Genomic DNA, 57671 nt, shown 5'->3' on the forward strand with positions numbered 1-57671 from the left:
GGCCATCGGTTCGCCGTTCGGCTTCGACCATTCGGTGACCAAAGGTATCGTCAGCGCCAAGGGCCGTACCCTGCCCAACGACACCTACGTACCGTTCATCCAGACCGACGTCGCCATCAACCCGGGCAACTCCGGCGGCCCGCTGTTCAACATGAACGGCGAAGTGGTGGGTATCAACTCGCAGATATTCACCCGTTCCGGCGGTTTCATGGGCCTGTCGTTCGCCATCCCGATCGATGTGGCGATCGACGTCTCCAACCAGCTGAAGAAAGACGGCAAGGTCAGCCGCGGCTGGCTGGGCGTGGTGATCCAGGAGGTCAACAAGGACCTGGCTGAATCGTTCGGCCTGGACAAACCGGCTGGCGCCCTGGTGGCCCAGGTGCTGGAAAACGGCCCGGCAGCCAAGGGCGGCCTGCAGGTAGGTGACGTGATCCTGAGCATGAACGGCCAGCCGATCATCATGTCGGCCGACTTGCCGCACCTGGTCGGCAGCCTCAAGGATGGCGAAAAGGCCAAGCTGGAAATCATTCGCAATGGCAAGCGCCAGAACCTCGACATCAGCGTCGGCGCACTGCCGGACGACGATGCTGACATCGGTACCGGTGCCGAAGGCAGCGCCGAGCGCAGCAGCAACCGCCTGGGTGTCTCGGTGGCCGATCTGACCGCCGAGCAGAAGAAAGCCCTGGAACTCAAGGGGGGGGTGCTCATCAAGGAAGTCCAGGATGGCCCGGCCGCGATGATCGGCCTGCGCCCGGGTGATGTCATCAGCCACCTGAACAACCAGGCCATCGGTTCGGCCAAGGAATTCACCGAAATCGCCAAGGAACTGCCGAAGAACCGTTCGGTATCGATGCGCGTGCTGCGTCAGGGCCGTGCCAGCTTCATTACCTTCAAGCTCGCTGAATAAGCGGCTTTGTAAGGCGAAAGGGCAGCTTCGGCTGCCCTTTTTCATGAAAATTCACAATTACAGGGGCCAATGCCGTGTACAGCCCGATAGAGGAATCTCCCATATCCCGGCAGCTTAAGGTACAATTCCCGGCTATTTTTCGGCGGGCGTCCGGCTCGCAGCCTTTTCGAGTGTTGACCCGTGAGTGATTTGAGTCATATCCGCAATTTCTCCATCATCGCCCACATCGACCATGGCAAGTCGACGCTGGCCGACCGTTTCATCCAGATGTGCGGTGGCCTGTCGGCACGCGAGATGGAAGCCCAGGTGCTCGATTCCATGGACCTGGAGCGTGAGCGCGGTATCACCATCAAGGCCCACAGCGTCACGCTCAACTACAAGGCGCAGGACGGCCAGGTCTACCAGCTGAACTTCATCGATACCCCCGGCCACGTCGACTTCACCTACGAAGTCTCGCGCTCGCTGGCGGCTTGTGAAGGTGCGCTGCTGGTGGTGGACGCCGGCCAGGGCGTCGAGGCCCAGTCCGTGGCCAACTGCTACACCGCCATCGAGCAGGGCCTGGAGGTCATGCCGGTACTGAACAAGATGGACCTGCCCCAGGCCGACCCGGATCGCGTCAAGGACGAGATCGAGAAGATCATCGGCATCGACGCCACCGACGCCGTGGCCTGCAGTGCCAAGAGCGGCATGGGCGTGGACGAGGTACTCGAGCGCCTGGTGCAGACCATCCCCGCGCCGGAAGGCGATATCGAGGCGCCGCTGCAGGCGCTGATCATCGACTCCTGGTTCGACAACTACCTGGGCGTGGTCTCGCTGGTGCGCGTGCGCCATGGCCGCGTCAGGAAAGGCGACAAGATCCTGGTCAAGTCCACCGGCAAGGTGCACCTGGTCGACAGCGTGGGCGTGTTCACTCCGAAACACACCCAGACCGCTGACCTGAAAGCCGGCGAAGTAGGCTTCATCATCGCCAGCATCAAGGACATCCATGGTGCCCCGGTCGGTGACACCCTGACCCTGTCCTCGACCCCTGAGGTCGAAGTGCTGCCAGGTTTCAAGAGGATCCAGCCGCAGGTTTACGCCGGCCTGTTCCCGGTCAGCTCCGACGACTTCGAGGACTTCCGCGATGCGCTGCAGAAGCTGACCCTGAACGACTCGTCGCTGCAATACATGCCGGAAAGCTCCGACGCCCTGGGCTTCGGCTTCCGTTGCGGCTTCCTCGGCATGCTGCACATGGAGATCATCCAGGAGCGCCTGGAGCGCGAATACGACCTGGACCTGATCACCACTGCGCCAAGCGTGATCTACGAGCTGGAGCTGAAAACCGGCGAGACCATCACCGTCGACAACCCGTCGAAGCTGCCTGACGTCTCGGCGGTCGCCGACTTCCGCGAACCGATCGTCACCGCCACCATCCTGGTGCCGCAGGAGCACCTGGGCAACGTCATCACCCTGTGCATCGAGAAGCGTGGCGTGCAGCGCGACATGCAGTTCCTCGGCAGCCAGGTGCAGGTGCGCTACGACCTGCCGATGAACGAAGTGGTGCTGGACTTCTTCGACCGCCTCAAGTCCACCAGCCGCGGCTATGCTTCGCTGGACTATCATTTCGATCGCTACCAGTCGGCCAACCTGGTCAAGCTGGACGTACTGATCAACGGCGACAAGGTCGATGCCCTGGCATTGATCGTGCACCGCGACAACGCGGCCTACAAAGGCCGTGCGTTGACCGAGAAGATGAAGGAACTGATCCCTCGGCAGATGTTCGACGTGGCGATCCAGGCAGCTATCGGCGGCCAGATCATTGCGCGGACAACCGTCAAGGCGCTCAGAAAGAACGTACTGGCCAAGTGCTACGGTGGTGACGTCAGCCGTAAGAAGAAACTGCTGGAGAAGCAGAAGGCCGGTAAGAAACGCATGAAACAGGTGGGCAACGTGGAGATTCCACAGGAAGCCTTCCTCGCCGTGCTCAGGTTGGATAGCTAGGTCCTATGTCGCTAAATTTCCCGCTGTTGCTAGTCATCGCCGTCTTCGTCTGCGGTCTGCTGGGCTTGATCGACCTGCTGTTCCTGGCCCCGCGCCGGCGTGCGGCAATCGCCAACTACCAGGGCAGCGTCAGCCAGCCCGAGATGGCGGTGGTCGAGCGCCTGGGCAAGGAGCCGTTGCTGGTCGAGTACGGCAAGTCGTTCTTCCCGGTGCTGTTCATCGTGCTGGTGCTGCGTTCGTTCCTGGTCGAACCGTTCCAGATCCCTTCGGGGTCGATGAAACCGACCCTGGAAGTGGGCGACTTCATCCTGGTGAACAAGTTCTCGTACGGCATTCGCCTGCCGGTGATCGACAAGAAGGTCATCGAGGTGGGTGACCCGCAACGCGGTGATGTGATGGTTTTCCGTTACCCGAGCGACCCGAACGTCAACTACATCAAGCGTGTGGTTGGCCTGCCAGGCGACGTGGTCCGCTACACCAACGACAAGCGGTTGTTCGTCAACGGCCAGCCGATTGCCGAACAACTGGTGGGCACCGAGCCGGGCACCCTGGGCAGCGCCGAGCTGTACAAGGAAAAGCTCGGCGAGGCCGAACACCTGATCCGCAAGGAAATGAGCCGTTACCGCATGCCGCCGGACCAGCAATGGACCGTGCCGGCAGGCCATTACTTCATGATGGGCGACAACCGCGACAACTCCAACGACAGCCGTTACTGGGATGACCCGAACATCCCGAAGGAACTGCACGGCATGGTTCCGGACCGGAACATCGTCGGCAAAGCCTTCGCGGTGTGGATGAGCTGGCCAGAACCCAAGCTCAGCCACCTGCCCAACCTGTCGCGGGTTGGTCTGATCCATTGATACCCATCGGCGCTGGCCAGCAGGCAGCGCCGAATGCATTTCTGACATAGGCTGTGTTCTCAGGGATCGGGAGATTCGTCGCACGCCGCGGCGGGCCACAGCCAAACAGTCTTTCAGGATGTTGATTTGAACAACGCGTTGAACAACGAACGGGTGGCTGCATGAGTGCTCCCCTTGCCCGTCTGGAGCGAAAGCTCGGTTATACCTTCAAGAACCAGGACCAGATGCTCCTGGCACTGACCCATCGCAGCTACGCCGGGCGCAACAACGAGCGCCTGGAGTTTCTCGGTGACGCCATTCTCAACTTCGTCGCCGGCGAAGCGCTGTTCGAGCGCTTCCCGCAGGCCCGCGAAGGCCAGTTGTCGCGCCTGCGCGCGCGCCTGGTCAAGGGGGAGACCCTGGCCCGCCTGGCCCGTGGTTTCGACCTGGGCGATCACCTGCGCCTGGGTTCGGGTGAGCTCAAGAGCGGTGGCTTCCGTCGTGAGTCGATCCTGGCCGACGCCCTGGAGGCGCTGATTGGCGCCATCTACCTGGACGCTGACATGGACACGGCCCGGGAGCGCGTGCTGGCCTGGCTGGCCGATGAGTTCGAAGGCCTGACCCTGGTCGATACCAACAAGGACCCGAAGACCCGCCTGCAGGAGTTTCTGCAGTCGCGCAGCTGTGAGCTGCCGCGTTACGAAGTGGTGGATATCCAGGGTGAACCGCACTGCCGGACCTTCTTCGTCGAATGCGAAGTGGTGCTGCTGAACAACAAGAGCCGTGGCCAGGGCGTTAGCCGGCGTATCGCCGAGCAAGTCGCCGCCGCGTCTGCACTGATCGCCCTGGGCGTGGAGAATGGCAATGACTGATAGCAACCCGACCCGCTGCGGCTACGTGGCCATTGTCGGCCGCCCGAACGTGGGCAAGTCGACCCTGCTCAACCACATCCTCGGCCAGAAGCTGGCGATCACCTCGCGCAAGCCGCAGACCACCCGCCACAACATGCTCGGCATCAAGACCGAGGGTGACGTGCAGGCGATCTACGTCGATACCCCCGGTATGCACAAGGCCAACGACAAGGCCCTGAACCGCTACATGAACCGCAACGCCTCGGCGGCCCTGAAGGACGTCGACGTGGTGATCTTCGTGGTCGACCGCACCAAGTGGACCGACGAGGACCAACTGGTGCTGGAGCGCGTGCAGTACGTAACTGGCCCACTGATCATCGCGGTCAACAAGACCGATCGCATGGAAGAGAAGGCCGAGCTGATCCCGCACTTGCAATGGCTGCAGGAGCAGTTGCCAAACGCCGAAGTGATGCCGATTTCCGCACAGCAGGGGCACAACCTCGAAGCGCTGGAAGCACAGATCGCCAAGCACCTGCCCGAGAACGATCACTTTTTCCCGGAAGACCAGATCACCGACCGCAGCAGCCGCTTCCTGGCCGCCGAACTGGTGCGCGAGAAGATCATGCGTCAGCTGGGTGCGGAATTGCCGTACCAGATCACCGTGGAAATTGAAGAATTCAAGCAGCAGGGCCACGTGCTGCACATTCACGCGCTGATCCTGGTCGAGCGCGACGGCCAGAAAAAGATCATCATTGGCGACAAGGGCGAACGCATCAAGCGCATCGGCTCCGAGGCGCGCAAGGACATGGAAGTGCTGTTCGACTCCAAGGTCATGCTCAACCTGTGGGTCAAGGTAAAAGGCGGCTGGTCCGACGACGAGCGCGCCCTGCGTTCGCTGGGTTACGGCGACCTGTAAATTTGCCGGACGGCTCAGGTTACTCTGTGGGAGCGGGTTTACCCGCGAATGCGTCAGTGGGTCCACCATCGCATTCGCGGGTAAACCTGCTCCCACAGTTGTTTGGGGCTTTTAGAGATCGTTTATGGAACACCCCGTCGGCCAGCCAGCCTACGTGCTGCACAGCCGTGCCTACAAGGAAACCAGTGCGCTGGTGGACTTCTTTACCCCGCAGGGCCGCATGCGCGCCGTGCTGCGCCGTGCGCGTGGCAAGGGCGGCAGCCTGGTGCGGCCGTTCGTGCCGTTGGAGCTGGAGCTGCGCGGGCGTGGCGAGTTGAAGAATGTCGGGCGGATGGACAGCGCCGGCATCGCCGCCTGGCTGCATGGTGATGCCCTGTTCAGCGGGTTGTACCTCAACGAACTGCTCATGCGCCTGCTGCCCGCCGAAGCGCCTTTTCCAGTGCTGTTCGAGCACTACACCCTGACCTTGCAGGCCCTGGCTGCCGGTCGTCCGCTGGAGCCGCTGCTGCGCTCCTTCGAATGGCGGCTGCTGGACGAACTCGGTTACGCGTTTTCGTTGCACCACGACGTCAATGACCAGCCGATCGCAGCCGACGGCCTGTACCGCTTGCGTGTGGATGCCGGCCTGGAGCGGATCGAGCTGGCGCAACCCGGGCTGTTCCGCGGTACCGAGCTGCTGGCCCTGGCCGAAGCCGACTGGGATGCCCCTGGTGCCTTGCTCGCCGCCAAGCGCCTGATGCGCCAGGCGCTGGCGGTTCACCTGGGGGCAAAACCGCTGGTCAGCCGGGAACTGTTTCGCAAGCGCTGATCACGACGTATGCTGTGGGGCTCAATCTTCAGGAGAGCCTTTCGTGACTCACAGCAACCGCATGCTTCTTGGCGTAAACATCGACCACGTGGCGACCCTGCGCCAGGCCCGGGGCACGCGTTACCCTGATCCGGTCAAGGCTGCCCTGGATGCCGAGGAAGCAGGCGCCGATGGCATCACCGTGCACCTGCGTGAAGACCGCCGGCACATCCAGGAGCGTGACGTGGTGCTGCTCAAGGATGTGCTGCAGACCCGCATGAACTTCGAGATGGGGGTCACCGAAGAGATGATGGCCTTTGCCGAGAGGATTCGCCCGGCGCACATTTGCCTGGTACCGGAAACCCGTCAGGAACTGACCACCGAAGGCGGCCTGGACGTGGCCGGCCAGGAGGCACGGATCAAGGCGGCGGTTGAGCGCCTGTCGCGTACCGGTGCCGAAGTGTCGCTATTCATCGATGCCGATGAACGGCAGATCGAGGCATCGCGCCGGGTTGGCGCGCCAGCCATCGAGCTGCACACCGGGCGTTACGCCGATGCTGAAACCCCGACCGAAGTGGCCGAGGAACTCAAGCGTATCGTCGATGGTGTGGCGTTTGGCGTGGGGCAGGGGCTGATCGTCAATGCCGGCCACGGGTTGCATTACCACAACGTCGAGGCGGTGGCGGCGATCAAGGGCATCAATGAGCTGAACATCGGCCATGCGCTGGTGGCGCATGCCCTGTTCGTCGGCTTCAAGGCTGCCGTGGCCGAGATGAAGGCGCTGATCGTGGCGGCTTCGCGCTGATTGTCTGTCGCCTGTAGCGGCCTCTTCGCGGGTAAACCCGCTCCCACAGGTACCCTACAGGCCTGAGGCTTGTGCGATCCCTGTGGGAGCGGGTTTACCCGCGAAGAGGCCGGCACAGGCGATGGATCACTCGCCAGGAAACACCAGGGTAAACCGGGTCGGCCCCAAGGGATTGCTGCTGACCTCGACCCGCCCGCAATGCAGCTGCATGATCGATTTCACGATCGCCAGCCCCAATCCGGTCCCACCCTCCAGCCGCGAGCGCCCCGAGCCCACCCGGTAAAACCGCTCGAACAGGCGCGACTGGTGCTCTTCAGCAATGCCAGGCCCCTGGTTTTCCACCGAAAGCCGAACTTCGCTGTCCAGGCGTTCTATGCGCAGCTCCACAGGCTTGCCATCGGGACAGTGCCGAATGGCATTGCTCAACAGGTTCGACAATGCCCGCTGAAACATCAGCCGATCACCCTGCGCCGTCCCCCAGCCCTGAACACGCAACTCAACCGCTTTCAGCTCGGCACTGAAGGCAAACAGCTCGACAACACGCGCCGTTTCGTCGGCCAATGCCATGGGCTTGAGCGCGACCTGGGCCTGGGGTTGGCTGACCTGGGCGAGAAACAGCATGTCGTTGATGATTCGGTTCAGCCGGGTCAGCTCTTCGATGCTGTCTTCCAGCACTTCCCGGTAGTTCGCGTTGTCCCGCTCACGGGCCAGTGTCACCTGCGCCTTGCCCATCAGGTTGCTCAACGGGGTACGCAGTTCATGGGCCAGGTCGTCAGAGAACTGCGACAGCTGGCTGACACCCTGGTCGAGGCGATCGAGCATCACGTTGATGCTGCTGGCCAGCTCTGCCAGTTCCAGCGGCAGGCCGCTAGCGGGCAGGCGATGTTGCAGGTCCTGGGCCGACACCTGCCCGGCAATGCGCCGGAAGTGCCGCAGTGGCTTCAGGCCGCGCTGCATCAGCCACCAGGCGCCAGCGCCGATCAGCAGTACCAGCAGCGGCAGCGCGAGCAAGGTGGAGTGCAGGTAGGCCTGCAACAGAGCGTTGTCGTCGGCGCGGTTGAGCGACATCATCACCTTGACCGGGGTGTCGTCGCGCAGGCGCATAAGCCGGGTCACGGTGAGTATCTGGTTGCCATTGCTGTCGCGCCACGCATAAAAGGCCAGGCGGGCATCGGTGCGCAGCTCGCCGACCTGCGATTCCAGCGCTGGCCCGAGGCTGAGCAGGTGCGGGTGGCGGCCTTCGAGGGCCAGCACGCTGAGGCTGAGGTTGTCGTGCCCCATCACCAGGTCGAGCAAGGGATGAGCGCGGCTGCCCAGGTCTTCGTTGCGCAGGTCGACACGCAGGTTGTGCTCGACCTGCAGCATCTTGCGCGCCAGGTCCTTGCGCGCGCGACTGTCCAGTTCGTGATCGAGGGCGAACACGGCCAGGCAGGCCAACAGCAGCACCAGTGCGGCGCCCATCAGCGTCACGCTCAGGCCCAGGCGCAGTGACAGGCTGGCGTTTTTCAAAAGCGTGCCTCGAGCACGTAGCCGACGCCACGCAGGGTATGGATCAGCTTGTTGTCGAACGGGTCGTCGATCTTTGCCCGCAGGCGCCGGATCGAAACCTCGACCACATTGGTGTCGCAGTCGAAGTTCATGTCCCACACCAGCGAGATGATCTGGGTGCGTGAAAGCACTTCGCCGGTCTGGCGCATCAGCAGGTGCAGCAGAGCGAATTCCTTGGCGGTCAGGTCGATGCGTTGCCCGGCGCGGTAGGCGCGGTGGCGGCCGGGGTCCAGCTCCAGATCGGCGACGCGCAAGGTGCTGGGCTGCAATTGCTGGTCGTTGCGGCGCAGCAGGCTGCGGATGCGCGCCAGCAGTTCCGGGAACTCGAAGGGTTTGAGCAGGTAATCGTCGGCACCTAGGTCCAGGCCCTTGACCCGGTCGGCCAGGCGGCCGTGGGCGGTGAGCATCATGATGCGCGTGGCCGATTCGGCGCGTAGCCGCTGCAGCACGGTCCAGCCATCGAGTTCGGGCAGGTTGACGTCGAGGATGACCAGGTCGTAGGGCTGCTGGCGGGCCAGGTGCAGGCCGTCGGTGCCGGTATGGGCGCAGTCGACCACGTAGCCGTTCTCGCGCAGGCCCTGTTGCAGGTAGTCGGCGGTACGCAGCTCGTCCTCGATGATCAGTAGGCGCATGGGGGGGCTCGGTGTGATGACGGGGGGGCGATTCTCGACCCTGTAGTGACATCAGGGTCAAGGGGCAGGATGTTACGGCATGAGTAAGGACGCGCGGCGCAGATAACGGATTTGTAATGCTGCTGTTATCTGGCTGTCTGTTCCGGCCCTTTCGCGGGTAAACCCGCTCCCACAGGATCCTCACAGACACTGAAATCTGTGCAGTTCCTGTGGGGGCGGGTTTACCCGCGAAGAGGCCAGCACAGACAACACAGGGCCACATTGCAAGACTGTAATCCCCGCCTCACCTTGCCGTTAGCTAACCCTCGCTAGGATGGCCCTGTCTGATCGGTTATCACGAGGCAACCACGATGAACCTGACCCAATACCTGCTGTTGGCCACCCTTGCCCTGGGCAGCGCCAGTGTTTATGCCGAGGGCGGTGCGGAACGTTCGCAACAATACTGGCAAGCGTTCCGCGAAGACCAGCAGCGCCTGCACGGCGACAAGCAACAGGCCGTTGCCGAGCGCGAGCGCAAAGCCCGCGAGAAGGCCCGCGAGTTGGCCAAGGACTGAGGTAACAGCACCTGCGCCGCGAAAGCTCCTTGGTGCAGGTGTATTCAGGCGCCCGTCCGGGCGCCTTTTTTATTTGCGCGCCAGCAGGGTGGCGCGGCGTGGGGCCGGCAGGCCTTCGATGGTTTTGCTGTGGTCGTTCGGGTCAAGGAAGTCGCCCAGTGACTGGTAGCGCATCCACTCGGTGCTGCGCTGTTCCTCGACGCTGGTCACGCTGACATCGACGCAACGCACATCGCTGAAACCGGCACGGCGCAACCAGCGCGCCAGGGCCGGTACCGACGGTAGGTACCAGACGTTGCGCATCTGTGCATAGCGGTCCTCAGGTACCAGCACCTGGTTTTCGTCACCCTCGATCACCAGGGTTTCCAGCACCAGTTCACCGCCTTTGACCAGGCAGTCCTTGAGCGTCAGCAGGTGCTCGATGGGCGAGCGGCGGTGGTAGAACACACCCATGGAAAATACCGTGTCGAATCCTTCGAGGTTGGCCGGCAGGTCTTCCAGGGCGAACGGCAGGTGCCAGGCCGGCAGCTCGGGCAGGTATTGCTGTACGGCCTGGAACTGGCAGAAGAACAGCCAGTTGGGGTCGACGCCAATTACCATGTCGGCGCCGGCCCCGAGCATGCGCCACTGGTAGTAGCCGTTGCCGCAGCCCACGTCGAGCACGCGCTTGCCCTTGAGGTCCAGGTGCGGGCCAACCCGGGACCATTTCCAGTCCGAACGCCATTCGGTGTCCACATGCACACCGAACAGGTCGAACGGCCCTTTGCGCCAGGGCGACAGGCCCATCAGTGCCTGGCGCATCTGCGCGCGGGTCGCGTCGTCGCAATCGCAATCCAGGCGCAGCCCGTTGACCAGGTCGATTTCGCTTGGCTGCAGGGCGGGCAGCGCCTCCAGCGCACCACGCCAGCGGTCGAGGTCACCGTGGCCCTTCTCCAGCTTGGCTTCCAGTTGCGCTTGCAGGCCTTGTGACCAGGAAGCCAGGGGCGTGCCCGCCAGGCGGCGGACGAGGGGGGACAGATCAATCATGGCAGGGCTATCAAAGAGGCGAAGTTAAGGCATTGGAACCAAGGCACCACCTTCGAGAAACCGGCTGCGCGCAGGCGCGCCTGATGGGCCTCGAGGGTGTCAGGCCGCATCACGTTCTCGATGGCGCTGCGCTTCTGGGCAATTTCCAGTTCGCTGTAGCCATTGGCACGTTTGAAGTCCAGGTGCAGTTCATTGAGCAGGTCCTGCTGTTCAGCATCGGCGAAGCGCAGTTTTTCCGAGAGGATCAGCGCGCCACCGGGCAACAGCGCCTGGCGGATGCGGCCGAGCAGTTCCAGGCGCTGGTCGGGGGCGATGAACTGCAGGGTGAAATTCATCGCTACCACCGAGGCCGGCTCGAAGGGCAGGGCCAGGATGTCGGCTTCCAGCACCTGCACCGGCAGCAGTTCCTGGAACATCGAGTCCTGGGCGGTGAGGTACTGGCGACAACGTTCGACCATGGCCGCGGAGTTGTCCACGGCGATCACCCGGCAGCCGTCACTGCGCACATGGCGGCGCAGCGACTGGGTAACGGCACCCAGTGACGCGCCCAGGTCGTACAGCGCGGTGTGCGGCTGGGCAAAGCGTGCGGCCAGCACGCCGAGGTTCTCGACGATGGTCGGGTAGCCCGGCACCGAGCGCTTGATCATGTCCGGGAACACACGCACCACATCCTCGTTGAAGACGAAGTCGGGCACTTGCTCCAGGGGCTGGGCGAAAAGGCGGTCGGGTTGTTTGCTCACGGCGGGCTCGATGCAGGGTGAAACGGAGGCGCATTTTAGCCAAAGGCCACGCATCTTGCCATGGCAATGCTTCAACGGGGCTGGACGGTTGCCCGCTGATTGAAGTGAACTTTCCCACAGCGTTAAATTATCAAAGCGACAGTCTCGAACTCGGCGAATAACGAAACTTCAAGTGCATGACTGTGCATGCTGTGGTCAATCTCTTGAGGTGAGTGATGGTTGTCGCGACTGATGCGGAAAAATATACCGTAGACCAATTGGACCCGGTGAGCAAAGTGAAGATGCTACCGGAGCGTTATTTCGAGTTCCTGGAAAGCCGACTCAGCAGTGGTCAGCAAGCTGGCAGCTTGTTGACTGCGGAGAATCTTAAAGTGATAAAGAAGTATGCCAATGTGGTGAGTCAGTTGCCGCGTACGTTGGCACAGGTCGAGAGGGAAGTTGATTATGTTGCGTTGAACCTGGACGCTTCGCTTGTGTACGACCTTTATCATGCGCTACACAGGCATGTCGATGAATGGGACAAGCTGGAGCGTAGCGTCAAGCAGTTGGGCCCGGAAATTGAGCTGTTCGCCGAGAGCCTGGTGCAACGTGGCGGCGCCCTGTTGAACAATCTGGAAAGCAGCGATGTGTTCCTGGCGATCAAAAAGTGCAAGGCCGAACAGGGCGACGACGTTTACGTCGTGGAGTTGAGTGAAGACGAGCAGGCACAGCTGAAGAATGTGCTGACGCCTGGTATTACCGAACTGGTCAGGGAAATCGAAGGCACGCGGCGCCGTATCGACGACGTCGACGCTCGGGCCAATTGGTTCAATAGTGAAATCAAGCGTGAGATCAAGCCGCGCCTAGGGCGTCTGATCACGCATTTCGACGAAAAGGTTTCCGGTGAAGTGATCCGGGAGAAGCGTCAGCAACTCGATGCATGGGATGAAAAGATCGATCAACTGGAGTCTGATTACTCTGCCAATGTCGGCTATGCGTTTACTGGTCTTTGGTTCGGGCCGATCGGGGTAGCCGTGACCGGCGGTGTGTTCGGCTCCAGGGCTGAAAGCATTCGTGCAGAAAAGAATGCGCTGATCGAGAAGCGTGAGGAGTTGGCGCAAGCGATGGCCAAGGTCATGCCAGCCCTCAAGGACTTCGAGCGGGTCTCGACATTGGTCAGAGACTTGCAGTTCAGGTGCAAGGACCTGTCATCGGCTACCCGGCGCCTGGCCGACGTCTGGTTGTTCCTGGCCTCGTATGCCAATAATTCGGTTAACGAAGCAAAAGAGCTGAAAGATATAAGCCAGTTGGAGGCGTTCGTCCATGATTTTTCGGAAGTCATCAGGCCGTGGGGCAGAATAGGCAGTATCTGCCATACGCTATCTGAATTGTTTGATGAACTTGTTGAAGAGTATGAGGATGCCTGACATGGATGTGGTAAATATCAAAGCCGCTGTGCCCGACTTTGTACGAATGCAGGAACTACAAGATCAAATATTCAACCTTGAAGAAACATGGGGGATGAAGGCGCTCCCGCGGGTGCGTGAGCAACTGGGAGAGTTACGTACACTGTTGCTGGCCGTCGAGCGTTCTTTCAAGGAAAGCCTCATCGGTGCAATCGTGTTGCTGGAGGATCGGAATTTTGTTCCGAGCCAGGCTGGCGCCGATAGCCATTACCGGCTTGCCACTGTTCTGAGCCGTCTGAGCCAGCATCACTCGCTACTGGCCAGGCAAAACCAGCGTTTGGAGCTCTTCCCGTTGGCCGCCTTGCTTGACGCACTACCGGAGCTGGAAAACCGGGTCGAAATGCACAGGCAACAAGCCTTGGTGTTCGAAGAGCGCTTGGCCCGCTTGCGGCAACAGCAGTCAGACATCATCGCGGCTATCGAGGTGCTGGAAAAGCCTTCTGTTGCCAGTGCCTTGAAGGGCCTGATACCGAATGATGAGGACATCGAGCAGATCGTGGGCTTGATCACGGATCCGAAAATTGATTCGAGTGTGCTCAAGGCTGCAACGCAAAAGCTGCGCAAGCATGCCGATGTGCTGGAAGGGGTCAAGACATTCAGTGACCTGAGCAACGCCCGCAGCAGGCTTGATGCACGGATCGAGGGGGCGCTGAGTGACCAGCGGCATGTTCAGCAAGCCTTGAACAACACCCAGGATGAGCGCGATGCGGTCAAGGCGTTGGCCGGCGTCGAGCCACTCAAGAATGAGTGGCTGCACGAGCTTCGCAAGTTGGAGCTGCAGTGGCAGGCTCAAGCTGCAACGCTCGGGCCGACGATGGCTTTGTCGGATGCTGCGGCTGCACTGCAAGGGCTCTGCGAATACCTGAAGGTGGTTCAGATGGCGTATGACCGCAGCTGATTGCCCTCAGCGGACGATAACCTTGCATTCGAAGGTCTGCACCGGGGCGACATCTTTAGCCCAGGGTTGTTGGTAAACCAGCACCAACTGGGATGTGCCGACGCTGTTGGCCTGGTAGCGCCAGGTGGATACACCGGCGCTGCCGACCACGTCTTCTTCTTCGGGGGCACTGTACACCTCCGGGCCCAGGCTTTGCAGCACGTTCGCGGCGGGGTTTTCGACGCGCCAGCGGTAGCCGGTGGACGGGTTGCTGGGCAATGTCAGGGTTAGCGCCTGGCCAACCTGCAGGCGCGTCGGGCATTCGCTTTCGGCGTCCAGTGCGATGGGCCGCGCGGGGGTCTGGGCGCAGGCAGATAGCAGGGCGAAGCTCAGGGGAACGAGCAGACGAGGGACGGTCATGTTGGCTCCGTAGGCTGGCGATGGCCTGAGGATAACCGATGATCGTGGAGATTTGTGTTGTTTGTGCCGGCCTCTTCGCGGGCAAGCCCGCGAAGGGGGCGGCACAGGTCAGAACAGTACTTTGGCCACATCGGCAAAGCGCTTGGCGAAATGCACGGTCAGCCCTTCACGCAGGTAGTCCGGCAGCTCTTCGAAGTCGCCACGGTTAGGTTCCGGCAGGATCAGTTCGAAGATCTTCTGCCGCCGCGCCGCAATCACTTTTTCGCGTACACCGCCAATCGGCAGCACCTGGCCAGTGAGGGTCAGCTCGCCGGTCATGGCCACGCCTTTTTTCGGTGCCTGGTCGCGGGCCAGTGACAGCAGGGCGCTGGCCATGGTGATGCCGGCACTCGGGCCGTCCTTGGGCGTGGCGCCTTCAGGGACATGCAGGTGGATGAAGGCTTCGTTGAAGAAGCCCGGGTCACCGCCAAATTGCCTGAGGTTGGAGCTGACATAGCTGTAGGCGATCTCGGCCGACTCCTTCATCACTTCACCCAGCTTGCCGGTCAGCTTGAAGCCGCGGTTGAGGGTGTGGATGCGGGTCGCCTCGATCGGCAGCGTGGCGCCACCCATGCTGGTCCAGGCCAGGCCGGTGATCACGCCTTTGCCGGCCAGTACCTGCTCGCTGCGGAACACCGGCATGCCGAGCGCGGCTTCCAGGTCCCTGGTGCCGATCTTCAGCTTGGCATCGGGGGTTTCCAGCAGCTTGACCACGGCCTTGCGCACCAGCTTGCCCAGTTGCTTCTCCAGCTGGCGTACCCCGGCTTCGCGGGCATAGCCTTCGATCACCGTGCGCAGGGCGCTGTCGCTGATGCCGAGGCTGGTCTTGGCCACGCCGGCCTTTTCCAGCTGCTTGGGCCACAGGTGGCGCTTGGCGATGGCCAGCTTCTCTTCGGTGATATAGCCGGACAGGCGGATCACTTCCATGCGGTCGAGCAATGGCCCGGGGATCGAGTCCAGGGTGTTGGCGGTGCACACGAACAACACCTTGGACAGGTCCAGGCGCAGGTCGAGGTAGTGATCGAGGAAGTCGACGTTCTGCTCCGGGTCGAGGGTTTCCAGCAGCGCTGAAGCCGGGTCGCCCTGGTAGCTCTGGCCCATCTTGTCGATCTCGTCGAGCATGATCACCGGGTTCATCACTTCGACGTCCTTCAGGGCCTGCACCAGCTTGCCGGGCTGGGCGCCGATGTAGGTGCGGCGGTGGCCCTTGATTTCGGCTTCGTCACGCATGCCGCCGACGCTGAAGCGGTAGAACGGCCGGCCGAGCGATTCGGCGATGGACTTGCCGATGCTGGTCTTGCCTACCCCGGGCGGGCCCACCAGCAGCACGATCGAGCCGCTGATTTCGCCTTTCCAGGCGCCCACGGCGAGGAATTCGAGAATGCGTTCCTTGATGTCGTCGAGGCCAGCATGGTGCTGATCGAGGACTTTGCGCGCATGCTTGAGGTCGAGCTTGTCCTTGCCGTACACGCCCCAGGGCAGGGCGGTGGCCCAGTCCAGGTAGTTGCGGGTGACGGCGTACTCGGGCGAGCCGGTTTCGAGGATGGCCAGTTTGCCCATCTCTTCATCGATGCGCTTGCGCGCCTGGTCCGGCAGGGTCTTGCCTTCGAGGCGCTGCTCGAACTGCTCGAGGTCGGCACTGCGGTCGTCCTTGGTCAGGCCCAGCTCTTGCTGGATGACCTTGAGCTGTTCCTTGAGGAAGAACTCGCGCTGGTGCTCACCGATCTGCCGGTTGACCTCGGCCGAGATCTCGTTCTGCAGGCGTGCGACCTCCACCTCTTTGCGCAACATCGGCAGGACCTTTTCCATGCGCTTGAGCATGGGCACGCAGTCGAGCACTTCCTGCAACTGGCTGCCGGTGGCCGAGGTGAGGGCGGCGGCGAAGTCGGTGAGCGGTGACGGGTCGTTGGGACTGAAGCGGTTGAGGTAGTTCTTCAGCTCTTCGCTGTACAGCGGGTTGAGCGGCAGCAACTCCTTGATCGCATTGATCAGCGCCATGCCATAGGCCTTGACCTCGTCGGTCGGCTCGGCGGGCTGACGCGGGTATTCGACCTCGACCAGGTAGGGCGGGCGGTGGTGCTTGAGCCAGGTGCGGATGCGTACCCGGGTCAGGCCCTGGGCGACGAACTGCAGCTTGCCGTTTTCGCGGCTGGCGTGGTGCACCTTCACCAACGTGCCGTACTGCGGCAGCGCCGAGGTGTCGAAGTGGCGGTGGTCTTCTGGTGGGGTGTCCATGAAGAACAGGGCCAGGCAGTGGTCTGGCGACTTGGCCACCAGGTCGAGGGTTTCGGCCCAAGGTTCTTCGTTGACGATGACCGGCAGTACCTGGGCCGGGAAGAACGGGCGGTTGTGGATCGGGATCACATAGACCTTGTCCGGCAACTGCTGTCCGGGCAGGGCGAGGGCGTGGCCGGGTTCGGCCTGGTGGGGGGTGTGCTCGACTTCGCTGTGTTCGTCGGGATGTTCCGGGAAATCCTGCTGGTCGCTCATGGGGCACCTGCGTAAATGACTATGGTGCTTAGATGGGGCGCGGGGGGATGGGTTTCAATGGTAGATGAAAGGTGCAGAGAGGAGTGATGCCTGTACCGGCCTCTTCGCGGGTAAACCCGCTCCCACAGGTACGGCGCCGAGCTTGGGGGCAGCGCCGTACCTGTGGGAGCGGGTTTACCCGCGAATGCGGCAGCAGGTTCACTGCCGCATCTCTGGATTACTCAGCCAGTTTGTAAGCGATGATGTAGTCGCCCATTCTGGTACCCAGCGAGCCATGCCCGCCGGCAGTCACCAGTACGTACTGCTTGCCATCCTTGCCGGTGTAGCTCATCGGCGTGGCCTGGCCACCCGCTGGCAGGCGGGCTTTCCACAGTTCCTTGCCGTTGTTCACGTCATAGGCGCGCAGGTACTGGTCGAGGGTGCCGCTGAGGAAACCGACGCCACCGGCGGTGACGATCGAGCCGCCCATGCTTGGCACACCCACCGGCAGGCCGATCGGTACCGGGGTGCTGTCGCGGGTGGTGCCGTTCTTGAGCTTCCACACCACCTTGTTGGTGAACAGGTCGATGGCGGCGACATAGCCCCAGGCGGGGGCCTGGCACGGTACGCCCAGCGGCGACATGAACGGGTGCATGGTCACTGCATACGGTGCGCCGGTGTTCGGCTGCACACCGCTGGTTTCGCTTTCGCGCTTGCTGCCTTCGGCGACCTGCTCACGCGGGATCATCTTCGACACGAAGGCCATGTAGTTGGGCGAGGTGAACAGCAGTTGGCGCACCGGGTCGACCGACACGCTGCCCCAGTTGAACACACCGACGTTACCCGGGTAGACCAGCGAGCCCTGCTCGGATGGCGGGGTGTACTGGCCTTCGTAGCGCAGCTCGCGGAACTGGATGCGGCACAGCATCTGGTCGAACGGCGTGGCGCCCCACATGGCCTGTTCGGTCAGCTCAGGGCCGAGCAGGTTGAGGTCGGAGCGAGCCTGGGTCGGCGAGGTGTGATCGCCCTTCACCGCACCTTGCGGGGTGGGGATTTCGCGGATTGGCACGATCGGCGTACCGTCGCGGCGGTCGAGCACGTACAGGCTGCCTTGCTTGGTCGGCACGATGATTGCCGGTTTCACGCCGTCGTCGGTCTTCAGGTGGACCAGGGTCGGTTGGCTGCCGACGTCCATATCCCAAAGGTCGTGGTGGGTGAACTGGTAGTTCCAGCGGGCCTTGCCGGTGGCAAGATCCAGGGCGACCACGCCGGCGCTGTACTTCTCGGCACCCGGGGTACGGTCGGCGCCCCACTGGTCCGGGGTCTGGTTTCCCAGTGGCAGGTAGATCATGCCGAGGTCTTCGTCGACGCTGGCGATCGACCACATGTTGGCCGAGTTGCGGCTGTACATCTTGCCGGGGGCCAGTGGCTGGGTATCGTCCGGGTTGTTGCTGTCCCAGTTCCATACCAGGTGGCCATCGTGCACGTCGTACGCGCGGATCACGCCGGACGGCTCGTTGGTCGACTCGTTGTCGGTGACGTGGCCACCGATGATCACCAGGTCACGGGTGACCGCGGCAGGCGAAGTGGAGTAGTAGCCGCCAGCGGTGAACGGGCCGATGCCGGTGGTAAGGTCGATCACGCCCTGGTTGGCGAAGCCTTCGCAGACCTTGCCGTTGTCGGCGTTGATGGCAATCAGGCGGGCGTCCGCAGTCGGCAGGTAGAGGCGGCGCGGGCAGGCCTGGGCCACAGCCTGGCCGGCGTCGGTAATTTTTGGTGCCGGGCTGCCGTCGCGGCTGACATAGCGGTTTTCGTCATAGTACGAAACGCCACGGCAGGTCATGTGGGCAAAGCCTTTGAAGGTGCCGACCGGGCTCTTGACCTGTGGGTCATAGCGCCAGATTTCCGCGCCGGTGTCCGGGTCCAGGGCCAGCACGCGGCTGTGCGCGGTGCAGGCATAGAGCATGCCGTTGACCTTCAGTGGGGTGTTCTGGTTGGTCAGCTCCACCGGGTCGTTTTCGGTCGGCAGGTCACCGGTGCGGATGCGCCAGGCCTCTTCCAGGCGGTAGGCGTTCTGCGGGGTGATCTGGCGCAGCGGCGAATAGCGGTCGCCGTGTTCGGTGCGTCCGTAGGCCTGCCATTCACCGTCGGGCATGGCCGGGGCGGCGCTGGCCATTTCGCTGCTGTCGCGGCCCAACTCGCCGAACACTTCACCGGGGTGGGTAAACTGGCTGCCCAGGGCGCAAGCGCCCGAAGCGACCACTGCAACGCCGAGCAGCGCAGTGTTGGCCTTGCTGGCCGGGCCGATCAGCGGGCGACGCGCCCAGGGCAGCAGCAGGATCACGCCGATGGCAAACCAGATGGCCAGGCGCGGTACCAGTTGCCACCAGTCCAGGCCCACTTCGAGCAGGGCCCATACGGTGCTGCCCAGCAGTACCAGGCCGTAAAGGCCCAGGGCGATGCGGCGCTGGGCCAGCAGCAGGATGCCCGACAGGGCAAAGCCGATACCGGCGATCAGGTAGTACAGCGATCCGCCCAGCTGGCTCAGCTTGATGCCGCCGGCCAGCAGGGCCAGGCCCATCAGCAACAGCAGCGCGCCTATCAGGCGCGGTAGCCAGCGGCTTCCATTGTTGGCACCTTCAGTGCTCATCGTAGGTTCTCCGTCAGGTCAAAAAGAGGGTTAGAAACTGCTCTGGATCTTCAGGCCACCGATCAGGGCGCCATCGACCTGCGACACCCCGCCCGGGTGGCGGATGTACTGCAGGTTGGGGCGGACCGTGAGCCAATCGGCCAGGTGGATGCCGTAGTACAGCTCGGCGCTGTACTCGGTGTCCTGCACCGGCAGGAAACCGGGGTTGTCGTAGTCGTTGAGGCCGGCGGCCTGGTTGGCCAGGCGCGCGTTCTTGCGATAGGCAGGGTTGACGTGCACGCGGGCCAGGGCGAAACCGATGTCGTCCTTGGCGCGGGCGTCGAAGGGCCCTTTGTATACCAGTCCTGCCTGCACATAGTTGTCGATGGCATTGGTCTTCTTGTCGTGCACCGTGGCGTTGGCGAACAGGCTCAGGCCACGCGACTGGTCGGACGCCAGCGAGGTCACCTGCTGCTGGGCGCCGAGCCACAAGCCGTGCTTGCTCGAACTGCTGCGGTAGGCGCCGCCGCTGAGGGCTGCCGGCTGGCCGTTGCTGTCCTTGAGAACATCCTGTGCCTTGGCATTACTGTAGTAGTAGCCGGCGCGATATTCCCCTTTCAGGCCATTGACCTGTGGGCTCCATACCAGTTCGACCGGCATTACCGCACCTTGGGTGCCGCTGCCACTGAGCTTGAAGCCGTTGCCCGATTCCAGGTTGGAGGGGTTCTGCTCGAACACGCCGATCTGGGCGTAGAGCGCGTCGCTGAGGTTGTAGCGCACGCGCAGGGCCCACTGGCTGACCGGCCAGTTGTACCAGATGCCACCCACCCAGTTGCCTACCTGCGAGCCGCAGAAGGCCAGGTTCTGGAAGTCGCAGGGGAAGCTGTTGAAGTCTTCGCCTTCGCCGAAACGGCCGAATTTCACGTCCAGCGCGCCGTCGAAGTACTTCTGCTTGATCCACATTTGCGTCAGCCGCCAGGTTTCGCCACGGCCCCACACTTCCTGGGCCGAGGTAAAGCCGCCGACACGCGGGTCGTTGATGCGGTCGTTGCTGATGTTGTCGCCGTGGCGCTCGGTGATGGTCAGCTGGAATTCGGTGTCGTGCCAGCCAAGGATCTTCTCCAGGTCCAGGTGGCTGCCGAAGGTGAACTGGTCGCTGTAGCGCGCGGTGCGATCGTGGTCGTAGCCACCGTGCAGGTTGCTGCCCATCTCGCCGGTATAGCCGAGGGTGAAGTCGTAGCCTTTTTCCAGCAGTTCGCTGCGGGTGCCGCCCCAGTCGCCGAGCATCCATGGGGAGTCGCTGGCGAACATTTCGCTGGCGCCGGTGGGGGTCGCCAGGGCGCCGAGGGCCAGGCTGATGTAACAGGTTTTGGGCAGTTGGAGCATGAGATAGCGCTATCTTTGGATTATTGAATAAACGGCAAGCGCATCGAAGGGCGGGCCCTCCAATGGATATGGTGACAAGATGGTTTCGATGAAGCGATTCAGCTTGCGGCGGGGAGGATATAGCGGAAGTTGTAAGAAAAAAAGACAAATTGTCGCAGTGGATTGTTGCTTGTCTGGTAACAGTACAGATGATGGGATGACAAGTGGGAGCGGGTTTACCCGCGAATGCGGCGGTGGCCCTAGCATCGCATTCGCGGGTAAACCCGCTCCCACAGGGATCGCGTCAGGTTAGAAGGTGGTACGCAACCCGATCTCCACGCTACGCCCCGGCGCCGGGGCGATATCGCGCAGGATCGAGCTGGCATAGCGCACGGTCTGATCAGTCAGGTTCTCGCCGCGCACAAACGCCAGCCACTGGCTCTGGCCAACTTCGAAGCGGTAGCCAACGCTGGCCCCCAGCGTGGTGTAGCCATCGGTGCTGGATTCGTTGACCGGCTTGCGCTGCTGCGACGCAGCATGCTGCACATCGACCCGCGCCTGCCAGCGGTCCAGCTCCCAGACCAGGCCGCTGTTCAGGCGCAGTGGGGCGATGCGGGGCAGCGGCTCGCCACTGTCGAGGTTCTTCGCCCGGGTGTAGTCACCGGAGAGCTCCAGCGCGAAGCTGCCATAACGGTTCTCGGCCAGTTGCCAGCGGTCCTGGGCCTCGATGCCATAGAAGCGCGCCCGCACGCCCTGGTACTGGTATTCCGGGAAACCGTCGTGGTCATGATCGTGGTCATGGTCATCCTCGTCATGGCCGTGGTCATGCCCCTCGCGGAGGTTGCCGGTGCCGATCAGGCCGATGTAGTTGCGAAAGTGGCTATAGAACACCCCGACACTGCCCTTGTGGGTGCCGTTGTCGAACCGCAGCGCAAGGTCGGCGGAAATGGCTTTTTCCTTGCTCAGGCTGGCATCGCCGACTTCAAAGGCTCCGGTGGCCACGTGGGCACCATTGGCATACAACTCGTAGAAGGTCGGGGCGCGCTCGGTGTAGCCGAGGTTGGCGGCCAGCGACCAGATCGGGTCGAGTTGGTACACCGCCCCGGAAGACAGGCTGAACGCGTTGAAGCTGCTGGCGCTGTCGGCGTCGACGAAGTTCTCGTTGCCCTTGGCATCCGGGTCGATCCGGGTGTGCTCCATGCGAGCGCCCAGGCTCAGGTTCAGGCGCTCGGTGGCTTGCCACTGCTCCAGCATGAACAGCGCCAGGCTGTCGGTGTCGGTGTGCGGGACGAAGGCTTCCTCGCCCAATGCGGAAAATGCGTTGCGGCTGAGCTGGGCGCCGATCACGCCTTCCACCGCCCCGAGTGGTTGGTGGCGGGCTTCGATGCGGGCTTCATAGCCCTTGTTCCTGAAGGTGGTGTGGACCTCGCCTTGTTCGATTTCACTATGCTCGTAGTCGGTGTAGCCGGCATCGACCTTGACCGAAGTGAACGGGCCGTCCAGATCACGCAACTCGGAGGCGAAGGCGTAGTGGTCCTGCTTCATGTCCAGGCGCACACCTGGTTCGGCCACCGAACCATAGTTGCTGCCGTAGCGGTTGTACGACAGGCCGGCGTAACCGTGGTCCCAATGGTAGGCGCCACCCACGGCGCCACCGTCCTGGCGGCCGTCGCTGTTTTCCAGGCGGTGTTTGCTGCCGGGCTCGTCGGCATCACGCACCTTGGAACTACGGGCGTAACCGGGGATGCGCAGTTCGTTGAACTGGCGGCTGTTGGCATCCAGGTGCAGGGCGAAGGCACCGTTGCCGGCCTCCAGTTTGCCAGCGCTGCTGCGGGTGGTGTCGGCGCCGCCGTAGCGCAGTTCACCGGCACCGTGGATGCCCTCGATGGGGGCGTCCGGGATGCGGTTGTCGAAGGTGTTGACCACGCCACCAATGGCGTTGCCGCCGTAGAGCAGGGCTGCCGGGCCACGGACGATCTCGACGCGGTCGACCGTCACCGGGTCCAGCGGCACGGCGTGGTCGTAGGACAGCGACGAAGCGTCCAGGGCGCCGACGCCATTGCGCAGGACGCGAATGCGGTCGCCATCCAGGCCGCGAATTACCGGGCGACTGGCGCCAGGGCCGAACCAGGTGGAGGCGACCCCGGGCTGCTTGTTCAGGGTTTCACCGAGGCTGCCGTGCTGCTGTTGCAGCAGCTTGTCGCCTTCTAGCACGGTGCTGGGGGTGGCCAGCTGGCGGTTGCCCAAAGGGTTGGCAGTGATGACCTGGGGTTCGAGTTCGACGGCGTGGCTGGGTGATGCAGCCAGCCACAGCGCGACGGCGAGGGGAGAGAGGCGAAGCGGTGTGTACAGCATGGGGATGGGGCGTTCCTTGGCAGATGCTTTTGTATTGTTACAATATAACATCTCCATTTCAGCACAGAGGTTTCGCGCCTGGCCAGCGGTTTTTCCGTCGACTCGCCTGATCCCACCCACCACTACACTCGTGTAAGGTGCGCATCTTTCCTACGGAGCACAGGCATGAGCACGGCCCAACATAACGCACTGCACGGCAAGACCCTCGAACAGATCCTCACCGAACTGGTGGCGCACTACCAATGGCAGGGCCTGGCCGAGCGCATCGATGTGCGCTGCTTCAAGAGCAACCCGACCATCAAGTCGAGCCTGACCTTCCTGCGCAAGACGCCGTGGGCACGGGAAAAGGTCGAGCAGCTGTACGTGAAGCTGCAGCGCCAGGCCTGACATGCCGCGCCGTCCCTGGCTGACTGGCATGGCCGTGCTGGGCTGGTTGGGCCTGACCGTGCAGGTGTACCTGGTGCTGCTGGCGCGTTGGCAGGAACAGGCCAGCCTGGTTGGCGGCCTGATCAATGTGTTCGGGTATTTCACCGTATTGACCAATACCCTGGTGGCAACGGTGCTCAGTTATGCGGCGTTCGGCTGGGAGGGCCGGGCCAAGCGCTTTTTCCTGTCGCCTTCGGTGAGTTCCGCGGTGGCCGCCAGCATCGTGCTGGTGGCATTGGCCTACAGCGTGCTGTTGCGTCACTTGTGGCAACCGCAGGGCTGGCAATGGTTGGCGGACGAGTTGCTGCACGATGTGATGCCTGTGTTGTATGCCTTGTACTGGTGGTACGAGGTGCCCAAGGGCAGGCTTCGGCTATGGCACTTGCTGGCGTGGGCAGTGTACCCGGCGGGGTATTTTGCCTACGCGCTGTGGCGGGGGAGCGAGATTGGCGTGTATGCCTACCCGTTCATCGATGTGGCGAGCCTGGGGTATGGGCAGGTGTTGCTCAATGCCCTGGGGGTGCTGGCGGGGTTCTGGGGGATTGGGCTGGTGTTGCTGGGGCTGGATCGGTGGCGCGGAGTGCACAGATTGGCTTAGCCTGTGCTGGCCCTATCGCCGGCAAGCCAGCTCTCATAGAACTGCACATAACTCGTTGAATTAGCAGGGCCCCTGTGGGAGCGGCTTTAGCCGCGAACACCGGCGCAGCCGGTGCCATGCACCGCGTTGGATTCTTCGCGGCTAAAGCCGCTCCCACAGGATGCAGGACCGCTTGCGAATTCAGTTCTCTATGCGACAGCGCAGCCCAAAGGGCTGGGCCATCTCCCACAGGTACCCCACAGTTTTCGAGGGCTGTGCAATTCCTGTGGGCGCTGGCTTGCCGGCGATAGGGCCGGGGCAGGCAACGAGCGATTACTCGTCGTCCGCCGTCCCGTCGGCCCGCCAGTAGGCCACAGCCTTCAGCGCATCTTCAGGCACGCCTTTCTCCAGCAACAGCGCCTTGGCCTGGCGGGTCAGGGCTTTTTCCAGCGCCACCCAGCCGTACAACCGGCCTTGCGGCAAGGTCAGGTTCTTCACCAGTGCCAGCAAGTCTTCCTGTTGGCGACGTACCCAGATCACCTCCACCTGTGCCTTGCTCGGCAGTGGCTGGCGTTCCTGCTCGTCTTCGATCTGGATAACCGCCAGCACCTGGCGGCCTGCGGGCAATTCCTCCAGCCGGCGGCCAATCGCCGGAATGGCGGTTTCGTCACCAATCAGCAGGTAGCTGTCGAAGATGTCCGGCACCACCATCGAAGCCCGCGGCCCAGCGATGTCCAGGGTTTGCCCGGGCGCGGCCTGGGCGGCCCAGGTGGAGGCAGGGCCATCGCCGTGCAGCACGAAGTCGATGTCCAACTCATTGGCCACCAGATCAATGCGCCGTGGCGTGTATTCGCGCATGGTTGGCCGTACGCCACCGTCCCGCCCCAGATTCCGAGCCTCGATGGCCAGCTGTTGCTCCGGGGTTTCGGCGAACAGCAGCTTGATATGGTCGTCGCTGCCCACGCTGGTGAAACCTTGCAGCTCTGCCCCTCCCAGGGTGATACGGCGCATGCGCGGGGTCAGTTCGGTGACCCGCAGCACCTGCAGGCGGCGTTGGCGGATCTCGTGGTTGACGCGGTGAATGGTGTCACTCATGCGGTGTCTCCCTGACAGGTTCGGCCGGCCCGGAAGCGATGGCCTTGGCGGTGTGGTTGAGCAGGTCGCGGACCCGCTCGATTTCTTCCGGTGTCCAGCGGCCGCTGTGCATGTGGAGTGCGTGGCGCAAGTTGCCGACCGCTTCATGAATCTCTGGCGGGCGGTCGTGGCCGCGCAGGGCGCGTTTGCTGACTTCGATGCGCATGCGCACGCCGTCCAGGGCGACGGCCTGTTCGGCCAGGGCGGTGCGGCCGGCTTCGGTGATGGCATAGAGGCGTTTGCTGCCCTGCACCTGGCCGCTGATCAGCTCGGCCTCCTCGAGGAAGTTGAGGGTGGGGTAGATCACCCCGGGGCTTGGGCTGTAGCTGCCGTCGAACAGGTTCTCGATCTGGCGGATCAGGTCGTAGCCGTGGCCTGGCTGCTCGGCGAGCAGGGCCAGCATCAGCAGCTTGAGGTCGCCGGGGGCGAAGACGCGTGGGCCGCGCTCGCCACGGCCGGGGCGCCGCTCAAAGGGGTTATGGGGCGTATGTTCGCGCATGGGGACAGGGCTCCGTCGTTTGCGATATATCGTAAGATATTACTCAAGATATATCTAAAGACAAGCCCTTAATTGCAGATGATTATCATCTAGTTATTCGATGCGTCCCCTTGTGGCGTCGCTGTGTGCACCGCCACCTGCGGCGGTTTGCACTCATTCGGATTGCCGGGCTGCAGGTATGGCATGAGGATCGGTGCCATGCCCTTGAGTACCTGCACCGGCAGCGCCGAGGTGAACTTGAAGGCCTCCGCCGAGCGCCCCGGCACGAACGCGGTCAAGGTGCCGAAGTGGTTGTCACCGAGGAAGAACACGAAGGTGGCGGTACGGTTCAGCGAGCGCGAGCCGATGAGCCGGCCGCCGGCACCAAAGCTTTCGATGCGGTTGTCACCGGTACCGGTCTTGCCGCCCATCACCAGTGGCGTGCCGTCCTGCAGCTTGAAACTGCCGGAAATACGCCGTGCGGTGCCCGCATCCACTACCTGCGACATGGCGCCTTTGAGGGCGCGCGCCACTTCGACCGGCAGAATCCGCACACCCCGGTCCGGGTCGCTGACCAGCTTGGTCTCGTAGGGCGTGTTGGCCGCGAAGTGCAGGGTGTCGATCCGCAAGGTCGGCAGGCGCACGCCGTCGTTCTGGATGATGCCAACCAGTTCGGACAGGGCGGCAGGGCGGTCGCCGGAGCTGCCGATGGCGGTGGCCAGCGAGGGCACCAGGTGGTCGAATGGATAGCCCACGCGCTTCCAGCGCTGGTGAATGTCGAGGAACGCTTCGATCTCGACCATGGTGCGAATGCGGCTGTCACGGGCGCCCTGGTGGCGGCTCTTGAACAGCCAGCCGTATACCTCCTGGCGCTCGAAGCGGCTGGCATTGACCATTTCGGTCAAGGTCGAACCGGGGTTCTTCAGCAAGTAACCGAGCAGCCACAAGTCCAGCGGGTGAACCTTGGCGATGTAGCCCTGGTCGGGCAGGTCGTACTTGCCCGGGCCATAGGCGTCGTACATCTCCGACAGACGGCCATCGGTCAGTTTGCCCAGGACGATCTTGTCACCCTTGAGGTGGGCGCGGACGAAGGCGTTGAAGGTCTCCTGGCCTGCCTCGGGGAACAGGTAGCGGTGCACGGCTGCCAACCGTTGCGGGGTCACGCGCATGCTGTCGAGGAAGGTGTCCAGGCGCTGCTGTGAGGTCTTGCGCTGGTATTTCTTCCAGAAACGCAGCAGGTAGTTGGTGCCTTCCTTGTCAGCGAAACGGGCCAGGTATTCCTGGCGGCGCGGGTCGGCGTCGTCCTTGAGCAGCGGCACGCGGTTGTACGGCTGCTGGTAGGTCACGTAGCGCACCAGGTCGCGCATCAGGCGGATGAACGGCAGGTTGATCGACTCGCGCAACGCATCCTTGAGGGTTGGGTTGCGGCTGTTGTCCTCCTTGCGAAAGTTGTTGAACACGTGCATGCCGCCGCCGGTGAAGAAGGCTTCGCCGGTGTTGGCCGAATACTTGCGCTCCAGCGCCGCATCGAGCATGGCGTCCAGGCTCTGGTTCTTGCTGTTCTGTGCCAGCCATTCCAGCGACCACTGGCTGATGCGGTCGAGTTCGGCGACTTCGACTTTCTTCAATTCGGCAGCAGGCTTGCCGGCGTACTTGTCGTGCAGCTCGGCGATGATCTCCAGGTAGGTGGTGAGCACCCGCAACTTGGCGGTGGAGCCCAGCTCCAGCTTGCTGCCTTCGTTGATGTCGAAGGGCTGGTCGGTGCTGTCGGTCTGCACCCGCACCCGCGAGCCGTCGGCGGTGCGCTCGAACAAGGTGAAGCTGTAGCTCACCTGGTCGGTGGTCTTGGCCGTGAGCAGGCGTTCGCCGATCAGGCCGATCTGCGCCGCGAATTCCGGGTCGGCAAGGTTTTTCAGGTACTGGCTGACTTGCAGTTGCAGGTCGGACTGCAGGGTACTGGTGGCCGACACGTCGAGCCGGTCGAGGTCGTACAGCGGGCGGTTGAGCATGGCAGCCAGGCGGTTGCGTGCCAGGCTGATGCCCTTGTTGGTGATGATCGGCACGATGGTCGGTTGCGCCACCCAGTCGCGGTATACCGCCTTGCTGGCCAGTGCTGCGTCGGCCAGTGGCTGCTCGATGACCTTGTTGGCGGCCAGCACGCGGATGTGCGCGTCAGTCAGTTCGGCCAGCTCGACCCGGCCCTTGGACAGGTAGTGTGACGGTCGGCGCTGGGCAATCATCAGCGACAGCACCTGGCGTAGGGCCAGGCCGCGTGCGGCCATGCTCTCGGGGTCGCTGGCGGTAGAGCTCAGTGCCTGGTTGACCTGATCGAAATCGGCGCCGTACCACACCCGCAGGCCTTCGGCCATGCCGTGCACTTCGCCATGCCCAGGCACTGCCGACAGCGGCACGCTGTTGAGGTAGTCCCGCACGATGCGCTGGCGCGCCTCGGTGGTGTCGGGGCCGCCCTGGTAGGCGCGCACGCTGGCGGAAATCATCTGGCGGATCTTCTCGGCGCCGGACACGGTCAGGCCGTCCGGGGAATGGCGGTACTTTTCCAGTTGTGTGGCCAGGGTACTGCCGCCAGCGGACTGGCCGGGCAAGGCCAGGTACTTGGCTACCTGGCTATAGGCGGCCTTGGCGAAGCGCGGCCAGTCCACGGCCGGGTTGTTGCGCGGGTCCTTGGTGTCGAGCAGGTCGCGGTTCTCGATGAACAGCAGGCTGTTGACGATCACCGGCGGGATCGCCGCAAAGTCCGGGTACAGGTGTTGCGGGTAGTTGTACTGGTACAGCATGTCGCCGCGACAGTCGGTGATCGACAGGCCAGCCTGGATTTTCTCGATATAGGGGGCGAACAGCCCATGATCGACGTAGTTCATCAACGCCGGCGAGAACCTCACCTGCTCGCTGATCAGATAGTCGCGTTTGAGCAGGCGCGGCAGGAACTCGCCCAGGGCACTGTAGCCCAGGCGTTTGTCGAACGGCCCTTCACCGGGGTAGACGATGGCATCACTGGGGCCTGGTTGCAGCGAATAGGTGAGGGTGGTGGCCAGTTTGCTGAATTCCCGCGACTGCAGGTTGGAGGTGCGGAATTCGTCATACGCAGCGAAGCCGATGGCCACCAGCGCCACCAGCAGGATGAGGATGATCAGCCGCCACCATAGCCGACGCTGACGGGGGGATTCGGGTTGTGGCGTCTCGGCCGGAGGTCTCTCGGGTGCTTCCGTTCTGCTTGGTTCCGATTGCCACAGTGCGCCCATAGTCTTCTATCCGGCCAGGTATTTTCGTCTTGCTTGTCTGAAGCTTAGACGTTGAGCGGATGAGGTGAAAATTTTGTAAGAGGCGGAGAAAAGTGGTGTAGGGCTATGCGGCTTTGGTGTGGGTTTCTTCGTAGGGCGATGTTGCTATGGTGCCCAGGAAATTTTGCGGCCGCCTTGCACCTGAGCGCAGGCAAGCCAGCTCCTGCAGGGCCCGACTTCTCGCCAAATTTCTGCATATATACAGTGAAAAAACCTACAACGGTCTTCCTATACTGCTCGCCCCTTCGACCTGCCGGGCGCTCTATTCCGGCACACGGGCCTGCCCACAAAGCCAGCCCGGCAAACCAACGCCACGCCTATCGGCCTGGACGGTGCTGCACGAAGGTCAAATCCAATAACAAAATGAGGTTGTATTGCTATGTCAGTCGGCAACCACCCTGCCCACGGCCAGGCCACTGAAGGCGGCCCGCTCAAGCGTGAACTGGGCGAACGGCACATCCGCCTGATGGCGCTGGGCGCCTGTATCGGTGTCGGTCTTTTCCTCGGTTCGGCCAAGGCCATCGAAATGGCCGGCCCCGCCATCATGCTGTCCTATATCATCGGCGGCCTGGCCATTCTGGTGATCATGCGCGCCCTTGGCGAAATGGCCGTGCACAATCCTGTGGCGGGCTCGTTCAGCCGTTATGCCCAGGACTACCTCGGCCCGCTGGCGGGCTTCCTTACCGGCTGGAACTACTGGTTCCTGTGGTTGGTGACCTGCGTTGCCGAAATCACCGCAGTGGCCATCTACATGGGTATCTGGTTTCCCGATGTACCGCGCTGGATCTGGGCCCTGGCGGCGCTGGGGAGCATGGGTGCGGTCAACCTGGTGGCAGTGAAAGCCTTTGGTGAATTCGAATTCTGGTTCGCCCTGATCAAGATTGTCACCATCATCGCCATGGTCCTTGGCGGCATCGGCATCATTGCCTTTGGCTTCGGCAATGACGGCGTGGCAATGGGTATCTCCAACCTGTGGAGCAACGGCGGCTTCATGCCCAACGGCGTGACCGGTGTGCTGATGTCGCTGCAGATGGTGATGTTCGCCTACCTGGGCGTGGAAATGATCGGCCTGACTGCCGGTGAAGCACGCAACCCACAAAAGACCATTCCGCAGGCCATCGGCTCGGTGTTCTGGCGCATTCTGCTGTTCTATGTCGGTGCGCTGTTCGTGATCCTGTCGATCTACCCGTGGAGCGAAATCGGCAGCCAGGGTAGCCCGTTCGTCATGACCTTCGAGCGCCTCGGCATCAAGACCGCCGCCGGTATCATCAACTTCGTGGTCATCACTGCAGCGCTGTCGTCGTGCAACGGTGGCATCTTCAGCACCGGGCGCATGCTCTACAGCCTGGCGCAGAACGGCCAGGCCCCGGCGGCCTTCGCTCGCACCTCGAAGAACGGCGTGCCGCGCAATGCGCTGCTGCTGTCGATCGGCGCGCTGCTGCTGGGCGTACTGGCCAACTATCTGGTGCCGGAGAAGGTCTTCGTCTGGGTTACCTCGATCGCCACCTTTGGTGCGATCTGGACCTGGGTGATGATCCTGCTGGCGCAGCTGAAGTTCCGCGCCGGCCTCAGCGCCACTGAGCGCAAGGCTCTGAAGTACCGCATGTGGCTGTGGCCGCTGAGCTCGTACCTGGCGCTGGCCTTCCTGGTGCTGGTGGTCGGCTTGATGGCGTACTTCGAGGATACCCGTGTGGCGCTGTACATCGGCCCGGCGTTCCTGGTGCTGCTGACGGTGTTGTACTACGCCTTGCGCCTGGCGCCGAAAGAAATGCAGGGTGTGGCGAATACCGCTTCCTGATCTGAAGTGGCCGGGGCCGCTTTGCGGCCCAATCGCGACACAAGGCCGCTCCCACAGGCAATCGCGCATTCCTGTGGGAGCGGCCTTGTGTCGCGATTGGGCTGCGCAGCAGCCCCGGGGATCTATCAGGCCGCTACTTCGCTATTGGGCTCGAAGCTGTCCGCCCGCGCCAGCTGCCACATGCGCGAATAGAACTGGCCATTCACCTCGCCAGTCAGCAGTTCACCCGGCTTCAAAAACACATGCATCTGCGAGAACAGCTTGATCTCGGTGGCCGAGATGCGCCGCACCAGGTGCTTGGCTTCCAGCTGCGCCGGGTGCTCCAGGCCCGCTGCCGCAAGCATTTCGGCCAGCGCGCGCAAGGTGTTGTGGTGGAAGTTCAATACCCGCTGTGCCTTGTCCGGCACCACCAGTGCGCGCTGGCGCAGCGGGTCTTGCGTGGCCACCCCGGTCGGGCACTTGTTGGTGTGACAGCTCTGCGACTGGATGCAGCCAATGGCGAACATGAAGCCGCGCGCCGAGTTGGCCCAGTCGGCGCCAATGGCCAGCACGCTGGCAATGTCGAAGGCGCTGACGATCTTGCCGCTGGCGCCCAGCTTGATCTTGTCGCGCAGGTTCAGGCCGACCAGGGTGTTGTGCACGAACAGCAGCCCTTCGCGCAGCGGTACGCCAATGTGGTCGGTGAACTCCACCGGCGCCGCGCCGGTGCCGCCTTCCTTGCCGTCGACAACGATGAAGTCGGGCAGGATGCCGGTTTCCAGCATGGCCTTGGCGATGCCCATGAACTCCCACGGGTGGCCCAGGCAGAACTTGAAGCCTACCGGTTTGCCGCCAGACAGTTCACGCAGCTGAGCAATGAACTGCATCATTTCGATGGGGGTGGAGAAGGCGCTGTGGCGCGACGGCGAGATGCAGTCTTCGCCCATCAGCACGCCACGGGTTTCGGCAATTTCCCGGGTCACCTTGTGCTTGGGCAGGATGCCGCCATGGCCGGGCTTGGCGCCCTGGCTCATCTTGATCTCGATCATCCGCACCTGCGGGCTGCGCGCCTGGGCGGCGAAGCGTTCGGGGTCGAAGCGCCCGTCCGGCGTGCGGCACCCGAAGTAGCCGCTGCCCAGTTCCCAGACCAGGTCGCCACCGTGCTCGCGGTGATAGGGGCTGATGCTGCCTTCGCCGGTGTCATGGTGGAAATTGCCCAGCTTGGCGCCCTGGTTGAGGGCACGAATGGCATTGGCGCTGAGCGAGCCAAAGCTCATTGCCGATATGTTGAAGATCGACGCCGAGTAGGGCTGGCTGCACTGCGGCCCGCCGACGATGACCCGGAAGCTTGCCGGGTCGGCCAATGGCGCCGGGCGCATGGAGTGGCCGATGAACTCGAAGCCGGACTCGTACACGTCGATCAGGGTGCCGAAAGGTTTGTCCGAGGCTTCGTTCTTTGCCCGCGCGTACACCAGCGAGCGCTGGGCGCGGGAGAACGGCAGGGCGTCGCTGTCGGCCTCCAGCAGGTACTGGCGGATTTCCGGGCGAATGGCCTCGACCAGGTAGCGGATGTTGCCCAGGACCGGGTAGTTGCGGCGTACTGCATGGCGTTGCTGCAGCAGGTCGAACAGGCCAATCAGGCTGAGGATGGCGGTGGTCAGGGTGAACGGCCACAACCATTCGTGCTGGGTAAAGGGCAGGCTGGCCAGGGTGAACAGCACACAGGCGGCGAAGAAGGCATAGCGACTGAGAAGTGACAGGCTCATACAGGGTCCTTGCGAATGGCGCGGTCAGGCTCAGGGCCTGGGGCAAACGCCGACCATAGCCAAGTTGCACGGCTGTGCAAATTAAAATCGGGGTAGCGAAAATCATTCTCGAATTGTTCGGGGTAGTGGGCCCAACACCTGCCCTGTGGGAGCGGGTTCACCCGCGAACACCGGCAAAGCCGGTGCCATCCACCGCGTTGTATTCTTCGCGGGTAAACCCGCTCTCATAGAACTGCACATAACTCGTTGAATTAGCAGGGCCCCTGTGGGAGCGGCTTTAGCCGCGAACACCGGCGCAGCCGGTGCCATGCACCGCGTTGGATTCTTCGCGGCTAAAGCCGCTCCCACAGGACGCACGGACCGCTTGCGAATTCAGTTCTCTATGCGACAGCGCAGCCCAAAGGGCTGGGCCAGCTCCCACAGGGTGCGCGACGTGCTTGAAATTTTTCTCCCCGCTCAGAGCATGTCGCGCAGCAGCTTCTGCCGCCAGCTTTCCTGCTCTTGTGCTGGCACTTCGACCAGGTACGAATAGTGCCCGGCCACCCGCACCGCCACTGGCACCCCGTCGCGATACAACAGGCGGTTGCCACTGACCGCCGGCACTTTCGCACCCGGCAGCAACGAGCCGACCAGGTTCAGCGGGTCACTGGCATTTACCACCACCAGCGCCCCGTCCAGCTCACGCCGCCGCACCTGCCGCAGCAGCCCCACCGCCTCCGGCAAGGCGAATTGTTCACCGGCCAGCCCGGCAATGAAGCGCCCGCCACGAATTTCGCCGCGCGCTTCCAGCCGGTGATAACAGCGCAGTAGCTCGCGCCATGGCGGCAGCACATCGCTTTCGCGTTCCAGCAGCCGCCAGCACACCACGCCATAGCGCCGTAGCAGGGCCCGGGCGATGTGCTCCAGGCGCTGGCTGTCATCCACCGCGCCCCTGCGCAACAAGGCCCAGCGCCCGGCGTGGGACATGTTGCTGGACAGCGGCGGGTGGCCGCGTCGGCTGTTGCGTGATGGGCGTTTCGACGCCGGGGTGATCAGGCTGCGCAGGCCGGTGAAGCTGTCGGCCCCTACCAGGCCTGCGCCTACCAGCTCCTGCAAGACCGTCTCCAGTTCGCTGGGCAGCAGGTGGGCATCATGTGTCAGCTCGTCAAAGAACAGCGCGCCATGTGCGTGCAGTACCTCATGGACGCGTTGCGCCCGTGCGCCGAGGCTGTCCAGGGCAGGCACAGGGGCAAGGCTGCGCCACAGGCCAAGATGCTCGCGCGGCAGCAGCACCAGCGGTGTGCTCGACAAGGTGTTGCTCGACACGGTCGCCGCCAGCCGGCTCCAGGCGAACTGCCCGCTACGGCAGGCATCGTCGAGCCAGTGCGGGCTGTAGTCCTTGATGCGCGCCGGCAGCAGTTCGGCCTCCCAGGCGCCGGCGGCACTCGGGAAGCCTTGCAACTGGCCCAGTACCTCGGGCACGGCTTGCGGGCCGCGCAGGCGTGTGTCGTTGGCCAGGTGCTGCCAGTCGAACAGAAAGCGCATGAAGTCCTGCAGGCTGACCGGCTCGATCTCCCGGCGCAGGCGTTTGACCGTGTAGCGGTGGATGCGTGCCAGCAAATGGCGCTCGCACCACTGCAGTTCGCGTACGCCGGGGCTGAAATGCCCACGCATCACATAGCCTTCGGCTTCCAGGCGGGCCAGTGCCTGTTCGATGGCCGGCAGCGGTTTGCCAAGTGCTGCCGCAATCTGCGCACGGGTCAGCGGGCCATGGCCGCTCAGGCGGGCACGCAGCAGTTCGACCAGCGCAATGTCCGGCTCGATGGCCTGATCGAAGCCTGGCAGTACCTGCAACGCAGGTTCCAGCCGGGAGCCGGGATACAGCACTTGCAGCAGGCTCAACCGCTCGCGCGCCAGCCACAGCTGTTCATCCACCAGGCGCAAGGCCCGGCCGGCTTTGGCCAACTGCCTGAGCAGCAACTCCCAGTTGGCATTGTCCTGCACTTCGTCCTGGCTGATGGCACCCAGGCCCATCAAGGCTTCATGCATTTCGTCGGCATTGCCCGGCTGCGGCCAGGCCTCGGCAGCGACGGCGGCAATGGCATCGGCGTCCAGCGCGCCCAGGTCGTCGCCGCTGTGCACCTCGTTCCAGCGCCGGTTGAGCATCGCCTGAGTACGCCGTTCTTCCAGCGGCGCGTCATCCAGGAAGGCATAGGGCCGGGCGTTGAGGATGGCCGAAGCCAGCGGCGAAGGGGCGGGCAGGTCGCGGCACAGCAGGCGCACCGTGCCGCTTTCCATACGCCGCAACAGCGCCAGCCAGCCTTCGCAGTCCATCGCCTCGTGCAGACAGTCGTCGAGGGTTTGCTCGACCAGCGGATGATCGGGTATCTGCCGCTCGCCGACGATGTTCTCCAGGCAGGCGATCTGGTCGGGGAACACGGCGGCAATCAGGTCTTCGCTCTTCATCCGCTGGATCTGTGGCGCCACCTTGCGCCCGCCGACAAAGCGCGGCAGGGCCATGGCCACGCTGGCGTTCCAGCGCCAGCGCACGCCAAACAGCGGCGCATCGAGCAGCGCCTGGACAAGGATCGGCTCGGCGCTGCGGCTATTCAGGTAACGCCACACATCCTCCAGTTCGAAACTGTGGCTGGTGGACAGCGACAGCACGATGGCGTCCTCGCTGGCTGCCGCCTGCAACTCGAAGTTGAAGGTGCGGCAGAAGCGCTTGCGCAGTGCCAGGCCCCAGGCGCGGTTGATGCGGCTGCCGTAGGGCGAATGGATGATCAGTTGGGTACCGCCGGATTCATCGAAGAAGCGCTCCATCACCAGCGTGTCCTGCGAGGGCAGGGCGCCGAGCACTTCGCGGGTGCGGGCCAGGTAGTCGAGCAACTGGCTGGCGGCGGCTTCGCCCAGTTCGAAGGTGCCCTGCAACCATGCCAGCACCTCGGCCTGGTTGTCGCCCGCCAGCTGTTGGTCGATCTGTGCCTGCAGCCGGGCCACCGCAGCAGACAGCTCGTCGCTGCGCCCTGGCGCCTCGCCCAGCCAGAATGGAATGGTCGGTGGCAGGCCATGAGCATCCTCCACCCGCACCCGGCCCGGCTCGACGCGCAGGATGCGATACGAGGCGTTGCCCAACTGGAAGATATCGCCAGCGATGCTTTCCACCGCGAAGTCTTCGTTGACGCTGCCGATGTTCAGCGCCTGTGGTTCGAGCAGCACGGCGTAGTCGGCGTTGTCGGGGATGGTGCCGCCGCTGGTCAGGGCGGTCAGCTGGCTGCCACGGCGGCCACGCAGGGTGCCGCTCACCGCATCGCGGTGCAGGTAGGCACTGCGTACGCCCTGGCGGCCGTTGTAGCCCTCGGCGAGCATGCGCAGCACGGCCTGGTAGTGTTGCCGGTCGAGTTCGGCGTAGGGCGTGGCCTGGCGCAGGCAGTCGAACAGGGCCTGTTCGTGCCAGGGCTGGTTGCTGGCTTCGGCGACGATCTGCTGGGCCAGCACGTCCAGCGGTGCCCGGGGAATGTGCAGTTCGTCCAGCTCGCCCCGGCGTATGCAGTCGAGCAGGGCCACGCATTCGATCAGGTCGTCGCGCGAGGTCGGGAACAAGCGCCCCTTGGGCACGCCATCGACCTGATGGCCGGCGCGGCCAACCCGCTGCAGCAAGGCCGCGATCGAACCTGGCGAAGCGATCTGGCAGACCAGTTCGATGTCGCCGATATCGATGCCCAGTTCCAGTGACGCCGTGGCCACCAGCACCTGCAGTTGGCCGTTTTTCAGGCGTTGTTCCGCCTCCAGGCGCAGCTCCTTGGCCAGGCTGCCATGGTGCGCGGCAACCGCCTCTTTTCCCAGGCGGTCGCTGAGGTGGCGGGTGATACGTTCGGCCAGGCGCCGGGTGTTGACGAATACCAAGGTGGTGCGGTGTTCGCGCGCCAGGCTGGCCAAGCGGTCGTAGACCAGGCCCCAGACATCGGTGGCCATCACTGCCCCCAGCGGCACTGGCGGCACCTCGATGGCCAGGTCGCGCTGCCGAGCATGGCCGACATCGACGATGACGCAGGGGCGGCCGTTGCCGGCCAGGAATTGCGCCACCCGCTCGACCGGGCGTTGCGTGGCCGACAGGCCGATACGCCGCAGCGGCTGGTTGCACAGGGCTTGCAGGCGCTCCAGGGTCAGCGCCAGGTGGGCGCCACGCTTGTTGCCGGCCAGGGCATGGATTTCGTCGACGATCACCGTGTGCACGCTGGCCAGGCCTTCACGGCCCGAAGCCGAGCCCATCAGCACGTAGAGCGATTCGGGTGTGGTCACCAGGATGTGCGGCGCCAGCTTGCGCATGGCAGCACGTTCCTTCTGTGGGGTGTCGCCGGTACGCACGGCCGTGGTGATGCGCGGGGTGTTCAGGCCCTGGTCCGCAAGGGCCTGGCTGATGCCTTCGAGCGGGGCTTGCAGGTTCAGGCGGATATCGTTGGACAGCGCCTTGAGTGGCGAAACATAGACCACCCGGGTTTGCGCAGGCAGCTCGCCCCGGTGCTCCAGGCCCTGGCGGAACAGTTCGTCGAGCACGGCCAGGAACGCGCTGAGGGTCTTGCCCGAGCCGGTCGGCGCTGTCAGCAGCATCGACTGGCCCGCGTGGATCAACGGCCAGGCCTTGGCCTGGGCATCGGTGACCGTGGCGAAATGGCCACGGAACCAGGTGCGCACGGCAGGGTGAAACAGCTCGAGCACCGGGTGGTGTTTGGCGGGCAGGTTCATGTGTTGGTTATGGCGGGTGTGGGGCGGGTTGGCAAGGGGCCGTTCGTCTGGCAGGGCAGTTATGACCTGTACCGGCCTCTTCGCGGGTAAACCCGCTCCCACAGGTACTGCGCTGCTCTCCGGCCCTGTGGGGATCCCTGTGGGAGCGGGTTCACCCGCGAAGAGGCCGGCACAGGAAACACTGGCCTTGTCAGGCCAATGACCCCCATGGGATCCTCCCCGGCCATTGTTTCAGGTGAGCCCAGCCCATGCCCAAGACCATCCGCATTGCCGCTGCCCTGCTGATCGACCCCCAGGGCCGCACCTTGCTGGTACGCAAGCGCGGCACCCAGGCCTTCATGCAGCCCGGTGGCAAGATCGATGTTGGCGAAACCCCGGTGCAGGCGCTGGTGCGCGAGCTGCACGAGGAACTGGGCCTGCACATCGACCCGGCCCTGGCCGTGCACCTGGGCCAGTTCAGCGCCCCGGCCGCCAACGAGCCGGGCTTCGAGGTACAGGCCGAACTGTTCCGTGTCGACAGCGCCGCCGCCGTGCTCCCGGCCGCGGAGATCGAAGAGGTGGTGTGGCTGGCCGCTGACCAGGTACCCGCCATGCACCTGGCACCCCTGACCCGCGACCTGATCCTGCCGCTGTACCGCCAGGCCGTCAGCGCACCGCGCTGACGCCATCAAGGGTGGCGAACGAGGTGTCTTTGGCCGTCAGCAAGAAGTCGCGCATGTACGGCGCATCGAGCATGTCGGTGCGCACGGCGGCATAAAGCGTGGCGAACAGGCCTTTCTCACCCAGGCGCTTGCCCTTCACATACCCGCGCGAACTGTACTCGTGCAGCGCCCAGTGCGGCATGCCGCACACGCCACGGCCGCTGGCCACCAACTGCATCATCATCACCGTCAGCTCCGACGTGCGCACGGCGGCCGGCTCGATGTCGGCCGGCTCCAGGAAGCGGGTGAAGATATCCAGGCGATCGCGCTCCACCGGGTAGGTGATCAGGGTCTGGTCGAGCAGGTCTTGCGGCACGATGTAGGGTTTGCTGGCCAACGGATGCTGGTTGGCCACGGCCAGCATCGCCTCGTAGGTGAACAGCGGGACGTAGGTGATGCCCCCCAGGTCCAGCGGGTCGGAGGTCACCACCAGGTCGAGGTCGCCACGGGCCAGGGCCGGCAGCGGGGCGAAGGCAAAGCCGGAGGCTAGGTCCAGCTCCACTTCCGGCCAGGCATCACGGAACTGGTCGATGGTCGGCATCAGCCACTGGAAGCAGCTGTGGCATTCGATGGCCATGTGCAGGCGCCCGGCGGTGCCGCCGGCCAGGCGCGCGATGTCACGTTCGGCGCCGCGCAGCAGCGGCAGGGTGGCATCGGCCAGTTGCAGCAGGCGCAGCCCGGCGCTGGTGAAGCGGATCGGCTTGGTCTTGCGCACGAACAGTGGCAGGCCCAGGCGCTCTTCCAGTTCCTTGAACTGGTGTGACAGCGCCGACTGGGTCAGGTGCAGGCGCTCGGCGGCCTCCACCAGGCTGTCGGCATCGCGCAGGGCATGAAGGGTTTTCAGGTGACGGATCTCCAGCACAGCTGACTCCGGGGTGTGGATTTGAGGAAACAGGGAATGAGTTGAGTCTCCCTCATGTTGCCGCGCCTGTCGACTGGACGTTCGGCCGCACCGCCTGGCGGGAGTCATCAAACTGTCACTGAACTGTGGCAGCGCGCCCGAACAGAATTCATCAGACTCGCGCTCTACTGGGGATCTGCATTCTGGTGTTTCTTTCATGCGGGCTTTTTGGCTTTTTCTTTTCTTTACATTCGGCGTACCTGCGAGTTTCGCTGAACAGCGTTGTGACGCCCAGGTGCCGGTGCAGCGGGCCGAACTGGGCGCCGTCAGCCTGGTGTACCAGAGCGTCGGTGCGCCACGCGACCCTGCCTTGCTGCTGGTGATGGGCCTGGGTGGGCAGCTGATCCACTGGCCGGATGACGTGGTCGAGGCGTTGTGCCGCCAGGGCTTTCGGGTGATCCGCTATGACAACCGCGATGTCGGCCTGTCACGCTGGAGCCAGCTGCCACCGTCGGCCAACCTGACGCTCGAACTGCTGCGCTACAAGCTGGGCCTGCCGGTGGCGGCACCCTATACGTTGACTGACATGGCGGACGATGGCTTGCGCCTGATGGATGCGTTGGGTGTGCGCCAGTTCCACGTACTGGGGGTGAGCATGGGCGGCATGATTGCCCAGCACCTGGCGGCCATGGCACCCGAGCGCGTGCGCAGCCTGACGCTGCTCATGTCCAGTTCAGGGGCGGCAGGGTTGCCAGCACCGGATCCGGCGCTGGTGCAACTGCTGGCGCGGCGCAGCGCGCCGAACCGTGAAGTGGCCATCGAACAGCAGGCCGACCTGCTGGCGGCGCTGGGCAGCCCCGAAGTACGTGACGACCGTGCAGTGTTGCTGCAGCAGGCGGCCGTTGCCTACGACCGGGCGTTCAACCCGGATGGGGCCAAGCGCCAGATCATGGCGATACTGGCCGAGCCGAGCCGGGTCGAGTTGCTCAACCAGCTGCGGGTGCCGACCCTGGTGGTGCATGGCACGGCCGATCCGTTGCTGCCGGTGATGCATGGCGTGCACCTGGCAGCGCATATCCAGGGTAGCCAGCTGCGCTTGATCCCGGGGCTGGCGCACCGCTTTCAGGAGCCATTCAAGGCGCCGCTGCTGGGGGCTGTATTGCCCTATCTGCAGGCGCATCGGCAGGATGTTACGCATATCGCAGGGCTCTGAATCGGCGGCGCCTTCTTCGCGGGTAAACCCGCTCCCACAGATTTCTCACATTGCCTGAGGTCTGTGCCGCATCTGTGGGAGCGGGTTTACCCGCGAAGAAGGCGCCGCCGATTCCGATCAGTGCATCCGCACCCACAAGATCACCAGCACCGTCGCGGCCATCAGCCAGGCCACCGTGGCCAGTGCCAGCGATGCCTCCAGGCGCATGCGGTCGACCAGTACATACAAAGTCGCCAGGTACACGAAGTACGGAATGATCGACCACATGCCGAACAGGATGGTGGTCTTCAGGTCGGCAATGCTGCGCCCTTTGCCGACGATGTAGTGGGCAATCAGGGCGAAGGTGGGGAACAGCGGCACCAGCCCGGCGATGTAATAATTGCGCGTCTTCGACAGCACCGCCAGCAGCACCACCACGCCAGCGCCCAGGGCCGCTTTGAATACCAGGTCCACGGTGTCTTTCCAGGTTGGGGTTGAGGTCAGCCGAGGCCGTATTTTTTCACTTTGTCGAACAGCGTGGTCTTGGCCATGCCCAGCTCCTGGCTGGCCTGGCTCAGGTTGCCGCCAGTGCGTTGCAGGGCGTCGCTGAGCAGGTTGCGCTCGAAGGCTTCCACCGCCTCGGCAAAGCCCAGACCTTGGCTGGCACCACCGCTGGGGCCTTTCTTGAACGCCGGCAGGCCGAGGGCATAGCGTTCGGCGACGTTGCGCAGTTCACGCACGTTGCCCGGCCAGTCGTGGGCCATCAGGCGCGACAGGGTCTGGCTGTCCAGCGTCGGTGTTTCACGGTCGAAGCGCAGGGCCGACTGCTGCAGGAAGTGTTCGAACAACTGCAGGATGTCTTCGCGGCGCTCGCGCAGCGGCGGGAGCTCCAGGGTTACCACGTTCAGCCGGTAATACAGGTCGCTGCGGAACTGGCCGCTCTGGCCCATGGCATCCAGATCGGACTTGGTTGCGGCGATAACCCGGCAGTCCACCGCAATGCTCTGGTTCGAGCCAAGCCGCTCCAGGGTGCGCTCTTGCAGCACGCGCAGCAGCTTGATCTGCAGGTTGATCGGCATGCTCTCCACTTCGTCGAGGAACAGCGTGCCGCCGTTGGCGTGTTCGATCTTGCCGATGCGGCGTTTGCCGGCACCGGTGAAGGCGTTGGCCTCGTGGCCGAAAATCTCGCTTTCGAACAGGTTTTCCGGCAGGCCGCCACAGTTCAGCGCCACGAACGGCTTGCCCTGGCGACGGCTGAAGTCGTGCAGGCAGCGGGCGACCAGTTCCTTGCCGGTACCGGTCTCGCCTTCGATCAGCACGTTGGCCGAGGTATCGGCGACGTTGGCGATCAGTTCGCGCAGGTGCTCCATGGCTGGCGAGCGGCCAATGATGCGCCCCTCCAGGCTGCTTTGCTCGGCCAACTGGCGGCGCAGGGCCACCACTTCGCGCGACAGCCCGCGCTGTTCAAGGGCGCGGCGTACCACGTCGACCAGGCGCTCCGGGGAGAAAGGCTTTTCCATGAAGTCGTAGGCGCCATTGCGCATGGCGCCAACAGCCATGTCGATATCGCCGTGCCCGGTGATCAGCACCACCGGCAGGCTGCGGTCGCGGGCCTTGAGGCGGTTGAGCAACTCCAGGCCATCGATGCCCGGCAGGCGGATATCGCTGACGACGATGCCGGCGAAGTCGTCGCCGATGCGTTCCAGCGCTTGCTCGGCGCTGCCCACGCCTTCGCAGGCAATGTCTTCCAGGGCCAGCGCCTGTTGGCAGCCGAGCAGCACATGCGGGTCGTCTTCGACGATCAGGACGGTAAGAGGCGCTTGGTTCATGGGTGCTCTGCCGATTCGCTAGGAGGGGAGACCAGGGGCAGGGCCAGGACGAAGGCCGTGCCACCGCTGACGGGGTGCTCGACGTTGAGACTGCCCTTGGCGGCGGCGGCAAGGCTCGCCGACAGGGTCAGACCCAGGCCCAGGCCGTGTTCGCCCGGTTTGGTGGTGAAGAAAGGTTCGAACAGGTGCTTGCGCGCCTCGGGGTCGATGCCGTGGCCATTGTCGCGCACCTGCAAACGGTACTTGTCGCCCTGCAGCTCGCCTTCCAGCCACAGTTGCGGCAGCGGCTGGGCTGCCATGGCATCCAGGGCGTTGCCGATCAGGTTGACCAGGATCTGCTCCAGGCGGGTCTGGTCGATGGCCAGTTGCTGGTCCTCGAACTGATTGTGCAACTGCAAGTGGCAGGCGCTGATGCGGTTGGCCAGCACCTGCAGGGTGGCGTCCACCGCCTTGGCCAGCGAGGCCTGGCCACTGTCTTCACCGCGCCGGGCGAACGAGCGCAGGCTGGCGGTGATGCGGCCCATGCGGTCGATCAGGTCGTTCATGGTGCGCAGGTTGGTGCTGGCGGTTTCCAGCGCCCCGCGTTCGAGGAAGCGCACGGTGTTGCCGGACAAGGTGCGCAGCGCGGCCAGCGGCTGGTTCAGTTCGTGGGCAATACTGGTGGACATCTGCCCGATGGCGGCCAGCTTGCCGGCCTGTACCAGTTCATCCTGGGCGTGGCGCAGGGTTTGCTCGGCATGCCGGCGCTCGCGAATCTGGCCCTTCAGGCGTTCGTTGCTGGCGCGCAGGTCGGCCGTGCGTTCGGCAATCCGTCGCTCCAGCTGGCTGTTGGCCTCCTGCAGGGCCTCGCGGGCTGCCAGGCGGGTGGCGATGACCTTGCGTCGTTCGTTCCAGGCGATGCCAAGAATCGCCAGCAAGGCGAAGGCCACGCCCACCAGGATGCCCTGCACCATGGATTCGCGGCGCAGGTCCTGCAGCGGGGTCAGCAGGGTGAAATGCCAGGGCGTATCGGCCAGGCGCCGGGTCTGGGCCAGGTAGGCCATTTCGTGCACCTTGCCCTGTGCTGTCTCGCTGTTGGCCGGGAAGGTCAGTTTCTCTACGCCATCGGCCAGGGTTTCCCGGGCCAGGGGCTGCAGTTCGTTCAGCGGCCACCAGTAGTACTGCAGGCTACGGGCCAGACGCTCCTTGATTTGCGGGGTCAGCGGGCGTACCGACTTCAGGCGCCGGGCCGGGTCGCTGGAAAGAATGATGATGCCGTTCTCGTCGCTGACGAACGCCTCCAGGCGGGCACGCTGCCAGCGCTCCTCGAGGGTGTCCAGGCGCACTTTGATCACCGCCACACCAATGATCTTGCCGTGCTCTTCCAGGCCATGGGCCAGGTAATAGCCGGCCTCGCCGGTGGTACTGCCGATACCGTAGAAACGCCCAGGCTCGCCGCGCACGGCGGTCTGGAAATAGGCCCGGAACGACAGATCCTCGCCGAGGAACGAGTCGGCATCGCGCCAGTTGCTGGTGGCCTGGACCCGGCCATTGGTGTCGAGGACGAAGATGGCCCGGCTGCGGCTGCGCCGGTTCAGGCCTTCGAGGTATTCGTTGACGATCTGCCGCGAGCCGCCGTCAGGGTCGGTGAGCAGGTGCGAGACGCTGTCTTCCAGCTCCAGCAGGCTCGGCAGGTAGGTGTACTTGCTGATCTCGCTCTCGACCGTGCGCGCGTGCAGCTCCAGCTGGCGCTCGCCATTTTCGCTGAGGGTGCGGATGCCGTTGCTCTCGCTGATCAGGTAGCCAACCATTCCCAGGCCGACCATCAGCAGGATGATCAGTGGCGGTAACAGCAATTGGCGGAGCAGGCGGGATTTCACGGCAGGCTTGGCAGGGAGAAGAAGCGAAGGATCGCATTTCATCACAGTGGCCTTGTCACGACCAGCGCCTGCTGCCCGAAAGGGCAGCGGCGCCGACCGCTTCAGTGAAGCAAAATCAGTGTTGCAGGATCTTGCTGAGGAAGTGCTGGGTACGCTCGTGGCGGGCGCTCGGGTTGCCGAAGAAGTCTTCCTTCTGGCAATCCTCGATGATGTTGCCCTTGTCCATGAAGATCACGCGGTTGGCCACTTTGCGGGCGAAGCCCATTTCGTGGGTCACGCACATCATGGTCATGCCTTCGTGGGCCAGTTCGACCATCACGTCCAGTACTTCATTGACCATTTCCGGGTCCAGCGCCGAGGTCGGTTCGTCGAACAGCATGACGATCGGGTCCATCGACAGGGCGCGGGCGATGGCCACGCGCTGCTGCTGGCCACCAGACAGCTGGCCGGGGTGCTTCTTGGCGTGGGCCCCGAGGCCGACGCGGTCGAGCAGGGCCAGGCCCTTCTTGGTCGCTTCCGCTTCGCTGCGGCCAAGCACCTTGCACTGGGCAATGGTCAGGTTCTCGGTGATGGACAGGTGCGGGAACAACTCGAAATGCTGGAACACCATGCCAACACGCGAACGCAGCTTGGGCAGGTTGGTCTTGGGGTCGGCGATCGAGGTGCCGTCGACCACGATGTCACCTTTCTGGAACGGCTCCAGGGCGTTGACGCACTTGATCAGGGTGGATTTGCCCGAGCCCGACGGGCCACATACCACCACCACTTCACCCTTCTTGACCTCGGTGCTGCAGTCGGTCAGTACCTGGAAGTCCCCGTACCACTTGTTGACGTTCTTGATGGAAATCATACGGTGATCCTTTTTTGCAGGCGCTTGACCAGCCACGAAGCGGAGAAGCTGATGAGGAAGTACACGACACCGGCGAAGATCAGGAACTCATGGGAGCGCCCGATGATATCGCCGTTGGAACGTGCCGAGTTGAGGAAGTCCACCAGGCCCACGGTGTATACCAGCGAGGTGTCCTGGAACAGGATGATGCTCTGCTGCAGCAGCAGCGGGGTCATCTTGCGGAATGCCTGGGGCAGGATGATCAGGCGCATGGTCTGGCCGTAGGTCATGCCCAGGGCCTGGGCTGCGCCCATCTGGCCCTTGGAGATCGACTGTACGCCGGCGCGGACGATTTCGCAGAAGTACGCGGCCTCGAACATCATGAATGCCACCACGCAGGAGGTGAAGGCACCCACCGGGGTATCCTCGCCGGTGATCCAGCGCAGCACGAACGGTACCGCCAGGTAGAACCAGGTGATTACCAGCAGCAGCGGGATCGAGCGGAAGTAGTTGACGTAGGCACCGGCCACGTTCGACAGCAGCTTGCTCGACGACAGGCGCATCAGGGCCAGGATGGTCCCCAGTACGATGCCGCCGACCACGCCCATGACCATCAGTTGCAGGGTCATGACCATGCCTTCCCACAGGGCAGGCAGGGCCGGGATGATTTCGCTGAAATCCATGTCCATTTATTTGCCCCCTACGGAAATCAGGCCGGGCACCGAGACTTTCTTCTCGACCATGCGCATCAGCAGCATCAGGCCCATGTTCAGGGTGAAGTAGATCAGCGTGGCCAGGGTGAAGGCCTCGAACAGGTTGGCCGAGAATTCGGCGGTCTGCTTGGTCTGCGCCAGCAGTTCCATCAGGCCGATCAGCGACGCCACCGACGAGTTCTTGAACACGTTCAGGAATTCCGAAGTGAGCGGCGGAATGATGATCCGGTAGGCTTGCGGCAGCAGCACGTTGGTGTAGATCTGCGACAGGCTGAAGCCCATGGCGCGGGCGGCGGCTTCCTGGCCGCGGGGCAGCGCCTGGATGCCGGTACGCACCTGTTCGCACACGCGGGCGGCAGTGAACAGGCCCAGGCAAATGACCACGCTGATCAGTGCCGAGGTGGTCGGGTTGAGGTCCTGCTTGAACCATTCCTGCAGGCCTTCTGGCAGCAGGTCCGGCACCAGGAAGTACCAGATGAACAGCTGCACCAGCAGCGGCACGTTGCGGAACAGCTCCACGTAGGCGGTGGCGATGCCTGATACCAGTCGGTTCGGCACGGTGCGCATGACACCGAGCAGCGAGCCCAGCAGCAAGGCGATGATCCAGGCGGTGATGGCGATGGCGATGGTCCAGCCCAGGCCGGTGACGTACCAGTCCAGATAGGTTTCGCTGCCCACGCCGGTGGACTTGAAGAACACGCCCCAGTCCCAGTTGTAATTCATCGGGATTTCCCCTCAGACGATTGTTTCACGGGCACCTTCGAGCATCCGAGAGCGCTTGGCGCTCCCGGATGAAAGGTTAGACACTAATGAGCGGCCTGCTGAATTGATGGGTGCTGTTGAGCACCAGGCCACTATCTGAGAGTCAGGACTTCTTCTCGTCCGCGGCCTTGTCGGTCGGCTCGGCGATCAGTTTCTTCAGCTCTTCGCTCATCGGGAACTGCAGGTTCAGGCCCTTTGGCGGGATCGGCTTCAGGAACCACTTGTCGTAGCTCTTGTTGACTTCGCCTGACTTGAAGTAACCGACGATGGCGTCATCGACCGCTTTCTTGAAGGCCGCGTCATCCTTGCGCACCATGCAGCCGTAGATCTCGTACGACTGTGGGGTACCGGTAATGACCCAATCCGACGGCTTGCGAGCCTTGGCCATTTCGCCGGCGAGCAGGGCGTCATCCATCATGAAGGCCACGGCGCGGCCGCTTTCGAGCATATTGAAGGCTTCACCGTGGTCCTTGGCGGAAATCACGTTCATCTTCATCTGCTTGTCGGCGTTCATCGCTTTGAGGATGCGCTCGGAGGTGGTACCGGCGGTAGTTACCACGTTCTTGCCGGCCAGGTCCGGGAAGTCCTTGTATGCTGGCTGACCGTCCTTGACCTTGGTCAGCAGGCGGGTACCGACTTCGAAGATACCGACCGAGAAGCCGACTTGCTGCTGGCGCTCGACGTTGTTGGTGGTGGAGCCGCACTCGAGGTCCACGGTGCCGTTCTGCACCAGCGGGATGCGGGTCTGGGAGGTGACCAGGTTGTAGCGGACCTTGATGTCCGTACCCAGTTGCTTCTTCAGGGCGTCGACGACAGCCAGCTGGATATCATGCGAGTAGCCCACGGGCTCGGGCTTGCCGGCCAGGTAGGAAAACGGGATGGAGGAGTCGCGGTGGCCCAGGGTGATGGTGCCCGAATCCTTGATCTTCTTCAGGGTGCCGGTCAGTTCTTCGGCCATGGCCGGCGAAGCGATCACAGCGGCCGCGATGGCGGCGCCCAGCAATTGACGAACGATACGCATCAATTTTTCCTCGACGTGTTTGTTTTTTTTATGGAGCCGTTGGCGGACTCTCTCGTTCAACGAATACAGCAGGAAGCGAGTGCATTCGGCTACCAAGTGTAGAGCATGAGTCGTGCCAAGCCCTGATGTTGATCATAACGCCGTGAAAAAGCTGGGGATCAAGGTTTTCTGAGGTATTTTACTCGTTGGCTATTGTCCGGTTTTCCGAATGGATTGGTTGTCGTGAGACGGAAAACCGAACGAATATGGCGCGCTGGTGATCTTGCCCGGAGGGTTGACCAACTACTGGCCGCCGCAAGCCATGTTGCGGCGGCCGGCACATTCAGGCGGCCTGTTGTGCTTGAGTTTGTCGCAGGTAATCACGCAATGCCTGCTGTTCGGCGGCGCTGGTGAAGAGCCCCAGCTTGGTACGACGCCAAAGAATGTCTTCGGCGTCGTGTGCCCATTCTTCATTGAGCAGGTAATCCACTTCGCGACTGAACAACCCTCCCCCGATGGACTGGCCGAGATCCTCAGGCCCATGCACACCGTCCAGCAGGCGCCAGACGCGGCTGCCATAGGTGGCTGCCCAGCGCTTGGCGATATCGACCGGCAGCCAGCCACAACGCGCCAGGATGGCATCGACCAAGGCCTGGATGGTGGTCATGTTTTCGCCCCCGGGCAGCGCCGCGTCGGCAGTCCAGCTACCGCGCATCTGAGCGAAGAACGGCTTCAGTTCGCCCATGGCCGACTCCGCCAGTTTGCGGTAGGTGGTGAGCTTACCGCCGAACACCGACAGCAATGGCGCCTGGCCCTCGCCTGCGGACAGCGCCAGGGTGTAGTCGCGGGTGACTGCGGAGGGGTTGTCCGACTCGTCGTTGCACAGCGGGCGAACGCCCGAGTAAGTGTGCAGGATGTCGGTGTGGCTCAGCTGGTGGTTGAAGTGCTCGTTCACCACCTTCAACAGGTAGTCGGTTTCCTGTTCAGTGATCGTCACCTTGGCCGGATCGCCGCTGTATTCGCGGTCGGTGGTGCCGATCAGGGTGAAGCGTTGCAGATACGGAATGCAGAAGACGATGCGCTGGTCCTCGTTCTGCAGAATGTAGGCGTGTTCGCCTTCGTACATGCGCGGCACGATGATGTGGCTGCCCTGGATCAGGCGGATGCCGTAAGGGGCCTCGAGCTTGAGGTCGTCCTTGATGAAGCTGGCGACCCACGGGCCGGCGGCGTTGACCAAGGCGCGGGCGCGAATGTTCTGCAGGCTGCCGTCGGTGTGCTGCAGCTCCACGTGCCACAGGCCATCGACGCGCTCGGCGCGCAGGCAACGGGTGCGGGTGTGGATGTGCGCACCATGTTCCCGTGCGGCCATGGCATTCAGCACCACCAGGCGGGCATCGTCCACCGCGCAGTCGGCATATTCGAAACCACGGCTGATTGCAGGCTTGAGCGGGTAGCCCGGGCCGAAGCGCAGGCTGCGCGAAGCACCCAGGCGCTTGCGTTTGCCCAGGTGATCGTAAAGGAACAGGCCGGCGCGAATCATCCAGGCCGGGCGCAGGTGCGGGCGGTGCGGCAGCACGAAGCGCATCGGCTTGACGATGTGGGGGGCTTTGGCCAGCAGCACTTCACGCTCGGCCAGCGCTTCACGCACCAGGCGGAATTCATAGTGCTCCAGGTAGCGCAGGCCACCGTGGATCAGTTTGCTGCTGGCCGACGAGGTGTGCTGGGCCAGGTCGTCCTTTTCGCAGAGGAATACCTTTAGCCCACGCCCGGCGGCGTCGGCAGCGATGCCCACGCCATTGATGCCGCCGCCGATCACGGCGAGGTCATAGCAGTCGGCGAGTGGGGGCTGGGACGAAACGGGCTGGGACACGGGCAAGGCCTCCTGAGGCTGTTCACATCGAATATGAACATTGATGTTCGTTTTCGAAAATACTAGCGCAACAGAAAGCCGGTCGCCAGTCAGTCTTTATAGAAAAAACTGATCAGATGACAATAAAGTGAACATTTACGAAAATGGCGGGCCGTCTGGCAGCCCGCTGAGGTTCAGACCACTTCGAGGCGGATCTTGTATTGGTTGAGCTGCTGGGTAAGCGCTGGCGTCGGTGCCTGATCGGTTACCAGGCAGTCGACCAGGCTGATCGAGCCCATGCGCACCATGGCGTTGCGCCCGAATTTGCTGGAGTCGGCGGCGAGGATCACTTGTCGGGCATTGGCGATGATCGCCTGGGACACCCGCACTTCCTGGTAGTCGAAGTCGAGCAGGCTACCGTCTTCGTCGATGCCGCTGATGCCCACCAGGGCGAAGTCGACCTTGAACTGGTTGATGAAGTCGACACTGGCCTGGCCGACCACGCCGCCATCGCGGCGCACCGTGCCGCCCGCCACCAGCACTTCGAAATCATCCTTGGCGGCAAGGATTGCGGCCACATGCAGGTTATTTGTAATGACCTTCAGGTGATTATGGTTGAGCAGCGCCCGGGCGATGGACTCGGTGGTCGTGCCAATGTTGATGAACAGCGAGGCATGGTCGGGAATCTGCTGGGCTACGGCCTCGGCGATGCGTTGCTTTTCGTCGCGCATCTGGTCGGCACGCATGGCGTAGGCGGTGTTCTCGATGCTCGAGTCGTAGGCCGCGCCACCGTGGTAACGGCGCAACAGGTTGAGCTCGGCCAGCTGATTGATATCACGGCGGATAGTCTGCGGAGTGACGACGAACAGCTGCGCCATTTCCTCGATACTGACGTAACCGCGTTCGCGCACCAGTTCGAGGATTTGTTGTTGGCGAGGGGGCAGATTCATGGGCGGTCCTTTGGGGCTGCCGGACAAATGCTGCAATGATGCCGTAGGACGCGAACTACGACCAGTGGACTATCGGGCCTGCTGTTGCACGCGGTCCCTGTGGGAGCGGCTTTAGGCGCGAACACCGGCGCAGCCGGTGCCATTTTCGCGGGTAAACCCGCTCCCACAGGATTTGGGCAAGCTATCGCGCCGGGGATCAGGCCTCGTGATCTTCCCAGTCACGGGTGCGCTCGACCGCTTTCTTCCAGCCGGCATACAACTTCTCTTTCTGCGCTTCATCCAGTTGTGGGCTGAACTCGCGCTCGATGATCGCTTTGTCGCGCAACTCGTCCAGGCCGCTCCAGAAACCACAGGCCAGGCCTGCCAGATAGGCCGCGCCCAGCGCCGTGGTTTCGCGCATCTTCGGCCGCTCCACGCAGGTGCCGAGGATGTCGGCCTGGAACTGCATGAGGAAGTTGTTGGCCACCGCACCGCCGTCTACGCGCAGCTCGGACAGGCGCTGGCCGCAGTCCTGCTGCATGGCGTCGAGCACATCGCGGGTCTGGTAGGCGATCGACTCCAGTGCCGCACGGATGATGTGGTCCACCTTCACGCCACGGGTCAGGCCGAACAGCGCGCCACGGGCATACGGGTCCCAGTACGGGGCACCCAGGCCGGTGAAGGCGGGCACCAGGTATACGCCGTTGCTGTCCTTGACCTTGCTGGCGAAGTACTCGGTATCCAGGGCGTCGTTGACGATCTTCAGCTCGTCTCGCAGCCATTGCACGGTAGAACCACCGTTGAACACCGCGCCTTCCAGCGCATAGGCCACTTCGCCGCGTGGGCCGCAGGCAATGGTGGTGAGCAGGCCATGGGATGACTTCACCGCCTGGTTGCCGGTGTTCATCAGCAGGAAGCAGCCGGTGCCGTAGGTGTTCTTGGCCTGGCCCGGCTCCACGCACATCTGGCCGAACAGCGCCGACTGCTGGTCGCCAGCGATACCGGCAATGGCGATGCCGCTCTTGGTGTGGCCGTAGATCTCGGAAGAAGGCCGTACCTCGGGTAGCATCTGCCGTGGGATGCCGAGGATTTCCAGGAGCTTGTCGTCCCACTGCAGGCTGTGGATGTTGAACATCAACGTGCGCGAGGCGTTGGTGTAATCGGTGACATGCACCTTGCCACCGGAAAACTTCCAGATCAGCCAGGTATCGATGGTGCCGAACAGCAACTCGCCACGCTCGGCGCGTTCACGGGCGCCTTCGACGTTGTCGAGGATCCACTTCAGCTTGGTACCGGAGAAGTACGGGTCGGTGACCAGGCCTGTGGCTTCACGAATGTAGTCTTCATGGCCGTCACGCTTGAGCTGGGCACAGATCTCGGTGCTGCGGCGGCACTGCCAGACAATGGCGTTATACACCGGGCGCCCGGTTTCCTTGTCCCACACCACGGTGGTTTCACGCTGGTTGGTGATGCCCAGCGCAGCGACCTGAGCGTGGCTGATGCCTGCCTGGGCCAAGGCTTCGACCATGGTCGCGCTCTGTGTGGCGAAGATCTCCATCGGGTCGTGTTCGACCCAGCCCGCCTGCGGGTAGTGCTGGGCGAACTCGCGCTGGGAGGTTCCCACCACATTGGCGTCACGATCGAAAATGATCGCTCGCGAACTGGTGGTGCCCTGGTCCAGGGCGATGATGTAATTCTTATCCTGGGTATCTGTCATGGTCGTAGGCCTTGCAAAAAAAGGGGGCAGGACTGGGCGTGATGCCGGCATCAATTGGCTTGAGTATCGCCCTGGCGATCGTCATTTGTCTCAGGGTTCATGGCGGCTGCCGTTGGCAGGTTGCGGGCGATCAGGCCGCGATAGGTCGCGGCCCCCAGGCAGGCGCCAAGGATCGGGGCAAACACCGGAACCAGGAAATAAGGCATGTCCCGACCGCCAGTGAAGGCGATTTCGCCCCAGCCGGCGAGGAAGGTCATGAGTTTTGGCCCGAAATCGCGGGCCGGGTTCATGGCAAAGCCGGTCAACGGACCCATGGCGCTGCCGATCACGGCGATCAGCAGGCCGATCAGCAGCGGGGCCATGGCGCCGCGCGGCAGGCCGTTGTCGTCGTCGGTCAGGGCCATGATCACGGCCATCAGGATGGCGGTGATGATGACTTCGACCAGGAACGCCTGACCGGTGGACAACGACGGGTGCGGATAGGTGGAGAACACCGAGGCCAGCTCCAGGCTACCTTCGCTACCGCGCAACATGGCATGGGCCTGTTCGAAATCGAAGAACAGGTTGCTGTACAGGGTGTAGACCAACGCTGCGCCACAGAACGCACCGCATACCTGGGCCAGCATGTAGAAGGGCAGCTTGCGCTTGTCGAAACCGGCGAACAGGGTGAGGGCGATGCTCACCGCCGGGTTCAGGTGCGCGCCGGAAATGCCGGCGGTGAGGTAGATCGCCATGCTGACGCCCACACCCCAGATGATACTGATTTCCCACAGGCCAAAGCTGGCACCCGCGACCTTGAGCGCGGCGACGCAGCCGGTGCCGAAGAAGATGAGCAGTGCAGTGCCGAGAAATTCGGCCAGGCACTGGCTGGACAGCGTGGGTTGGCGTAGAGCAGTCGTCATGTATGACCTCGTTTTTTTTTGTTGTGAGGCGCGTGGCGCTCGACAGCAAAGCCCGGAGTCTATCCCCATTGACCCCAGGCAGATCTAGGAAATGCACCTTGAAAGTGCACCATTTATTCAGAAACGAAAAAATATAGACAAGAAACGCTGATGTCAAAGGTCGAAAGTGAACGTTCGGTCACGATCTGGCTGCTGATTTCCGGCGCGGATCCGCGTACTAGAGGGGACGATTGCGGTGCGCTGGCTGCACTGTGGGAATTGTCCTAAAGTAAGCGCCGAGCTGTCCCCCGACCGGAGCCCCTGCATGACCCCCGCCCTAGACCTGTTGAAGAAGCACCGCGCCGAGCACCGTGTGCATAGTTACGAACATGATCCCAAGTCGGCGTCATATGGCCTGGAAGCTGCGGAAAAGCTCGGTCTCGACCCACAGCAGGTGTTCAAGACCTTGCTGGCAAGCAGCGAGAAGGGTGAGTTGCTGGTGGCGGTGGTGCCTGTGGTGGGTACGCTGGACCTCAAGGCCCTGGCCCATGCTGCCGGGGTGAAAAAGTGCGAGATGGCCGACCCGGCGATGGCGCAGCGGGCTACAGGGTACCTGGTGGGAGGGATCAGTCCGCTGGGGCAGAAGAAGCGCCTGCGCACCTTTATCGATGACTCGGCACAGAACTTTGCAACCATCCATGTCAGCGCCGGCCGGCGTGGGCTGGAGGTGGAGTTGGCGGCAGCGGTATTGGCCGAGCATACCCAGGGCAAGTTTGCCGGCATCGGCAGAGGCTGAGCATATCGGGGCCGCAAAGCGGCCCCAGAGATCTGGCGTCAGGTCGCGGAACTGTACCGACGAACGCCGTTTTCCTGCCGCGCCAACTGTGCCGCCACGCTGCCCGGCACCGGGAACAGCACCAGGTGATCGGCCTTTACCGCAATCCCTACATCCTCACCGACCTGATGGTCGTCATGGCTAGGGAAGATCGCCTCCAGCTGGCTGCCGGTCGGCAACTGCAGGCGGTACAGGGTCGATGCGCCGAGGAAGCTCTTGCCGACGATGTTCGCCTGCAGCGCGCTGCCCGGCGCGTGGACGATATCGTCAGGGCGCAGCAGCACATCCACCGAGCTGCCCGGCGCCATGATGTAGGCACGGTTGCCGCGCAGTTCACCCACTTCGGTATTGACCGCCTCGTGGCTGCTCATCTGCCCACGGATGAAATACCCCTGGCCAATGAAGCTGGCCACGAACGGCGTCTGCGGTTCGTGGTAAAGGTTGTAGGGCGTGTCCCATTGCTCCAGGCGGCCTTCCTTGAACACGCCGACCTGGTCGCTGACGGCAAAGGCTTCTTCCTGGTCATGGGTTACCAGGATGGCGCTGGTGCCACGGCTCTTGAGAATGTCGCGAACCTCATGGCTCAGGCGCCGGCGCAGCTCCACATCGAGGTTGGAAAATGGCTCGTCGAGCAGCAGCAGTTGCGGCTCCGGCGCCAGCGCACGGGCCAGGGCGACCCGCTGCTGTTGGCCGCCGGACAGTTCATGCGGGTAGCGTCCGCCCAGGCCGCCCAGCTTGACCAGTTCGAGCATCTCTTCGATGACCTCGGCCTGGCGCGGGTGCTTGGCGATGCCGAAGGCAACGTTCTGCGCCACGGTCAGGTGCGGGAACAGCGCGTAGTCCTGGAACACCATGCCGATGCGGCGTTTTTCCGGGGCCAGGGTGAAGCCGGCCCGGGAAATGACCTCGCCAGCCAGCTGGATCTCACCGTCGTGCACCGGCTCGAAACCGGCGATGGCGCGCAGGGTGGTGGTCTTGCCGCAACCGGATGAGCCCAGCAGGCAACCGATGTCGCCCGCGTTCAGGTGCAGATTGAGGTTCTGGACGATGCGCTGGTCGCCATAGCCGCAGGCCAGGTTGCGCAGGTTGAGCAGTAGGGGTTGACTCATGCGTGGTGGTAAGCCGGTTCTACAAGGAATTCGAGAAGGGCCTTCTGTGCATGCAGGCGGTTTTCAGCCTGGTCCCAGGCGACCGAACGTGGGTCGTCGAGCAGGTCATGGCTGATTTCCTCACCACGGTGGGCTGGCAGGCAGTGCATGAACAGGGCGTCGGGTGCCGCCAGGTCGAGCAGTTCGCGGGTGACCTGGTAAGGCGCGAAATGCGCCAGGCGCCGTGCAGTTTCCTCTTCCTGACCCATGGAAGTCCAGACATCCGTGGTCACCAGGTGGGCGCCGCGCACGGCTTCCTTCGGGTCGCGCACGATCTGCACGTGGTCACCGCCAATGGCCATGAAGCGTGGGTCCGGCTCGTAGCCTTCCGGGCAGGCGATGCGCAGCTGGAAGTCGAACTGCCTGGCCGCCTCGATGTACGAGTTGCACATGTTGAAGCCGTCACCGATCCAGGCCACGGTCTTGCCCTGGATCGAGCCGCGGTGTTCGAGGAAGGTCTGCATGTCGGCCAGCAGCTGGCACGGGTGCGACTCGTCGGACAGGGCGTTGATCACCGGCACACGCGAGTTGGCGGCGAATTCGGTCAGGGTGCTGTGGGCGTGGGTACGGATCATCACCACGTCGAGCATGCTCGACAGCACGATGGCGCTGTCGCCGATCGGCTCGCCACGGCCCAGCTGGGTGTCGCGCGGGGAGAGGAAGATGGCCTGGCCGCCGAGCTGGATCATGCCGGCCTCGAACGACACGCGGGTACGGGTCGAGGACTTCTCGAAGATCATGCCCAGCACGCGGTTCTTCAGGGGCTCGAACAGCACGCTTCGCTTGCGCAGGTCCTTCAGCTCGATGCCGCGGCGGATCACACCGAGCAATTCGTCGGTGGTGAAGTCCAGCAGGGAGAGAAAGTGCCTAGCGCTCATGATTGACTACCTTATCTGCAACGGAATGCAGGTCGACCGTATGGTTTTTTTTGACAACGGGAGTGACCTGCGGCGTAAGCCGCACGGGGGCGGACGAAATAGGGAAAGGCGCAATACTATAAGTAAATGTCGCCTGAAGCCAAGAGGGGAAACAGCTGCCTAGTACCAAAGGGTGTTGCAAAGGGTGTCTTTACCCGACGGGCAGTGCTGTTTTTTATTTGCTACAGAGGTTGTACACGGCTTGCGGGCAATTTGGCAAATGGCTGTCGCAAATCGTGTGCCTGATGTCGGTGGATTCACGCCGCGAAGCGCGCTGGCCGGTGGTGGGAGCGGGGTGCATAGTCGATGTTCGACAACGCTTCACCATAACCTCCATGACAACAAGGCAGAGGCGGCCATGACCAAGACCCTGCATCACCGTGCCTGTCACCTGTGCGAAGCGATCTGTGGGCTGAATATCGAAATCAGCCATGACGACGACGGGCGGGCGCTGATCAGTTCGATCAAGGGCGACCCCCAGGACCCGTTCAGCCGCGGCCATGTCTGCCCAAAGGCCGTGGCCCTGCAGGACATCCAGAATGACCCCGACCGCCTGCGTCAACCGCACAAGCGGGTGGGCGAACACTGGCAGGCCATCGGCTGGGACGAAGCCTTTGCCTTGGCCGCCGACAGGCTGTGGGCGATCCAGCAGGCCCATGGGTGCAATGCCGTGGCGGTGTATCAAGGCAACCCGAGCGTGCACAACTACGGTTTGATGACCCACAGCAACTACTTCCTGGGCCTGCTGAAAACCCGCAACCGCTTCTCTGCCACCTCGGTGGACCAGTTGCCGCAGCACCTGGTCAGCCACCTGATGTACGGCCATGGTCTGCTGCTGCCGATCCCGGACATCGACCAGACCGGTTTCATGCTGATCCTCGGCGGCAATCCGCTGGCCTCCAATGGCAGCATCATGACCGTGCCGGACGTGGAAAAGCGCTTGAAAGCCCTGCGGGCCCGAGGCGGGCGCCTGGTAGTGGTGGACCCGCGGCGCAGCGAAACGGCGGCCATGGCCGACCGCCACCTGTTCATCCGCCCTGGAGGGGATGCGGCCTTGTTGTGTGGCTTGCTCAACACCCTGTTCGCTGAAGGCCTGGCGCGTGGCTCGCACTTGCCGGTCACCGGCCTGCAGCAGGTGCGCGAAGCGATCGCGCCGTTCAGCGCAGAGGCCATGAGCGCGCACTGTGGCATTGCCGCGACAGACATTCGCCAGCTGGCACGGGACTTCGCCGCGGCCGACAAGGCGGTGTGCTATGGCCGCATGGGGGTTTCGACCCAGGTCTTCGGCACCCTTTGCCACTGGCTGGTGCAACTGATCAACCTGGTCACCGGCAACCTTGACCGCGAAGGCGGTGCGTTGTGCACCGAGCCTGCTGTCGACCTGGTGGCGAGCACCTCGGGTGGCCATTTCAACGCCTGGCAGAGCCGGGTGTCGGGGTTGCCCGAGTACGGCGGCGAACTACCCGTGGTGGCTTTGGCCGAGGAAGTGCTGACACCCGGAGAAGGGCAGGTGCGTGCTCTGGTGACGGTGGCCGGCAACCCGGTGCTGTCCACGCCCAACGGCCGCCAGCTGGATGTGGCGCTGGAGGGGTTGGAATTCATGCTCAGCATCGACCTCTACATCAACGAAACCACCCGCCATGCCGACCTGATCCTGCCCTCCACCTCGGCGCTGGAAAACGACCATTACGACAGCACGTTCAACTTGCTGGCCGTGCGCAACGTAACGCGCTTCAACCGGGCGATCCTGACCAAGCCTGAAGGGGCACTGCATGACTGGGAGATTTTCGTTGGGCTGGCACAAGCGTTCGCCAAGCGCGCCGGGCTGGAGTTGAAACCGACCTGGGCGCCAGCGCAGATGATCGACCTGGCTCTGCGCAAGGGGCGCTATGGCGAAGCGACGCCCTGGCAGTTGTCGCTGGCAGTGTTGGACGAGCACCCGCATGGCCTCGACCTGGGGCCATTGCGCGCCAACCTCGCTGCGCGGCTGACGACTGCCAGCAAGGCGGTCGAAGCGGCGCCCCAGGTGCTGCTGGACGACCTGCTCCGGCTGGCGCAACAAGCCCCTCCGGCGCCGGGCGAACTGCTGTTGATCGGCCGCCGCCATGTGCGCAGCAACAACTCGTGGATGCACAATTTCCATCGTCTGGTGAAAGGCAAGCCGCGACATCAGTTGTTGATGCACCCGCAGGACCTGCAGCAGCGGCAGTTGCAGGACGGTCAGCGGGTTCGTATCCGCTCGCGTACCGGGGACCTTGAAGTCGAGGTACAGGCCTGCGAGGACATGATGCCGGGTGTGGTCA

Annotated in this window: 45 protein-coding genes (2 of these 45 running past the window's edge); 17 read left to right on the forward strand and 28 right to left on the reverse strand. The window is 63.3% G+C overall.

Features of this window, described 5'->3' with window-relative positions:
* The 7 genes from FQ664_RS05890 to pdxJ all read left to right on the forward strand — a co-directional run.
* Positions 1–907, forward strand: the 3' portion of a protein-coding gene (locus tag FQ664_RS05890; RefSeq protein ID WP_474707134.1) for a DegQ family serine endoprotease. Its footprint begins 494 nt before the window's first position; only the last 907 of its 1401 coding nucleotides appear in the window; the start codon falls outside the window, past its left edge; the stop codon is at positions 905–907.
* Between the two features lie 180 nt (positions 908–1087).
* The gene (gene lepA / locus FQ664_RS05895) at positions 1088–2887 is read left to right on the forward strand and encodes a translation elongation factor 4 (protein WP_144170810.1); all 1800 of its coding nucleotides are present in this window, start codon (positions 1088–1090) and stop codon (positions 2885–2887) included.
* 5 nt (positions 2888–2892) lie between these two features.
* Positions 2893–3747 (forward strand): signal peptidase I, encoded by an 855-nt coding sequence (gene lepB / locus FQ664_RS05900; protein ID WP_063913173.1) that lies wholly within the window; start codon positions 2893–2895, stop codon positions 3745–3747.
* A 161-nt stretch (positions 3748–3908) separates the two neighbouring features.
* Complete coding sequence (gene rnc, locus FQ664_RS05905) at positions 3909–4598, forward strand: ribonuclease III (RefSeq protein WP_144170811.1); 690 nt, start codon at positions 3909–3911, stop codon at positions 4596–4598.
* The gene (era, locus tag FQ664_RS05910; protein WP_003252061.1) at positions 4591–5493 is read left to right on the forward strand and encodes a GTPase Era; all 903 of its coding nucleotides are present in this window, start codon (positions 4591–4593) and stop codon (positions 5491–5493) included. The genes rnc and era overlap by 8 nt, the downstream gene beginning before the upstream one ends.
* A gap of 124 nt (positions 5494–5617) precedes the next feature.
* Positions 5618–6301, forward strand: a complete 684-nt coding sequence (recO, locus tag FQ664_RS05915) for a DNA repair protein RecO (protein WP_144170812.1) — start codon at positions 5618–5620, stop codon at positions 6299–6301.
* A 61-nt stretch (positions 6302–6362) separates the two neighbouring features.
* The gene (gene pdxJ, locus FQ664_RS05920; RefSeq protein WP_375136306.1) at positions 6363–7085 is read left to right on the forward strand and encodes a pyridoxine 5'-phosphate synthase; all 723 of its coding nucleotides are present in this window, start codon (positions 6363–6365) and stop codon (positions 7083–7085) included.
* A 126-nt stretch (positions 7086–7211) separates the two neighbouring features.
* On the opposite strand, the gene FQ664_RS05925 is transcribed toward pdxJ, so the two are convergent.
* Entirely contained in the window at positions 7212–8594 is a 1383-nt protein-coding gene (locus tag FQ664_RS05925; protein ID WP_144170813.1) for a heavy metal sensor histidine kinase, read from the reverse strand.
* Positions 8591–9265, reverse strand: coding sequence for a heavy metal response regulator transcription factor (locus FQ664_RS05930; RefSeq protein ID WP_003258489.1), 675 nt, complete (start codon positions 9263–9265; stop codon positions 8591–8593). Before FQ664_RS05930 ends, FQ664_RS05925 begins: the two co-directional genes overlap by 4 nt.
* 350 nt (positions 9266–9615) lie before the next feature.
* Here FQ664_RS05930 and FQ664_RS05935 point away from each other — a divergent pair, with 350 nt between their 5' ends.
* On the forward strand, positions 9616–9819 hold the full coding sequence (locus tag FQ664_RS05935) for a hypothetical protein (protein ID WP_144170814.1): 204 nt from the start codon (positions 9616–9618) through the stop codon (positions 9817–9819).
* 69 nt (positions 9820–9888) lie between these two features.
* Here FQ664_RS05935 and cmoB read toward each other — a convergent pair whose 3' ends face one another.
* The gene (cmoB, locus tag FQ664_RS05940) at positions 9889–10845 is read right to left on the reverse strand and encodes a tRNA 5-methoxyuridine(34)/uridine 5-oxyacetic acid(34) synthase CmoB (protein WP_144170815.1); all 957 of its coding nucleotides are present in this window, start codon (positions 10843–10845) and stop codon (positions 9889–9891) included.
* A complete protein-coding gene (gene cmoA / locus FQ664_RS05945) occupies positions 10842–11585 on the reverse strand; it encodes a carboxy-S-adenosyl-L-methionine synthase CmoA (RefSeq protein ID WP_087500536.1) in 744 nt (247 codons plus the stop codon). The genes cmoB and cmoA overlap by 4 nt, the downstream gene beginning before the upstream one ends.
* A 215-nt stretch (positions 11586–11800) precedes the next feature.
* On the opposite strand from cmoA, the gene FQ664_RS05950 reads away from it, so the two are divergent.
* Together FQ664_RS05950 and FQ664_RS05955 are read left to right on the forward strand one after the other, a co-directional pair.
* The gene (locus FQ664_RS05950) at positions 11801–12991 is read left to right on the forward strand and encodes an alpha-xenorhabdolysin family binary toxin subunit A (RefSeq protein ID WP_144170816.1); all 1191 of its coding nucleotides are present in this window, start codon (positions 11801–11803) and stop codon (positions 12989–12991) included.
* A gap of 1 nt (position 12992) precedes the next feature.
* Positions 12993–13928, forward strand: a complete 936-nt coding sequence (locus FQ664_RS05955; RefSeq protein ID WP_144170817.1) for an alpha-xenorhabdolysin family binary toxin subunit B — start codon at positions 12993–12995, stop codon at positions 13926–13928.
* A gap of 6 nt (positions 13929–13934) precedes the next feature.
* Here FQ664_RS05955 and FQ664_RS05960 read toward each other — a convergent pair whose 3' ends face one another.
* The 5 genes from FQ664_RS05960 to FQ664_RS05980 form a co-directional block, all read right to left on the reverse strand.
* On the reverse strand, positions 13935–14327 hold the full coding sequence (locus tag FQ664_RS05960; protein WP_144170818.1) for a protease inhibitor I42 family protein: 393 nt from the start codon (positions 14325–14327) through the stop codon (positions 13935–13937).
* Between the two features lie 108 nt (positions 14328–14435).
* Entirely contained in the window at positions 14436–16856 is a 2421-nt protein-coding gene (lon, locus tag FQ664_RS05965; RefSeq protein WP_144170819.1) for an endopeptidase La, read from the reverse strand.
* A gap of 217 nt (positions 16857–17073) precedes the next feature.
* The gene (locus FQ664_RS05970; protein ID WP_144170820.1) at positions 17074–19485 is read right to left on the reverse strand and encodes a glucose/quinate/shikimate family membrane-bound PQQ-dependent dehydrogenase; all 2412 of its coding nucleotides are present in this window, start codon (positions 19483–19485) and stop codon (positions 17074–17076) included.
* Between the two features lie 30 nt (positions 19486–19515).
* Complete coding sequence (locus FQ664_RS05975; protein WP_144170821.1) at positions 19516–20850, reverse strand: carbohydrate porin; 1335 nt, start codon at positions 20848–20850, stop codon at positions 19516–19518.
* A gap of 288 nt (positions 20851–21138) precedes the next feature.
* Positions 21139–23184 (reverse strand): TonB-dependent receptor, encoded by a 2046-nt coding sequence (locus FQ664_RS05980; RefSeq protein ID WP_144170822.1) that lies wholly within the window; start codon positions 23182–23184, stop codon positions 21139–21141.
* Positions 23185–23349: 165 nt separating this feature from the next.
* Here FQ664_RS05980 and FQ664_RS05985 point away from each other — a divergent pair, with 165 nt between their 5' ends.
* Together FQ664_RS05985 and FQ664_RS05990 are read left to right on the forward strand one after the other, a co-directional pair.
* A complete protein-coding gene (locus tag FQ664_RS05985) occupies positions 23350–23571 on the forward strand; it encodes a VF530 family protein (protein ID WP_003252112.1) in 222 nt (73 codons plus the stop codon).
* Between the two features lies 1 nt (position 23572).
* Positions 23573–24208, forward strand: coding sequence for a Pr6Pr family membrane protein (locus FQ664_RS05990; protein WP_144170823.1), 636 nt, complete (start codon positions 23573–23575; stop codon positions 24206–24208).
* A 312-nt stretch (positions 24209–24520) separates the two neighbouring features.
* On the opposite strand, the gene FQ664_RS06000 is transcribed toward FQ664_RS05990, so the two are convergent.
* The 3 genes from FQ664_RS06000 to FQ664_RS06010 all read right to left on the reverse strand — a co-directional run bounded on the left by FQ664_RS06000 (position 24521) and on the right by FQ664_RS06010 (position 29059).
* Positions 24521–25282 (reverse strand): siderophore-interacting protein, encoded by a 762-nt coding sequence (locus FQ664_RS06000; protein ID WP_144170824.1) that lies wholly within the window; start codon positions 25280–25282, stop codon positions 24521–24523.
* A complete protein-coding gene (locus FQ664_RS06005) occupies positions 25275–25820 on the reverse strand; it encodes a PadR family transcriptional regulator (RefSeq protein WP_144170825.1) in 546 nt (181 codons plus the stop codon). Before FQ664_RS06005 ends, FQ664_RS06000 begins: the two co-directional genes overlap by 8 nt.
* Positions 25821–25909: 89 nt before the next feature.
* On the reverse strand, positions 25910–29059 hold the full coding sequence (locus FQ664_RS06010) for a transglycosylase domain-containing protein (protein WP_144170826.1): 3150 nt from the start codon (positions 29057–29059) through the stop codon (positions 25910–25912).
* 418 nt (positions 29060–29477) lie between these two features.
* On the opposite strand from FQ664_RS06010, the gene FQ664_RS06015 reads away from it, so the two are divergent.
* Positions 29478–30896, forward strand: a complete 1419-nt coding sequence (locus FQ664_RS06015) for an amino acid permease (RefSeq protein WP_144170827.1) — start codon at positions 29478–29480, stop codon at positions 30894–30896.
* Positions 30897–31021: 125 nt separating this feature from the next.
* Here the strand turns inward: FQ664_RS06015 and FQ664_RS06020 are convergent, their stop codons facing one another.
* Both FQ664_RS06020 and FQ664_RS06030 read right to left on the reverse strand, forming a co-directional pair.
* Entirely contained in the window at positions 31022–32641 is a 1620-nt protein-coding gene (locus FQ664_RS06020) for an FMN-binding glutamate synthase family protein (RefSeq protein ID WP_144170828.1), read from the reverse strand.
* A gap of 456 nt (positions 32642–33097) precedes the next feature.
* Positions 33098–37366, reverse strand: coding sequence for a DEAD/DEAH box helicase (locus FQ664_RS06030; RefSeq protein ID WP_144170830.1), 4269 nt, complete (start codon positions 37364–37366; stop codon positions 33098–33100).
* Between the two features lie 248 nt (positions 37367–37614).
* Here FQ664_RS06030 and FQ664_RS06035 point away from each other — a divergent pair, with 248 nt between their 5' ends.
* Positions 37615–38028 (forward strand): NUDIX hydrolase, encoded by a 414-nt coding sequence (locus FQ664_RS06035; protein WP_144170831.1) that lies wholly within the window; start codon positions 37615–37617, stop codon positions 38026–38028.
* On the opposite strand, the gene metR is transcribed toward FQ664_RS06035, so the two are convergent.
* Positions 38012–38929: a transcriptional regulator MetR gene (metR, locus tag FQ664_RS06040; protein WP_144170832.1), complete on the reverse strand. Its 918-nt coding sequence runs from the start codon at positions 38927–38929 to the stop codon at positions 38012–38014. The genes FQ664_RS06035 and metR overlap by 17 nt on opposite strands.
* Positions 38930–39125: 196 nt before the next feature.
* On the opposite strand from metR, the gene FQ664_RS06045 reads away from it, so the two are divergent.
* Positions 39126–40121, forward strand: a complete 996-nt coding sequence (locus tag FQ664_RS06045; protein WP_144170833.1) for an alpha/beta fold hydrolase — start codon at positions 39126–39128, stop codon at positions 40119–40121.
* Between the two features lie 117 nt (positions 40122–40238).
* On the opposite strand, the gene FQ664_RS06050 is transcribed toward FQ664_RS06045, so the two are convergent.
* From FQ664_RS06050 to FQ664_RS06100, 11 genes are all read right to left on the reverse strand, one after another.
* Positions 40239–40574 carry a GlpM family protein gene (locus tag FQ664_RS06050; protein WP_144170834.1) on the reverse strand — a complete coding sequence of 112 codons (336 nt, stop codon included), beginning with the start codon at positions 40572–40574 and terminating at the stop codon, positions 40239–40241.
* 26 nt (positions 40575–40600) lie between these two features.
* Positions 40601–41929, reverse strand: coding sequence for a two-component response regulator AauR (aauR, locus tag FQ664_RS06055; protein ID WP_144170835.1), 1329 nt, complete (start codon positions 41927–41929; stop codon positions 40601–40603).
* A complete protein-coding gene (gene aauS, locus FQ664_RS06060) occupies positions 41926–43830 on the reverse strand; it encodes a two-component sensor histidine kinase AauS (protein ID WP_144170836.1) in 1905 nt (634 codons plus the stop codon). Before aauS ends, aauR begins: the two co-directional genes overlap by 4 nt.
* 73 nt (positions 43831–43903) lie before the next feature.
* A complete protein-coding gene (locus FQ664_RS06065) occupies positions 43904–44638 on the reverse strand; it encodes an amino acid ABC transporter ATP-binding protein (protein WP_144170837.1) in 735 nt (244 codons plus the stop codon).
* Complete coding sequence (locus tag FQ664_RS06070; protein WP_075046155.1) at positions 44635–45306, reverse strand: amino acid ABC transporter permease; 672 nt, start codon at positions 45304–45306, stop codon at positions 44635–44637. The genes FQ664_RS06065 and FQ664_RS06070 overlap by 4 nt, the downstream gene beginning before the upstream one ends.
* Entirely contained in the window at positions 45307–46053 is a 747-nt protein-coding gene (locus FQ664_RS06075; RefSeq protein WP_144170838.1) for an amino acid ABC transporter permease, read from the reverse strand.
* 142 nt (positions 46054–46195) lie between these two features.
* Entirely contained in the window at positions 46196–47113 is a 918-nt protein-coding gene (locus FQ664_RS06080; RefSeq protein ID WP_144170839.1) for a glutamate/aspartate ABC transporter substrate-binding protein, read from the reverse strand.
* Between the two features lie 322 nt (positions 47114–47435).
* Positions 47436–48962: a glycerol-3-phosphate dehydrogenase gene (glpD, locus tag FQ664_RS06085; protein ID WP_144170840.1), complete on the reverse strand. Its 1527-nt coding sequence runs from the start codon at positions 48960–48962 to the stop codon at positions 47436–47438.
* Positions 48963–49135: 173 nt separating this feature from the next.
* Entirely contained in the window at positions 49136–49891 is a 756-nt protein-coding gene (gene glpR, locus FQ664_RS06090) for a DNA-binding transcriptional repressor GlpR (RefSeq protein WP_144170841.1), read from the reverse strand.
* A 196-nt stretch (positions 49892–50087) separates the two neighbouring features.
* Positions 50088–51587 carry a glycerol kinase GlpK gene (glpK, locus tag FQ664_RS06095; protein WP_144170842.1) on the reverse strand — a complete coding sequence of 500 codons (1500 nt, stop codon included), beginning with the start codon at positions 51585–51587 and terminating at the stop codon, positions 50088–50090.
* Between the two features lie 50 nt (positions 51588–51637).
* A complete protein-coding gene (locus FQ664_RS06100) occupies positions 51638–52489 on the reverse strand; it encodes an MIP/aquaporin family protein (RefSeq protein WP_144170843.1) in 852 nt (283 codons plus the stop codon).
* A 304-nt stretch (positions 52490–52793) separates the two neighbouring features.
* On the opposite strand from FQ664_RS06100, the gene ybaK reads away from it, so the two are divergent.
* Positions 52794–53264, forward strand: coding sequence for a Cys-tRNA(Pro) deacylase (gene ybaK, locus FQ664_RS06105; protein WP_144170844.1), 471 nt, complete (start codon positions 52794–52796; stop codon positions 53262–53264).
* Between the two features lie 38 nt (positions 53265–53302).
* On the opposite strand, the gene FQ664_RS06110 is transcribed toward ybaK, so the two are convergent.
* Together FQ664_RS06110 and argF are read right to left on the reverse strand one after the other, a co-directional pair.
* Positions 53303–54412, reverse strand: a complete 1110-nt coding sequence (locus FQ664_RS06110; protein ID WP_144170845.1) for an ABC transporter ATP-binding protein — start codon at positions 54410–54412, stop codon at positions 53303–53305.
* A complete protein-coding gene (gene argF, locus FQ664_RS06115; RefSeq protein WP_144170846.1) occupies positions 54409–55329 on the reverse strand; it encodes an ornithine carbamoyltransferase in 921 nt (306 codons plus the stop codon). The genes FQ664_RS06110 and argF overlap by 4 nt, the downstream gene beginning before the upstream one ends.
* Before the next feature lie 397 nt (positions 55330–55726).
* Between argF and FQ664_RS06120 the strand changes: the two genes are divergently transcribed.
* Positions 55727–57671: the 5' portion of a molybdopterin-dependent oxidoreductase gene (locus FQ664_RS06120; protein WP_144170847.1), read on the forward strand. It continues 164 nt past the right edge of the window; the window shows 1945 of its 2109 coding nt (coding positions 1–1945); the start codon lies at positions 55727–55729; its stop codon lies beyond the right edge, outside the window.

This window comes from Pseudomonas persica, from assembly GCF_900291015.1.
Taxonomy (GTDB): Bacteria; Pseudomonadota; Gammaproteobacteria; order Pseudomonadales; family Pseudomonadaceae; genus Aquipseudomonas.

What these genes read in the sequence shown, in the direction of transcription:
- lepB (WP_063913173.1), top strand. Translation starts at nt 2,893, where the DNA reads ATGTCGCTAAATTTCCCGCTGTTGCTAGTCATCGCCGTCTTCGTCTGC.
- FQ664_RS05960 (WP_144170818.1), bottom strand. Translation starts at nt 14,327, where the DNA reads ATGACCGTCCCTCGTCTGCTCGTTCCCCTGAGCTTCGCCCTGCTATCT.
- argF (WP_144170846.1), bottom strand. Translation starts at nt 55,329, where the DNA reads ATGAGCGCTAGGCACTTTCTCTCCCTGCTGGACTTCACCACCGACGAA.
- FQ664_RS06065 (WP_144170837.1), bottom strand. Translation starts at nt 44,638, where the DNA reads ATGATTTCCATCAAGAACGTCAACAAGTGGTACGGGGACTTCCAGGTA.
- FQ664_RS05970 (WP_144170820.1), bottom strand. Translation starts at nt 19,485, where the DNA reads ATGAGCACTGAAGGTGCCAACAATGGAAGCCGCTGGCTACCGCGCCTG.
- FQ664_RS06000 (WP_144170824.1), bottom strand. Translation starts at nt 25,282, where the DNA reads ATGAGTGACACCATTCACCGCGTCAACCACGAGATCCGCCAACGCCGC.
- FQ664_RS05955 (WP_144170817.1), top strand. Translation starts at nt 12,993, where the DNA reads ATGGATGTGGTAAATATCAAAGCCGCTGTGCCCGACTTTGTACGAATG.
- FQ664_RS05980 (WP_144170822.1), bottom strand. Translation starts at nt 23,184, where the DNA reads ATGCTGTACACACCGCTTCGCCTCTCTCCCCTCGCCGTCGCGCTGTGG.
- FQ664_RS06110 (WP_144170845.1), bottom strand. Translation starts at nt 54,412, where the DNA reads ATGAGTCAACCCCTACTGCTCAACCTGCGCAACCTGGCCTGCGGCTAT.
- FQ664_RS06030 (WP_144170830.1), bottom strand. Translation starts at nt 37,366, where the DNA reads ATGAACCTGCCCGCCAAACACCACCCGGTGCTCGAGCTGTTTCACCCT.
- ybaK (WP_144170844.1), top strand. Translation starts at nt 52,794, where the DNA reads ATGACCCCCGCCCTAGACCTGTTGAAGAAGCACCGCGCCGAGCACCGT.
- FQ664_RS06045 (WP_144170833.1), top strand. Translation starts at nt 39,126, where the DNA reads ATGCGGGCTTTTTGGCTTTTTCTTTTCTTTACATTCGGCGTACCTGCG.
- FQ664_RS05950 (WP_144170816.1), top strand. Translation starts at nt 11,801, where the DNA reads ATGGTTGTCGCGACTGATGCGGAAAAATATACCGTAGACCAATTGGAC.
- glpR (WP_144170841.1), bottom strand. Translation starts at nt 49,891, where the DNA reads ATGAATCTGCCCCCTCGCCAACAACAAATCCTCGAACTGGTGCGCGAA.
- FQ664_RS06010 (WP_144170826.1), bottom strand. Translation starts at nt 29,059, where the DNA reads ATGGGCGCACTGTGGCAATCGGAACCAAGCAGAACGGAAGCACCCGAG.
- FQ664_RS06070 (WP_075046155.1), bottom strand. Translation starts at nt 45,306, where the DNA reads ATGGACATGGATTTCAGCGAAATCATCCCGGCCCTGCCTGCCCTGTGG.
- FQ664_RS06100 (WP_144170843.1), bottom strand. Translation starts at nt 52,489, where the DNA reads ATGACGACTGCTCTACGCCAACCCACGCTGTCCAGCCAGTGCCTGGCC.
- aauR (WP_144170835.1), bottom strand. Translation starts at nt 41,929, where the DNA reads ATGAACCAAGCGCCTCTTACCGTCCTGATCGTCGAAGACGACCCGCAT.
- FQ664_RS05975 (WP_144170821.1), bottom strand. Translation starts at nt 20,850, where the DNA reads ATGCTCCAACTGCCCAAAACCTGTTACATCAGCCTGGCCCTCGGCGCC.
- rnc (WP_144170811.1), top strand. Translation starts at nt 3,909, where the DNA reads ATGAGTGCTCCCCTTGCCCGTCTGGAGCGAAAGCTCGGTTATACCTTC.
- glpK (WP_144170842.1), bottom strand. Translation starts at nt 51,587, where the DNA reads ATGACAGATACCCAGGATAAGAATTACATCATCGCCCTGGACCAGGGC.
- FQ664_RS05935 (WP_144170814.1), top strand. Translation starts at nt 9,616, where the DNA reads ATGAACCTGACCCAATACCTGCTGTTGGCCACCCTTGCCCTGGGCAGC.
- FQ664_RS06035 (WP_144170831.1), top strand. Translation starts at nt 37,615, where the DNA reads ATGCCCAAGACCATCCGCATTGCCGCTGCCCTGCTGATCGACCCCCAG.
- FQ664_RS06075 (WP_144170838.1), bottom strand. Translation starts at nt 46,053, where the DNA reads ATGAATTACAACTGGGACTGGGGCGTGTTCTTCAAGTCCACCGGCGTG.
- pdxJ (WP_375136306.1), top strand. Translation starts at nt 6,363, where the DNA reads ATGCTTCTTGGCGTAAACATCGACCACGTGGCGACCCTGCGCCAGGCC.
- cmoB (WP_144170815.1), bottom strand. Translation starts at nt 10,845, where the DNA reads ATGATTGATCTGTCCCCCCTCGTCCGCCGCCTGGCGGGCACGCCCCTG.
- FQ664_RS06005 (WP_144170825.1), bottom strand. Translation starts at nt 25,820, where the DNA reads ATGCGCGAACATACGCCCCATAACCCCTTTGAGCGGCGCCCCGGCCGT.
- FQ664_RS06080 (WP_144170839.1), bottom strand. Translation starts at nt 47,113, where the DNA reads ATGCGTATCGTTCGTCAATTGCTGGGCGCCGCCATCGCGGCCGCTGTG.
- FQ664_RS06015 (WP_144170827.1), top strand. Translation starts at nt 29,478, where the DNA reads ATGTCAGTCGGCAACCACCCTGCCCACGGCCAGGCCACTGAAGGCGGC.
- FQ664_RS06020 (WP_144170828.1), bottom strand. Translation starts at nt 32,641, where the DNA reads ATGAGCCTGTCACTTCTCAGTCGCTATGCCTTCTTCGCCGCCTGTGTG.
- FQ664_RS05990 (WP_144170823.1), top strand. Translation starts at nt 23,573, where the DNA reads ATGCCGCGCCGTCCCTGGCTGACTGGCATGGCCGTGCTGGGCTGGTTG.
- lon (WP_144170819.1), bottom strand. Translation starts at nt 16,856, where the DNA reads ATGAGCGACCAGCAGGATTTCCCGGAACATCCCGACGAACACAGCGAA.
- FQ664_RS05930 (WP_003258489.1), bottom strand. Translation starts at nt 9,265, where the DNA reads ATGCGCCTACTGATCATCGAGGACGAGCTGCGTACCGCCGACTACCTG.
- recO (WP_144170812.1), top strand. Translation starts at nt 5,618, where the DNA reads ATGGAACACCCCGTCGGCCAGCCAGCCTACGTGCTGCACAGCCGTGCC.
- aauS (WP_144170836.1), bottom strand. Translation starts at nt 43,830, where the DNA reads ATGAAATGCGATCCTTCGCTTCTTCTCCCTGCCAAGCCTGCCGTGAAA.
- FQ664_RS05985 (WP_003252112.1), top strand. Translation starts at nt 23,350, where the DNA reads ATGAGCACGGCCCAACATAACGCACTGCACGGCAAGACCCTCGAACAG.
- era (WP_003252061.1), top strand. Translation starts at nt 4,591, where the DNA reads ATGACTGATAGCAACCCGACCCGCTGCGGCTACGTGGCCATTGTCGGC.